The following is a 55,834-nucleotide window of genomic DNA, read 5'->3' on the forward strand; positions in this document are numbered from 1 at the left end:
CAATCGTTCCCGGCGCGCGGTGCGGCGCCTGACGGACGCGAAGCGGACGGAGCCAACGGACGGGGCTGCAAAGCTCGTCATTTTAACAGATGGGCTGACATTTCCCTTGTCGGCGCGTCGTGTTCCGGCACGGTTTTCCGCCAAACCGCCCGCCTCCTATAATTCAGGCGTCGGAACTGCCTGCCCCAGCGGCCTGCCCGTGAGCACCACCCTTCTCTTTCACCCGACGCCCGACGCCACCTACGGCTTCCCGAATGCGCGGCGGCTCGCGCACGTCGCGTCCCCGCACCAGCAGATCGAAGTCTGGGAAACGCCGCAGCTCGGCCGGCTGTTCACGCTGGACGGCCGGCCGATGACGTCGGTCGGCGACGAATTCGTCTATCACGAGTGCATGACGCACCCGGCCGCGCTCGCGCATCCGGCGCCGAAGAAGGCGCTCGTGCTCGGCGGCGGCGACGGTGGCGCGGCGCGCCAGCTGCTCAAGCACGCGTGCATCGAACGGATCGTGATCGCCGAACTCGACGACGAGGTGGTCGGGATGGCGCGCCGCTATCTCGACGACGTGCACCAGGGCGCGCTCGACGACCCGCGCGTCGAGGTCGTGATCGGCGACGCCGCGCATTTCGTCGATTCGACGGTCGAACATTTCGATCTCGTCGTGTTCGACCTCACGCCGCCGGATTCGCCGGCGGCCGGCCTCTATACGCGTGCGTTCTATGCACGGCTCAAGCGGATCCTCACGCGCTGCGGCGCGATCTCGATGCATCTCGGCTCGCCGGTGTTCCATGCCGCGCGCATCGCCGCGCTGCTCGACGACCTGCGCGCGAGCTTCGCGGTCGTCGATCCGCTGTCCGCGCACGTGCCGCTGTACGGCTCGCAGTGGCTGATGGCGATCGCGAGCGACACGCTCGATGCGGCCGCGCTGTTCGCGCACGACGTCGACGAACGGCTCGCGGCCCGCCGCGTCGACGGCCTGCGCTACTACGATGCGCGGCTGCATGCGTCCCTCTTTGCCCTGCCGCGCGCGCTGCGCGATACACTGGGCGTTCGCCGCTGAACAACCGGACGGCCGCAACGTTCCGCTGTTCCAGCATGAGACCGGCGCAGGCGCGAGAAGCGCCGACACTGTGCAACAGGAGATTTTCATGACCGATCCACGTCCGGCCAACGTGCCTTGGTTGACGCCCTACCTGGCCGTACGCAACGCGCGCGCGGCCATCGACTTCTTCCAGGCCGCATTCGGCTTCACGCTCCGCGACGTGCATGACGAGGACGGCGCGATCATGCACGTCGAGATGGCCTATCGCGGCCAGTTGATCGTGATGTTCGCGCCCGAAGGCGCGTTCGGCTCGCCCGCGCTCACGCCGAAGCGCGCGAACGCCACCGCGCCGCAATCGTTCTATCTGTATGTCGACGACGTCGACGCCACCTGGCAGCGCGCGCTCGACGCGGGCGCGAAATCGCTGAGCGCGCCGCAGGATCAGTTCTGGGGCGACCGGTTCGCGCAGATCGAGGATCTCGACGGCTACCGCTGGGCGCTCGGGTGCCGTCTCGACGCATGACCGAAACCGCCACACGCATGAACGAAGCCACCACCACCGCGGCCGTGCCGCGCTTTTTCGTCGACGCCGCGCTGCGCGCCGACGCCACGCTCGCGTTGCCGGCCGACGTCGCGCGTCACGTGCAGGTGCTGCGCCTGCAGCCCGGCGACGTGCTCGCGCTGTTCGACGGCACGGGCGGCCAGTACCGTGCACGGCTCGTCGAAGTCGACAAGCGCAGCGCGCTCGTGCAGGTCGATACGTTCGAGGCCGCCGAGGCCGAGCCGCCCTATCGCGTGACGCTCGCGCAGGGGATCGCCGGCGGCGACAAGATGGACTGGGTGATCGAGAAGGCCGTCGAGCTCGGCGTCGCGGCGGTCGTGCCGCTGTCGACCGCGCGCGGCGTCGTGAAGCTGTCCGGCGAACGGGCGGACAAGCGCGTCGCACACTGGCGCGGCGTCGTGCGCGCGTCGTGCGAGCAATGCGGACGCAACCGCATGCCCGATCTCGCGCCGGTCGCCGGCTTCAACGCGTGGCTCGACGCGCTGCCGGGCGCGCCGGCCGACGGCGAACTGCGGCTGCTGCTGTCGCCGCGCGCGAGCAGCCCGTTCGCGTCGCTGCCCGACGCGCCGCCGGCGGCGGCCGTCACGCTGCTGATCGGGCCCGAAGGCGGGCTGTCGCCCGACGAGGAAAATGCGGCGCGCGCACGCGGGTTCACCGCGCTGTCGCTCGGGCCGCGCGTGCTGCGTACCGAGACGGCCGGCGCGGCCGTGCTCGCGGCGTTGGCCGCACGCTGGGGCGGGTGGTGAAGCACCGGCGGCTGTGCCGCCGCGAGGCGGCACGGCACTCCGCCGTCGTCACATCCTCCTGACGCCGCGGTTTATCGTCACTTACTTGTTGCTCGACGAGCCCTGCGGCATCGCATCCGACAACGCATCGAGCACCGGCATCAGCACGCCTTGCGGGCTACCCGTCGTCCAGCCGTCGCCCAGGCCGTAGACGTCGATCTTGCCCGTCACGGGGCGCGTCACCGGCGCCGCGTCCAGCACTTGCGCCATGCCCGAGAAGATCGCCTTGAACACGGCGATCCGGGCCGCGTCGTTCTTCAGGCGACCGTTGCCGAGCTTGGCCTGCAGCGCCTTCCCGCCGGGCTCCGCATCCGGCACGCGACACGCGAATTCGACCGTCGCGATCGTCTCGCCCTCGACGTACGCGTTCGGTCGCAGCGACGACCCGGTCGCCTTGCATTCCGAGCGATTGATCGCTCGCTGATAGGCCGCAGACATACTTTCGACCGACGGACGCAACGCGGCACTTGCCTTCGGCGGCATCGGCGCCAGCAAGTCCTCGGCCATGTCCTTGCGCATCGACTCGCCCATCTTGGACAGGACGCCGACATCGAGCGCGTCCTTGCCGCCGTAACTCGCGCGTACCGCGTCGTTGAATTCGCGGGCTTTCGACACGTCGCCGTTGACGAGTGCGCCGATGTACAGGTCGACGGTCTGCTCGGGCGTCAGCGGCGCGGCATGCGCGGCGCAAGCCGCGACCACCAGCGGCAGCACGACGGAGCGTGCGGAACGGGAAATACTCATGGGAAGACGGCCCTCTCTCGATGGTTTGTTGTATGGACCCGATGCGGCTGCCGCCGTCGGATCGACCACGATTGTCTCGAAAAATCGCGCCAGATGAAAGGTTGATGTCAGAAAACAGCGCGCCGGCCCGTATGCATCGCGCAGACGCAAAAAAGCCCGCTCGAGGCGGGCTTTTGAAGAGTAGTTCGGTGAATCGGCCGTAGGCCGACGCGCTTACGCGAACGAGTAGAACACCCGGAACGCGACCTTGCGCTCGGCCCAGAATTCGGCCGCCTCGCGGAACACGTCGAGCAGTGTTTCGCGCCCTTCCTTGTCGAATTTCTGCGCGATCGGCAGCCCTTCGAGGACGATCACGAAACCGGGCTGCGCGCCGGCCTTCGCGACGAGGTCGGTCAGGCAGTCGTACAGCGCGTCGTAGTTCTTCCCGAAATGCTTCGGAAACAGGAACGAGGTCGCGATCGTTTCCATCACTTCCTGCTTCGACTGCGCGGCGCCGCAATACGCATACAGGAAATGCTGGCCGAGCCGACCGGCTTCGTCGGCGAGATCCTGCACGCGGAACGCGCGGATCGACTGCACGAGATTGGGTCGCACGGTCGTGAAAAGGCTCATAGGCTCCTCGTTCGATGAAAGCCCGGGCTCGGCTTCCTGTTGCTCCGGCGTGCCGCCGGCCTGCGCCGCCGCGTGCAGCTGAATCACACGCTGAAACAGATTGCCGTCGCCGGCCGCGAACAGTTCCGCCGCCGCCGTATCGTGCGCGTAGATGGAGTCGCTCATGCCATTCGTCCCGAAGTCATTCAACAATACGTTTAAAACTGTTGTAGTGGTCGCCCGTGTAATAACAGTTGTCGATCCGGCGCAACGGCCCGCCACAAACGATCCGACGCGCGCCGCGATTGCGCGCACGCGGCGTCGGCACCGTGTACTCATGGTAGTAGCCGCGCTTCGCCTTCGGCAGGATCCGCTCGCGATTGCCGAATACGACGCCGTCCTTCTCGTACGGATAGGGGCCGCCGGCGCCGATCAGGCCCAGCGTGGTCACGGCCTCGCGCGGAAGACTGGCAGTCGGGATCGTATCGAGCCCGCTGGCAGCCACGTCGGCCGGAACGGCCTCCCGTGCGTAAGCGGCGGAAACCAGACTGCCCGTCGGCGTGCCGACGATACCCATCGCGAACATCGCGAAGACGGACGCGAGCGCGCCGTTGCGGAGCCACTTGCGTGCCATGAACCAGGGTTCCCGCTGTTAAATCAAGTAGTTGACGACCAACAAAGGCGTTAGCGTAGCGTTATTGGCCGCGCGAATCAATGTCCGTTTGGGATTCGAAAGGCTCGGGACACCCGTCATTCCGTATTTCTTACCGAAATTACACTACATTTATCTTTCATGAGATAAAATGCGTGCGGCATCTTTCATATGGCAAGACTCTGCCTCCTTGCCACACTCCTTACCCGAAGTGGAAAGATGCTGCTGTTGCTTGAGGGGAAGCGCGGTTGCGCCCTGCCCGCGGCGTGCCCATTGCGGGCACGCCTCTTTTTGCTTTTGTTTACAATTTTCCCGGGCGCGCCGAGCCGTTCGCCCGGCTGGCGCGTTCGTTTTGGCTCAGCGCGCGGCGTTCACGTCAGCCACCAGCAGCGCCGCCATGTTGACGATGCGACGAACGGTCGCTGATTCGGTCAGCACGTGCACCGGCTCCGCGGCGCCCAACAGGATCGGCCCGATCGCGATGTTGTTGCCGGCGGCCGTCTTCAGCAGGTTGTACGCGATGTTGGCGGCGTCGATGTTCGGCAGGATCAGCAGGTTCGCGTCGCCTTCCAGCGTCGATTCGGGCAGGATTTCCTTGCGCAGCGCCGCGTCGAGCGCGACGTCGCCGTGCATTTCGCCGTCGACCTTCAGTTCCGGCGCGGTTTGCTGCAGGATCGCGAGCGTATCGCGCATCTTCTTTGCCGAAGGGGCATTGCTCGTGCCGAAATTCGAGTGCGACAGCAGCGCGACCTTCGGCTCGATGCCGAACCGGCGCACTTCTTCCGCGGCCATGATCGTGATCTCGGCCAGCTCCTCCGGGGTCGGATCGACGTTCACATGCGTATCCACGAGGAAAATCTGGCGGCCCGGCAGCACGAGGCCGTTCATCGCCGCGTACACGCTGCAGCCCGGACGCTTGCCGATCACCTGGTCGATGAAGTGCAGGTGGCGGTGCGTGGTGCTGATCGTGCCGCAGATCATCCCGTCCGCTTCGCCCTTCTTCACCAGCATCGAGCCGATCAGCGTCGTGCGGCGGCGCATTTCGACACGCGCGAGCTGCTCGCTGATGCCCTTGCGCGCCATCATCTTGTGATACGTCTGCCAGAAGTCGCGGTAACGCTCGTCGTGCTCGGTGTTGACGACCGTGAAATCGGTGCCCGGCGTGAGGCGCAGGCCGTAGCGCTGGATACGGTGCTCGATCACCGACGGGCGGCCGATCAGGATTGGCTTCGCGAGTTTTTCGTCGACGATGATCTGAACGGCACGCAACACGCGCTCTTCTTCGCCTTCCGCGAACACGACGCGCTTCTTCTCTTCCGGCGCGGCGCGCGCGATCTGGAAGATCGGCTTCATCGTCGTGCCGCTGTGATACACGAATTGCTGCAGGTGGACGCGGTACGCCTCCATGTCCTCGATCGGGCGCGTCGCGACGCCGCCGTCCATCGCGGCCTGCGCGACGGCCGGCGCGATCTTCACGATCAGGCGCGGATCGAACGGTTTCGGAATCAGGTATTCGGGCCCGAACGACAGATCCTGGATGCCGTACGCGGTCGCGACGATGTCGCTCTGCTCGTGCTGCGCGAGTTCGGCGATCGCATTGACGGCCGCGATCTCCATTTCACGCGTGATCGTCGTCGCGCCGACGTCGAGCGCGCCGCGGAAGATGAACGGGAAGCACAGGACGTTGTTGACCTGGTTCGGGTAATCGGTGCGGCCGGTGGCCAGCACGGCGTCCGGGCGCACTTCGAGCGCGAGCTCCGGCAGGATTTCCGGCGTCGGGTTCGCGAGCGCGAGGATCAGCGGGCGCTCGGCCATGCCCTTCACCATCTCCTGCTTCAGCACGCCGGCGGCCGACAGGCCGAGGAAGATGTCCGCACCGTCGATCACTTCGGCGAGCGTGCGGGCGTCGGTTTCGCGCGCGAAACGCTCCTTGTCCGGATCCATCAGCTCGGTGCGGCCCTTGTAGACCACGCCGGCCAGATCGGTCACCGTGATGTTCTCGAGCGGCAGGCCGATGTCGACCAGCAGGTCGAGACACGCGAGCGCGGCCGCGCCGGCGCCGGATGCGACCAGCTTGACCTTCTTGATGTCCTTGTTGACAACCTTCAGCCCGTTCGTGACGGCCGCGGCCACGACGATCGCGGTGCCGTGCTGGTCGTCGTGGAACACCGGGATCTTCATCCGCTTGCGGGCTTCGCGCTCGACGATGAAGCAGTCCGGCGCCTTGATGTCTTCGAGGTTGATCCCGCCGAAGGTCGGCTCCAGCGCGGCGATCACGTCGACGAGCTTGTGCGGGTCCGATTCGTTCAACTCGATGTCGAACACGTCGATGCCCGCGAACTTCTTGAACAGCACGGCCTTGCCTTCCATCACCGGCTTCGACGCGAGCGGGCCGATGTTGCCGAGACCGAGCACCGCCGTGCCGTTCGTCACGACGCCGACCAGGTTGCTGCGCGCGGTGAAGCGCGCGGCGTTCAGCGGGTTCTCGACGATCTCCTCGCACGCGTACGCCACACCCGGCGAATACGCGAGCGCGAGATCGCGCTGGTTGATCATCTGCTTGGTCGGGGCGATCGCGATTTTGCCGGGGGTCGGAAATTCGTGATAGTCGAGCGCGGCTTCGCGGAGCTTGGCTTTGGAGGAGGCTTGGGTGGACATGTGTCTCGAGACGGGCGGATTAGAATAACTGTTCGACGGCATTGTAGCGCCAATCATCGGCCGCCAGACCGGCGATTCGGGTGCAACAGTCGCGACAAAAATGAACTGGACGGTACAGGAGCGCCGTCGCCCGCCTCGTACAATGCCGTTCCTTCAACCGTTTCGGATCGCCCGCCGTGCCAGCCGCCCTCTCCGAGTTTTCGCTGATCGAACGCTTCTTCACGCGCCGTGCCGCGCAGGGCGCCCGTGCGTCGACGCTCGGCATCGGCGACGATTGCGCACTAATTGCGCCCCGATCCGGGAAATTGCTGGCCATTTCGACGGACATGCTGGTGGAAGGCCGCCACTTCTTCCCCGATGTCGCGCCCGACGCGCTCGGCCACAAGACGCTCGCGGTCAATCTGTCGGATTTGGCGGCGATGGGCGCCGAGCCGCGCGCGTTCACGCTCGCGTGCGCGCTGCCGCGCGCCGACGCCGCATGGCTCGAGGCGTTCAGCAACGGGCTGTTCGCACTGGCCGAGCGATACGGCTGCGAATTGATCGGTGGCGACACGACGAGCGGGCCGCTGAACCTGTGCGTGACCGTGTTCGGCGAAGTCGCGCCCGACGCGGCGCTGCGACGCGATGCCGCGCGCGACGGCGACGACGTGTGGGTATCGGGCACGCTCGGCGATGCGCGCGCGGGCCTCGGCGTTGCCCGCGGCGAATGGACGGCCGGTGCGGATGAAGCCGCCGCGTTCCGGCGCGCGCTCGAGCGGCCCGAACCGCGCGTCGCGCTCGGCCTGGCGCTCGCGGGCGTCGCGCACGCGGCGCTCGACCTGTCGGACGGCCTCGCCGGCGACCTCCAGCACATCCTGACGCGCTCGAACGTACGCGCCGAGATCGACGCCGACGCGGTGCCGCGCTCGGCGGCGCTCGCGACCCTGCCGGCCGACGTGCAGCGCCGCTGCACGCTGGCGGGCGGCGACGACTACGAACTGTGCTTCACCGCGCCGGCCGCAGCGCGCGCGGCGGTCGAAGCGGCCGGCGCCACGGCCGGCGTGCCGGTCACGCGAATCGGTACAATACGCGCGTTGTCCGCGCCGTCGGCGCAACCCGCCATCGCGTGGCGCGACGCCGCCGGCGCGCCTCTCGCTCTCACGTTGCACGGCTTCGACCACTTCCATGCAGACTGATCCGACGCCCGCGCACGCCGCGGCCGAGCCCGGCGCCGCGCAGCCCGCGCCGCCCCGCGTGACGGCCCGCTTCATGCTGTCGCACCCCGCGCATCTCGTGTCGCTCGGCTTCGGCAGCGGGCTCGCGCCGATCATGCCCGGCACGTTCGGCTCGCTGTTCGGCTGGCTCACGTTCGTCGTGCTGAACCGCTACCTGACGGTGCCCGAATGGTGGGCGCTGATCGTCGTCGGCTTCGCGGCGGGTACGTGGGTCACCGGTTTCACCGCGAAGAAGGCCGGCGTGGCCGATCCGGGCGCCGTCGTCTGGGACGAGATCGTCGCGATCTGGCTCGTGATGCTGTTCGTCACGCCCGCGACCTTCGTCGGCCAGCTGTGGGCGTTCGTCGCGTTCCGCTTCTTCGACATGCTCAAGCCGCCGCCGATCCGCTACTTCGACCGCCGCCTGAAAGGCGGACTCGGCATCATGGTCGATGATCTGGTCGCCGCGTTCATGACGCTGCTCGTGATCGCGCTGTGGCGCTCCGTCGTCGGCTGACCGATTTCCCGACTCCCATTTCCCGACGCGCATGCCAACCGATTCCGTCGTCCACCAGCTTGCGATCCGCGCAGGCAACAAGCTGCGTGACGAGCATCTCACGCTCGCCACCGCCGAATCCTGCACCGGCGGGATGATCGCCACCGCGATCACCGACATTTCCGGCAGCAGCCAGTGGTTCGAGCGCGGCTTCGTCACGTACTCGAACCAGGCCAAGATCGAGATGATCGGCGTGCCGGCCGACCTGATCGACAAGCATGGCGCCGTCAGCGAGCCCGTCGCGCGCGCGATGGCCGAGGGCGCGCTGCGCAACAGCCGCGCGCAGGTCGCGCTGTCCGTCACCGGCATCGCTGGCCCGGGCGGCGGCAGCGAGAAGAAGCCGGTCGGCACCGTGTCGTTCGCCTGGAGCAACCGGCTGCATACGGATGTCGAGACGCGGGTGTTCAAGGGCGACCGCGAACAGATCCGCACGCAGGCGGCCGCGCATGCGCTGCGCGGGCTGCTGAAGCTGCTCGACGAGCGCGAACGCTGATCGGGCCGGGCGCACGTACCGCGCCCGCCCTCGCTTCCTTACTGGATCGCGTCGGGCTTCACGACGATCCAGTTCTTGTCCGCCGTCACCGGCAGGCCGAGCGCCTTCTGCTTCGCGGCCGATTCGTCCGACCACGCGCGGATCTGCGCCATCTGCTTGTCCTTCTTGTTGACCCACACGCGCACGCCGCCGCGCGCGACGTCGGTCGCGTTCAGCAGCATGTAGCCGTCGGACGTCGGCGTGTCGCCCGCGACGAGCACCGGCTTCTTCCACTGGTCGATCCAGCCGACGATCGAACCGAGCTTGCCTTCGTACCACGTCATCGGGTTCATCAGGAACGGCGTGATCACGAAGCTGCGGTTCGCGGCCTCATCGTACTTGCCGGCCTTGATCTGCAGCCGCGACGTGGTCAGCGCGCCGGTCGCCGGGTCGCGCAGCAGCGTCGTCACGCCGATCACGTTCTGCGGCTTCACGTTGTAGCCGTACTTCGGGTCGGCCAGCACGAGCCGCGCGAGTTCCTCGTGCGCGGCCGTCATCACGTAGACCTCGATGCCGTTCTCGCGCAGCGCGTTGTACAGCTCCTGCATCCCGCGAAAGAAGCGCGGCGGGTTCACCGTGCCGTCGACGACCTTGTCGCCCTGCCAGTAGCGGATCGGGATCGGCTTGCCGTCGGCGAGCATCGCGTCGATGTGGTGCTTCAGGTCGGCGAGCGACTGGCCGGCGAACGCCTGCGCGATCCACGGATAGCAGACCAGATCGTCGATCTCGCACAGCCGGTAGTAATAGCTCGTCAGCGATTCCTTGTAGTCGGCGGAATCCTTGAACGGGATCAGCTTCAGCGACGGATCGAGCGAGTCGCGCGTCAGCACGCCTTGGTTCTCGAGGTACGGCAGCAGCGATTCCTCGAGGTCGTAGCGGTAGGTCGTGTTGTCGGCGTCGAACACCGCGTAGTCGCCGCGGTTCGCGTGCGCGGCGATCATCGCGTTCAGCGCCTTCGCGCTGTCGGCGGGCCAGTGCGACAGATCCGCCGCATGGGCGAACGTCATGCACAGCGACGCGGCGAACGCGCTCAGAAGACGGCGGGAAAGCTTGGGCATGGCGTCGCTCCTTTTCTTGACATTTTTGTGACGGATCGGTGACAAGCGGCAGCATCGCGCGAATAAATTGCGCCCATGCGATACGGAAGCGACGGAAAGTTGTTCGCGTGCGCCAGGGAGAATCGAGGAAAGCGAAGGGGGGAATGAGAGGATGCGGCGCCGGCCCACGGGCGCGGGGCCGGCGCCAACCGCCCAGCGGGCCCGCCGGGCGGTGTCGTGCGATTCGATCAGCGATGCGCGTTGATCGTGTCGCGCGTCTTCTGCGCGGCGAGCGCCGCGGCTTCGGCGAAATCCTCGCCCTTGCTCGCGTACAGGATCGCGCGCGACGAGTTGATCATCATCCCGGTGCCGTCGGCCGTGCGGCCTGCGTTGACGGTCGCCTGCACGTCGCCGCCCTGCGCGCCGATGCCGGGGATCAAGAGCGGCATGTCGCCGACGATCCCGCGCACGATCTCGATTTCCTTCGGGAACGTCGCGCCGACCACGAGGCCGAGCTGGCCGTTCCGCGCGTTCCACTTGTTCGCCGCGAGGTCCGCGACCACCTGGTACAGCGGCCGGCCGTTGGTATCGAGGAACTGCAGGTCCGAGCCGCCCGGGTTCGACGTGCGGCACAGCACGATCACGCCCTTGCCTTCATGCTCGAAGTACGGCTCGACCGAGTCGTAGCCCATGTACGGGTTCACCGTGACGGCGTCCGCGCGATAACGCTCGAACGCTTCGCGCGCATACTGCTCGGCCGTGCTGCCGATGTCGCCGCGCTTCGCGTCGAGGATCACCGGCAGGCCCGGATGCTGCAGATGGATGTGCGCGATCAGCCGCTCGAGCTGGTCTTCGGCGCGATGCGCGGCGAAGTATGCGATCTGCGGCTTGAACGCGCTCGCGTACGGCGCGGTCGCGTCGACGATCTGCCGGCAGAATTCGAAGATCGCGTCGGGCTGACCGTCGAACTGCACGGGAAAGCGCGACGGCTCGGGATCGAGGCCGACGCACAGCAGCGAATTCGTGCGCTGCCACGCGGCGCGCAGCGATTCAATGAAAGTAAGCGGGGAAGACATGGCGGGTACTCGCGGCAAACCGTTGGTAGACCGCGTATTTTACCCGCGTCGCCGGGCTCCCTCGCGGGTCGTGGCATTGCTGCGCGCATCGGCGCGCTCGACGGTGAACGCGAAACGCCGCGTGAGCCGCTCGCCGGGCGCGAGCAGCGTCATTCCGTGCGCGGCCGCGCCGCCCGGCAGGTTCACCGCGTTGATCGGATGATCGACCGGCTCGAAGCAGAAGAAATCCTCGCCCGGCGGCGTATAGAGCACGTACGCGTCGGCGTCGGCCGCGACGGTCAGTAACAGCCGGCGGCGCGGCCAGCTCACCGTCGCGTGGCCGCCCCAGCCGGTGAACGCGTGATTGACGAGCGTGGCCGGCAACGGATACGCGACGCCGAACTGCCAGGCCGGCGGCACGCTCACGTGCCGCACCGGCAGGAAATCGGCGCCCGACAGCCACAGGCCGCCCGCCGCCGCGGCCAGCTCGGTCACCGCATCGCGCACGAGGAACGGATGCACGCCGAGGCCGAACGGCAGCCGCGTGCGCCCCGCGTTCTCGATCGTCAGCGCGATCGACAGCGTCGCATCGTCGAGTTCGAACGCCTGGATCGCGCGGAACGCATACGGCGCGCCGCCGGCACGGTCGAGCGACAGTTGCAGCGACGTGTCGGTCGCTTCGTCCACCTGCCACGGCGCGAGCCAGCCGTCGCCATGGATCGGCAGCGGCTCGTCGCGGCGGTTGCGCGGCACCGCGACCTTGCGCCCGTCGCATTCGAAGCGCCCGTCGCCGATCCGGTTCGAGTACGGCAGCAGCGGATAGCACGCGAGCTCGTTCGGGTCCGTTGCCGTCTCCGGGTGCTCGCAACGGCGGAACACCGGCACCAGCGCGCCGTTTTCGCCGCGCCAGTCGAAGCGCGCGATGCCGCCGCCGAGGTGCGGCAGCACGTCGAGCCGTAGCGACGCGTTCGACAGCGTGACGGCCGCCGCATGCGCGGCGCCGACGCCCTGCGCGAACACGGCCGTCTGCGGGCCGGGGCTGACCGGCTGGGCGGCGGCGGCCAGGCGCGCGCGGCGCGACTGGCTGGTGGACGACGATGCGCGCGAGGACGTGGCGGTCATGGTGAGCTCCTTTCCTTCGTCGAAGAAACGATGCAGGTCGTGCGAGCGGTCAGGCCCAGCCGCCGTCGACGATCACGTCCTGCGCGGTGATCATCCGGCTGTCGTCGGCCGCGAGAAACAGCGCCATCCGGGCGAGGTCGGCCGGCAGGAGTTCGGCGTCGAGGCACTGGCCGGCCTTGATCGCCGCGCGGCCCGCGTCGTCGAGCCACAGCCGGCGCTGCTTGTCGGTCATCACCCAGCCGGGCACCAGCGAATTCACGCGGATGCCGAACGGGCCGAGATCGCGCGCGAGGCCGCGCGTCAGGCCCTGCACGGCCGCCTTCGCCATCACGTAGACGGGATAGCCGCCGTTCTTCAGCATCCAGCTGATCGAGCCGAGATTGATGATCGCGCCGCCGCCCTGCCGCTTCATGTCGTCGATCACCGCCTGCGCGGCGAAGAACTGGTGACGCAGGTTCACCGCGATGCCCGCGTCGAACGACGCGGGCGTCACGTCGCCGATCGCGTGGCGCGCGTCGTTCGCCGCGTTGTTCACGAGCACCGCGATCGCGCCGATGCGCGCACGGATCGCATCGATCGCGCGGCGCAGCGCATCGATGTCGGTCAGGTCGCACGAGAGGAACAGCGGCGCATGGCGCGCATGCGCGAGGCGTTCGGCGAGCGCGGCGCCGGCCGCCGCATCGAGGTCGACGAACGCGACGCGCGCGCCCTGTTCGGCGAAGTGCTCGACGAACGACGCGCCGATGCCGGTCGCGCCACCCGTGATCAGCACCGCGCGATCCTCGAGGCTCGGGTAGCGCGCGAAGCGCGCGTGGCTCGCCGCCGCGTGCGTGCCCTGCACTGATGTATCGATGGTCATGCGGATCGTCTCCGTGGATTCGGTCAGTCGCGTACGCCGCGGTTCTTCAGCTGGTCGAGCAGCACGGCCGCAAGCAGGATCGCGCCGCGCACGAGGTACTGGTAGAACGCGTCGATGTTCAGCAGGTTCATCACGTTCTCGACGGTGCCCATGATCAGCACGCCTATCACGACCCCCGAGATCGTCGCGCGGCCGCCCATCAGCGACACGCCGCCGAGCACGCACGCGGAGATCACGTTCAGCTCGAAGCCCTGCGCGGCGTTCGGCTGGCCCGACGTGATGCGCGACGCGAGGATCACGCCCGCGAGCGCGGTCACCGCGCCCTGGATCAGGAAGATGTACACGCGCGTGCGTTCGACGTTGATCCCCGCGAGCCGCGACGCTTCCGGATTGCCGCCGATCGCGAGCGTGTTGCGGCCGTACACGGTCTGGTTCAGCAGCACGCCGAAGCCGATGAAGCACAGCAGCGTGACCCAGATCGGCAGCGACACGCCGAACATCGACAGCCCGCCGAGCGCGATGAAGGTATCCGACGACACGCCGACCGCCTGCCCCTTCGACACGATGAAGCCGAGCCCGCGCACGATCTCCATCGTCGCGAGCGTCGTGATCAGCGCGTTGATGCGCAGGTACGCGATCACCGCGCCGTTCACGAAGCCGATCGCGGCGCCGGCCGCGACCGCCGCCACGATCGCGACGAACGTGTTGTCGGTCGCGTTCAGCACCATCGCGCACAGCACGCCCGAGAACGCGACGGTCGAGCCGATCGACAGGTCGAAGTCGCGCGACGCCAGGCAGAACATCATCGTGCACGCGACCATGCCGATCTGCGAGATCGACAGCGCGAGGCCGAGCATGTTGTCGATCGAGAAGAAGTGATCGACGGTCAGCGACATCGTGATGAACATCACCGCGAAGATCGCGATCAGGCTGTATTCGGTCAGATGCTGCCACCACTTCTGGCGGTCGCTCTGCTGCGGAACCAGCGCGTCGGCCGACGGCTTCCCGGCGGCGCTGGCAAGGTTTTCGTTGACTTGCATGGTGTGTCTCCTGCTCCTGCATCGCGCGGCCCGCGCCGCGCGTGTTCGATTCGAATGTTCCGGGTGTATCCGGCCGCGTCAGGCCGCCTCGACCGCGCTCGTCTGCGGCAGCGCGAGGTTCAGCACCGCATGCTCGTTCGCCTCGGCGCGCGGCAGCTCGCCGGCGATCCGGCCTTCGCGCATCACGACGATGCGGTCGGACACGCCGAGCACTTCGGGCAGTTCCGACGACACCATCACGATCGCGCAGCCGCGCTCCGCGAGCCGGTAGATCACGTCGTAGATCTCGTGCTTCGCGCCGACGTCGATGCCGCGCGTCGGCTCGTCGAGGATCACGACCTTCAGGTCGGGCTCCGCGAGCCAGCGCGACAGGATCGCCTTCTGCTGGTTGCCGCCCGACAGGAACCGGATCTTCTGCCGCCGGTTCGGCGTCTTGATCTTCAGCCGCTGGATGAAGCGGTCGGCCGTCGCGCTTTCGGCCTTGCCGTTGATGAAGAGGCCCGCGCGCAGCGAATGGCGGCGGCAGCTGATGTTGATGTTTTCGGCGACCGACGCGATCGCGATGATCCCTTCTTCCTTGCGGTCCTCGGGGCACAGCACGATGCCGTGGCGGATCGCGTCGCCGGTGCGCTTCACGTCGATGCGCTTGCCGTCGAGCGTCAGCGCGCCCGCGCGCCGGCGGTCCGCGCCGTACACGAGCCGCATCAGCTCGCTGCGCCCCGCGCCGACGAGCCCGAAGAAGCCGACGATCTCGCCCGCGCGCACCGAGAAGCTCGCCGGTTCGCGCAGCGCCGGGCCGTCGACGCCTTCGGCGGAAAACCGCACGTCGCCGAGCGTGCGCGGCGCGTAATGGTAGATGTCCGCGATCTCGCGCCCGACCATCTCGGCGACGAGCCGCTCGCGCGGCACGTCGGCCAGCGCTTCGTGCGACGCGATCTTGCGCCCGTCGCGGAAAATCGTGCACGCGTCGCAGAGCCGGTAGATCTCGTCCATCCGGTGCGAGATGTAGATCAGCGCGCGGCCCTGCGCGCGCAGATCGTCGACCAGCTTGAACAGCACTTCCGTCTCGCGATGCGACAGCGAGCTCGTCGGTTCGTCGAGCGCGATCACGCGGGCGTTGCGCATCAGCGCCTTGCAGATCTCGACCATCTGCCGCTGCGCGATCGACAGCCGCCCGAGCCGCGCGTCGGGATCGAGATCGACGCCCATCTCGGCGAGCCGCTCGCGCACGTAACGCTTCGCCTCGCGCTTTTTCACCCAGCCGAACGCGTTCGGCAGGCGGCCGAGCAGCAGGTTCTCCGCGACCGTCAGGTCGGGCACGTACTGCAATTCCTGGTGAATCACCGCGATGCCGGCCGCGATCGACGCGGCCGCATTCGCGAACTGCACGGGCTGGCCGTCGACCAGCACGCTGCCCGCATCGGGCTGGTATTCGCCGCCGAGAATCTTCAACAGCGTCGACTTGCCCGCGCCGTTCTCGCCCATCAGGCCATGCACCTCGCCCGCATGCACGTCGAACGAAATGCCGTCGAGTGCGCGCACGCCGGGAAATACCTTGCCGATATTGTCAAAACGCAGTGCCGCTGACACGTCGTCTCCCCACTTCCAGATCGATCGACCGCCGGCCGCCGCATCGCCGCGGCAGCCGGCGGGCCGCTTACTTCGACGCGAGCCCCATCTCCTCGCGCACCTTCGCCACGTTGTCGCGCGTCGCGAGCATGCCGGTCGTCAGCGTCAACGGCGGCGGCGCCTTGCCCTGCGTGATCCACGTGTACATCAGGTCCGAGGTTTCCTCGCCGTGGCGCTTCGGGCTGATGATCACGGTGCCGTAGAAGCCCGTCGGCTGCGGCTTCTTGAACTCGTTCAACGCCGAATCGGAGCCGCCGATGCCGATGCCGATCATGTTGTCGGCCTTGAAGCCGCGCCCTTCGGCCGCACGCACCGCGCCGAGCACGGCCTCGTCGTTCAGGCCGTACGCGACCCAGTGCTTGAACTGCGGGTTCTTCGTGAGCGCGATGTTCGCCGCGTTGAATGCGTTCTCGGTGTCGGTCTTCGCCTGCGGCGCCGCGACCACGTTGGCCTTCGGGAAGCCCGCGGCGACCAGCGCGTCGGTCGCGCCGCTCGTGCGGTCGTGCGCGGTCGGCAGCTGCTCGTAGGTGATGTCGATCGCGCCGACGTCCTTCATGTCCCAGCCGCGCTTCTTGATCTCGGCCGCGATGCCGTCGCCTACCTGCTTGCCGATGTTGTACGCGGAAATCCCCATGTGCGGCACCAACTCGATCGGCTTGCCCGCGCCGTCGACGAGGCGGTCGTCGACCGTCATCATCTTCAGGTTGTGCGACTTCGCCTTCGCGACGATGCCCGGCCCGAGCTTCACGTCAGGCGTGCAGATGATGAAGCCCTGCGCCTTCTGCGCGGACAGGTTGTCGATCGCGCTCATCACCTTCTCGCCGGACGGCGCGCCGATCTTCACGAGCGTGAAGCCCTTCTGCTTCGCGGCGATCTCGGCGAATTTCCATTCATCCTGGAACCACGGCTCTTCAGGCTGCTTCACCAGGAAGCCGATCTTGACCGGGTCGGCCGCGTGCGCGACCGGGCTGCCCATCACCACTGCCGCCGCGGCGGCCAGCGTTACGAACGTTCTGCGTTTCATCTCCAGTGTCTCCTTGTTTTCATCGAACAGGATGCAGCCGCTTGTTGGTTTCGACGCAGCGTGCGCGCGGCTCTCGCACGTGCGGTCTTTCGAACCGTTACGTCAATCGTGTCAGTCGTGATACAGCGCCGCGCGCCCGCCATCGACGGTGATGCACGCGGCATTGATGAACGGCGCCTCGTCGGACGCGAGGAACACGGCCGTCATCGCGACCTCCTCCGGGCGGCCGATCCGCTTCATCGGCTGCAGCGCGAGCGTCTCCGCGCGTGCGGCGGCCGGATCGGGCTGCGCGTCCCACCAGTCGCGCGTCAGTTGCGTCTCGATGTAGCCCGGCGCGATCGCGTTCACGCGCACGTTGCGCGCCGCGTATTCGATGCCGAGCGCACGCGTCAAGCCGAGCACGCCGTGCTTCGCGACCGGGTACGGAAAGCAGCCCGGGATGATCCTGAACGCATGCGTCGACGCGATGTTCACGATGCTGCCGCGGCCGCGCTCGACCATGCCCTCCAGCGCCGCGCGGCAGCCGTGCCACACCCCGTCGAGATCGACCGCGAAGCAGCGCCGCCAGTCGTCGTCGGTCATCGTCAACGGATCGGCGAACACGTTGATGCCCGCGTTGTTCACGAGCACGTCGAGCGGGCCGAACGCCGCTTCCGCCTGCGCGAGCGCCTCGCGCACCGCCTGCTGCCGCGCGACGTCCGCGTGCAGCGGCAGCACGCGCGCGCCGTCGCATTCGTGTGCAATCGCGGCGGCCGTGTGCTGCGCCTGCGGGAAGTCGAGATCGACGAGCGCGACGGCCGCGCCTTCGCGCACGAACGCACGCGCGATCGCGGCGCCGATGCCGCGGCCCGCGCCCGTCACCATCGCGACCTTGCCCGCGAGGCGGCCCATCAGGCGGCTCCGTCGCGCGCCGCGCGCAAGCCGGCCTGGAACGCGCGCGCGTTCGCCGCGGTCGTGTCGGCCGACTGGCCGGGCCGGTAAAGCGCCGAGCCGAGCCCGAAGCCGTTGGCGCCGGCCGCGAGGAACGGCCGCATGTTGTCCGGCGCGATCCCGCCGACCGGAATCAGCGGCACCGCGCGGTCGATCACCGCGCGCCAGGCCTTCACGACCGTCACGCCGAGCTGCTCGGCCGGGAACATCTTCAGCACGTCGGCGCCGTTCGTCAGCGCCGCGAACGCTTCGGTCGGCGTCGCGACGCCCGGCGCGCTCGCCAGCCCGCGCTCACGGGCGCGGCGGATCACGGCCGCGTCGCTGTGCGGCATCACGATCAGCGCACCGCCCGCGTCCTGCACGCGGTCGACGTACTCGGCGCGCAGCACGGTGCCCGCGCCGACGATCATCTCGTCGGGCAATGCCCGGCGCAGCGCCGCGATGCTGTCGAACGGATCGGGCGAGTTGAGCGGCACCTCGACGATCCGGAAGCCGGCTTCGTACAGCGCACGGCCATGGTCGGCCGCTTCGGCGGGCGTGATGCCGCGCATGATCGCGATCAGCGGACACGCGTCGAACGCGCGCATCAGGGCGGCGTGGGGCGTGTACGGCGCGGGCAATGTCAGGTCGGACGGCATCGAGAATTCCTCTGCAAGCAGTTCATTGATCGGCGCAGACGGGCTCGCCGTCCGCGCGCACGAGCCCGGCGCGCGACGCGATCCGCCACAGACCGAGCTCGGTCGCATGCGCGGCGACCCGCGCATGCGCATGGCCGAATACCCGCAGCGCATCGACGTAGCGCGAACACAAGCCGTCGTCGCCGATCAGCAGCAGCGGCTGGTCCGCGAGCGCGATGCCACGCTCCGCGAGCATCGCGTCGAGCGCGTTGAGCTCGTGGCCGATCAGCAGGCCGGACAAGTAGTCGCCCTGCGCATCGGGCGCGAGCCGGTCGGTCAGCCCCAGCGTGCGCGTGCTGAAAATCGTCGCGAGCAGCCCCGTGTGCCGTGCGCCGCGTGCGACCGATACGCCGCGCACGAACGCGTCACGATCGGGCGACGCACCCGTGCGCATCGTGCGGCCGAGGATCGTGTGATCGCGCAGCACCGCGAACAGCTCGCCCGTCATGAAGGTCTGGAAGCGCTCGATCAGCCCGTCCTTCACCCACGCCCATTTCGCGTGCGTGCCCGGCAAGCCGATCAGTACGCCTGAACGATCGGCGCCAAGCGTGGGATCGCTCGCGAGCGCGCCGACGATCTGCGTTTCTTCGCCGCGCATCACGTCGGGCAATTCGCCCGTCGCGATCACGCCCGGCACGATCGAGACCGTCGTGCCGCGCGCCGTCGTCACGGTGATGAGGCCCGCGACGAGCGCGTCGGCGCCTGCCGGCACCGCGACGTACGGCGCTTCGCGCCAGCCCTGCGCGCTGCCGACCATCCCGGCGGCGAGCACCGGCAGGCCGGGCGTACGGTCGAGCCAGTCGCCGCACACTTCCTCGAACACCGCGTCGAACGCGCGCGCGCCGCCGCCCGGCACGTGCATCACGCCGGCCGCCCGGCTGCGCGTGTCGATCGGCACGCCGTGCGCGTCGTACAGATACGCGCGCAGCGACGTGGTGCCCCAGTCGAGCGCGATCAGCGACGGGGAGGCGGAACTGGCATCCGGAGCGGGCCGGGTCGAAGTCGTCATCGTTTGATCCTGCGGGTACCCTGCGGCGGGCTCCAGCCCAGTTCCGCGGAAATGGCTCGCGCTTCGCGCTGCACGAGCGGAATCAGTTCGTCCATGCGGTCGTGCGGCATGTACGGAATCGTGCTCGCGACCGACACCGCCGCGACGATCGCACCCGACGCATCGCGGATCGGCGCGGCCACGCAGCGGATCGATGCCTCGTTCTCCTCGAGATCGAACGTATAGCCGCCGGCCGCGTAATGGGCCATGCGCTGCAGGAACGCGCTCGTCTCGGGCCGGTTGTCGGGCTTGAAGTTGACGCCGGCCAGCGCGCGCCGCGCGGCTTCGAACAGCGAGCGCCACAGGTCGGGATCGAGGTCGAGCATCATCGCCTTGCCGATGCCGGTCGACGCGAGCGGCATCCGGTGGCCGACGCGCGAGCGCATCTCCAGGCCGCGCGTACCGGGAATCTTGTCGATGTACAGCACGTCGTCGCCGTCGCGCACGCCGAGATGGATCGTGTCGAGCGTCGCTTCCGCGAGCGCCTCGAGGTGCGGACGCGCCACCGCGGTGAGCGGCATCTGCTCGAGCGCGATCGTGCCGAGCTCGATCAGCTTCGGGCCGAGCAGGTAGCCGCCCTGCACCTGGCGCAGATAGCGTGCCTGCACGAGGCTGCTGACGAGCCGGTGCGTCGTGCTGCGCGTCGTGCCGAGCGCGGCGCCGATCGCGCGCATGTCGCGCGCGCCATTGGCGATCGCCTCGAGGATCGCGAGGCCGCGCAGCAATGTCTGCGTGCCGGCCTGCTGCGCGGCGAGGTCGAGCGGCGTGCTGGTCGCGCCGATGCTGTCGGTCAGCGACGTATCGGCCGGCATCGCGCGCCGGGCGTCGAGGGCAAGGGAGTCTGGCATCTTGGTCATGGGACGGGGCTTCTTCAACGGAATCGGTGAAGCCGCTCGCGCGGCGCCGGAACTGCGTCCGATGCGGCGGCGTGGCGGCGGTCGATGCACCGAGGAAAGCGCCCGGCGAACTTCATGGAAGGTGTCTCCGTGTGCGACGGGCGCCGCGCGATGCGTGGGTCCGAAGCTGTCGATGTGCTTCGGATTGTAGGAGCGCACGCACTCGTCTCCAATATTTGAATGCGTTGTCCAGATAATGAGAATGCCGACGCAATTGGCCGCGGATTCGACACGCCGGCCGCGCCATGCGCACGGGGGCGAAACCCGCCCTGTCGCAGGTTCCGCCCCCGTTTGCTCACCGCGTGCGGCGCTTACTGCTGGCTCGTGCTGCGCGCCTGCATGTAGTGCTGTACGTCGGCGAACGACACGCGGCCGGTGCCGCTCGCGTCGATCTGCCGGAAGTGGTTCGCGACATAGCCAAGGCCGGCCGCGCGCGCCTGCGACTCGGTGATCGACCCCGTGTTCTGCGTGTCGGCCGCGCTGAACTGCCGCGCGAGCTTGCGCACCACCTGCGCATGCAGCGCGGCGCCGGTCGTCTGCGTGCCGGCAGTCGCGTGGCGCGCGGCCGGCGGCACGTACGGATCGCCGAGTTGCGCCTGGCGCGCACGTGCCGGCGCGGCGGCGGCGTCGCTCGCCTGCGCGAACGCGGAGAGGGATGCTGCGGCGCCGACGCATGCGAGCGCCGCGGCAACGACGATGAAACGATTCTTCATGTCAGGCTCCAGTCTGGAATGAGGTCGTCGACGGCCGGCGAGCGGCGCCGCGAAGGGCGCCCGTCGCCGGCCGAGCGCATCAGTGCGCGGCCGCGCTGTAGAAGGTCACGAGGTCGGCTTTCTCCTGCGGACGCGACGTATCGTCCAGATAGACCATGTGCCCGCCCTGATAGTCCTTGATCGTCAGGTTCGGTTGCGTGCCGAGCCGCGCGAGGTCGAGTTCGGTCTGATAGAACGGCGTCGCGATGTCGTGATACCCGTTCAGCGACAGCACCTTCAGCTGCGGATTCAGCGTCAGCGCCGCGGCCAGGTCGGGGATCGTGTCGGGCATCGCGAGGCCGTCGTGCGTCCAGTCCCACGTGTTGATCGCATTGCTGCTCACCGAGTAGGCCGACTGCGCGGTGTACTTCAGCTCGTTCGGCAAGTAGCTGCCGATCGTGTCGGTGAACGGCTTCGTGATGAACGAGCTGGACGGATCGCCGTCGGCCGCGAGCGGGCTCGACACCGGCACGTTCACACGTGCGTCGTAGCGGCCGATCAGCGTGCCCGGCACCAGCGACAGCTGGAAGCTGTTGTCGAAGAAGGTCGGAACCACGTTGAAGTCGGCATTCCACAGCGACTGCTTCACGCCGGTCGAATTCGCCATCGTCGTGACGAGGTTCGGCGGCGGCGGCGTGTGGCTCGCGAGGTACGCGTTCACGGCCGGCGCGTAGCTGCCGGCCGTCAGCAGGCGCATCTGGTCCGCATACTGCGGCAGGTCCGACGGGTTCGGGTTGTCGAGCTGGTAATACGCGCCGACCGTGCCGTACGACGGCACGAAGCCCGCGCAGCTCACCGGGCTCGCGCCATTGTTCGAGTTGCCGACATAGTCGCTCGCCATGTCGCAGTTGGTGTTGTAGTTCAGGATCGACGACTGCAGCACGATGCCGTCGAGCTTCACACCGGCCGTCTCGAGCAGGTTCGCGAGCACGTCGGTGCGCGGCGTGCCGTACGACTCGCCGAACAGGTATTTCGGCGAAGCGTTGCGCTGGTTCACGCTCAGGTAGCGCGTCACGAAATCGCGGAACGCGCCGGCGTCCTGGTCGACGCCCCAGAACGTCTGGTTCGTGTTCGGCGCGACCGCTTCGGAGAAGCCGGTGCCGATCGCATCGACGAACACGAGGTCGGTCGTGTCAAGCAGGGTCTCCTGGTTGTCGACGAACGGGAACGTCGACGTGTTCGCGTTCGGGTCGCCGGTCTGGATCCGGCGCGGGCCGAACGAGCCGAGGTGCAGCCACACCGACGCCGAGCCGGGGCCGCCGTTGTACAGGAACGTGACGGGCCGCTTCGCCGCGGGCTGGTTGTCGGCCGTGTAGGCGACGTAGAAGAACGAGGCTTCGGGCGCGCCCGTCTGCGGATTGCGGGCGACGAGGTGGCCGGCGGTGGCCGTGTACCGGATCGTCTTGCCGTTCAGCGTGATCTGATGGTGCGTGACGGCGGCCTTTTCGACCGCGGCGGATGCGTCGAGCGACGCGTTCGCACTCGACGAATAACTGTTCGGATCGTTGTACGCGCGGTCGACCTGACCGGCAGGATCGGCTGAATTCGCGGCGCTCGCTGCAGACGACGACGTCACGTCGTCATTGCAGGCCGTCAGAATCAGCGAAGAACACACCACTCCCAACAACAGCTTCGCTTTGCTCGCTGGCATCGTTGCGTTCCTTCTTCTCGGATGTTTTTTGTGTCGAGCAGCCGGATAAGCCACCCCCCGCCTCGATTGCGGCCGATGGGCCGAGGCGCTGGCCAATATACGCGAGCCCGTCAGCTTTGAAAAATTTGGAAATATTTGGCACGCAAGCGGTGCAGCGCACACCTTTCAGTAATGCTTCGATTCGTGAAACGTTTGCATTTCACGTCGCTTTCAGCGGCTTTCGCGTTTACCCGTGACGGCTAAAAATGCACGGATTCCGTGCGATGCCGCTCAATAAAATCGCGCGGTTGCTGGCATTGCTCAGCAAAACGAAATAGACGGATTCGTCTAATGGATGTGACCCGAAATGGTCACGACCCGAATGTGCTGCGGAGCAGCAATCGCGCATCGACGGCGATATGGACAATGCAGCAGCGCGGCCGCTCATTCCGATTGCGGCAACTCGGCCGCGCCCATCCGGCGCGCGATGACCGCCGCGCGCTGGGCCTGGTAGGCCGAGCCGCGATGCGCATCGAACCAGCGCGGCTTCGGCAGCATCACCGCGAGCCGCGCCGACTGCCACGCGCCGAGCCGGCTCGCGGGAATCTTGTAGTAATAGCGCGCGGCCGCTTCGGCGCCGTACACGCCGCGCCCCCATTCGACCGAGTTCAGGTAGATCTCGAAGATGCGCTCCTTGTCGAGCACCGTTTCGAGCATCCACGTGATGATCAGCTCCTGCCCCTTGCGGATGTAGCTCTTCTCGCGCGACAGGAACAGGTTGCGGGCGAGCTGCTGCGTGATCGTCGAGCCGCCCGCGACGATCCTGCCGCGCGCCTTGTTCTTCTCCCACGCCTGCAGGATCGCGTCGACGTCGTAGCCGTTGTTGGTCGCGAAGGTCGAATCCTCGGACGCGATCAGCGCGCGCTTCAGGTTGCGCGAGATCTGGTCGTACGGCACCCACTGGTGCCGGATCTGCGCGGGCGGCGTGTCGCGCGACAACCACCACGCGTCGGTGCGCATGAACGCGGTCGAGCCCGGGTTCACGAACGACCACAGCGCGATCTGCGCGAGATAGAACAGCTGCGTCGCGAACCACGCGAGCGCGAACACCGATCCCGCATAGACGGCCCAGCGAGCGAGGCTCACCGTCCGCGTGCGCTGCGTGCCGCTCACCGCCACCACGTGCCGCGCTCCGCTCAGCTCGCCGCGAGCGCCTGGCGCAGCGCGGCCAGCACCGGTGCGCCGTCCGGCCGCACGCCGCGCCAGATGAAGAACGACTCGGCCGCCTGCTCGACCAGCATCCCGAGGCCGTCGGCCGTGCGCGCGCCGAGCGACGCCGCGTGCTGCATGAACACGGTCGGCTGCGCGCCGTACATCATGTCGTACGCGAGCGTGCCGGCGCCGAACGCGGCCGCATCGCATTCCGGCAGCGCGGCATCGAGGCTGCCGGCCGTCGCATTGATCACCACGTCGTAGGGCTCCGCCCGCACGACCCCGGGGCCGCCGCCCGCGAGCGTGCAGCCCGCATCGTGCGCGGCCTGCATGAACTGGCCGACGAGTGCTTCGGCCTTGCTGGCAGTGCGGTTGACGATTGCGATCGACAGCGGTGCGCGGTCGAGCAGCGGCAGCACGACGCCGCGCGCGGCGCCGCCCGCGCCGAGCAGCAGGATGCGCGCGCCGGCGAGCGACACGCCGAGATTCGCTTCGATGTCGCGCACGAGGCCGACACCGTCGGTGTTGTCGCCGTGGATGCGACCGTCGGCGTCGATGCGCAGCGTGTTCACCGCGCCTGCGGCCGCCGCGCGCGGCGACAGCGTGTCGGCGAGCGCATGCGCGTCGAGCTTGAACGGCACCGTCACGTTCGCGCCGCGGCCGCCTTCGGCGACGAACGCGCGCACCGCGGCCTCGAACCCATCGACCGGCGCGAGCCGGTGCGCGTACTCGATCGCCTCGCCGGTCTGCGCGGCGAATTGCGCGTGGATGAACGGCGACTTGCTGTGCGCCACCGGGTTGCCGAACACGACATAGCGGTCGGCGCCGCTCGTCGACGCAACTGCGTTCATGATGCGCGCCCCGTTTCGCCGTCGTTGCCGCTCGCGGCTTCGCCGCCCTCCGCCGCCGCGTCGCCCGATTCGGCCAGCGCTTCGGCCTCGGCTTGCGCCGACGCATCTTCCGCGTCGACCAGCGTGTCGTCGCCGCCTTCGGCGTCATCCTCTTCGTCGGCCTCGGCCGTATCGCCGCTCGTCACGGTCGGCGCGTCGAGCACGTTCAACAGACGCACCGACGCCTCGATCGTCAGCTCGTCGAGCGACATCACGTCGAGCAGCACGCGCGTGCCGCGCGCATGCACGCCGAGCCCCGGCACGTGCAGCAGCAGCGGGATTTCCTCCAGGCGCACGAGATCGCCCTTCACGACGCTCGCGACCACCTGCTTCTTCTGCTCCTGCGCGAGCCAGCGCAGGCACCAGAAGTACTCCATCCGGCGCTGGTAGTCGGCGTAGGCCGTGTACGTATCGTCGAAGCCCTGCACGACCGCGTAGAGATCGGCGTCCTTCGGCTTGAACGGCGCGGCGAGCTTCGCGGTGACGCCGTGCTGCACGCACGCGAGCAGTTGCCACTGGTTCACGAGGTCCACGTAGCGGCGCAGCGGCGACGTGCTCCACGCGTACTGCGCGACGCCGAGGCCTTCGTGCGGCGCGGCCGTCGTCTGCATCCGCGTGCGCTTCGGGCCCGGCGCGCCGAAGCCGCGCTGCGAGCGGTAGATGCCCGGCACCGTGTGGTCGTGCAGGAACGCGCCCCAGGTCGAGTTCGCGAGAATCGCGAGCTCCGACACGATCAGGTCGAGCGGCGAGCCGCGGCGGCGCGGCGTGATCGTCACGTGCTCGCCTTCGACGTAGAAGTTGTAGTCGGTGTTGCGCTGCACCTCGCGCTTCAGGCCGTAGCCCGCGCGCGCGACCTGGCGCTTCTCGAACAACGCCTGCGCGAGCGGCCACAGCACGGCGATGTCGTCCTTGTGCGGATAGTCGCCAGTGCCGGCCGCGAGCGTCTCTTCGGTGACGAGCTCGTCGAGCGTGTTGTGGCGCAGGTTGTTCTTCACGAACACGAGCTCGGCGCGCGTTTCGTTCGCGACGATGTCCCGGGTCTCGCGGTTGACGATGATGTACAGCGACAGCGCCGGGCGGTAATCGCCCTCTTTCAGCGTGAACACGTCGACGACGTCGTCCGGCAGCATCGTGATCTTGTCGCCCGGCATGTAGACCGTCGACAGGCGCGCGCGCGCGATCGCGTCGACCGGATCGCCGCGCACGATGCCAAGCGCCGGCGCCGCGATGTGCACGCCGATCCGCACCCGGCCGTCGGACAGGTGCTCGACCGAGAACGCATCGTCGATTTCGGTGGTCGTGATGTCATCGATCGAGAACGCCTCGACGTTCGCGCGCGGCAGGTCGTCCGGCAGCGGGCCGACCGTGACGGGCGGAAAGCCGGTGCCGTGCGGGAAGAATTCCGCGAGGAAGCGCGCTTCGTGCAGCGCACGCGGCGACTCGATGCCGCCGCAGTCGAGCATCAGCCGCGCCGGCGACACGCCGCGCGCGCCAGCCGCCGCTTCCATCGCCTTGTATTCGATCGAATTCTTGTCCGGCCGCGTCAGCAGCCCGAGCACCTTGCCCGCGAACGCTTCCGGCAGCTTGCCGGCCTTCAGCTCATCTTCATACTGCGCCTGCACGAGCGCCTGCTGGCGCTTGCGCTCGAGCGACGCGAGCGCCATCTTGAGCTGCTCTTCCGGCGCGCGCTGGTACTGGCCGCGCCCCTTGCGGCGGAAGTAGACGGGCGAGCCGTGCAGCCGCAGCACCAGCGCCGCGCGCTCGACCGGGCCGTACGTCGCGCCGAAGTACTCGGCGGCCAGCGCCGTATAGGCAAATTCGTCGGCCGGCGCGCATTCCCACAGGAAGTCCAGATCGATCTGCTGCGCGGCCGTGTCGGCCTCCTGCATCAATTCGCCCGCGGCCGGCTTGTCGAATTCGATCAGCACGTCTTTCGCGCGCACCTTCGCACGCCGCCCGCCGGGCAACTCGACCTGAAATGCGTCGCCCTGGCGCGACAGCACGCTGCCCGCCTTGAAACTGCCCGATTCCTCGAAGAAAACGTTCACTCAGTACTCTCGTTCAGACTGCCGGGCGCCGCGTCAGCGGCGCCGCATGATGATGGGAATTCGATCGGCACTCGGCCGGTTTTTAAGACGTCTTTCCGTCGCAAAACGCGAGAACGTCGTCGACATAGTCGGCAAATTCGCTGATCCCGTGATCGCTGCCGTCGATCACGCGGGTTTTCGCGCCCGGGTAATGGGCAAGCATTTCGCGATAATCGAGCACTTCGTCGCCGGTCGCCGCGAACAGATAGTAGCGGTCGGCGCGCGTGATCGCCGGCACACGCAGCGCGTCGAGTTCGTGCAGGTGACGGCGCTCGACGACGATCGTGCCGCCACCGTGCCACAGCGACTGTTCGCCCAGATACTGTTCGAGATCGCGCTGCGGCACGATCGCCGGATTTAGCAGCACGGCCTTCCAGCCATGCTTTTCGGCGAGCCACGTCGCGTAATAACCGCCGAGCGAGCTGCCGATCACGGTGACGTCGCGTGCGCCCGCGACCTCGGCTTCCGCCACCGCGATCGCCTCGAGCGGCGACACCGACAGCGACGGGCACCGCCACTCGCCGGTGCGGCCGAGTTCGGCCATGCGCGCGGCGAGCAGCCGCGACTTCTGCGATTCCGGCGACGACCGGAAGCCGTGCAGATACAGGATCACGTGCGGCTCCCGAGCGCATCGAGCAGCTTCTGGTGCACGCCGCCGAAGCCGCCGTTGCTCATCACGAGCACGTGGTCGCCCGGACGCGCGGCCTCGACCACCGCCTTCACCAGCAGATGCAGATCGTCGAAGGCGCGCGCGCGCTCGCCGAGCGGCGCAAGCGCTTCGGCGAGATTCCAGCCGAGCGCATCGCGCCCGGCCGGCGCGCCGTAGCCGAACACCAGATCGGCGTCGGCGAGGCTCGCCGGCAACTGCGACTTCATCACGCCGAGCTTCATCGTGTTCGAGCGCGGCTCGAGCACGGCAAGGATGCGGGCGTTCTGGCGGCCGATGCGCGCGCGAAGGCCGGCGATCGTGGTGTCGATCGCGGTCGGATGGTGCGCGAAGTCGTCATAGACGGTCACGCCGTCCACGCTGCCGCGCACTTCCATCCGGCGTTTCACGTTGCGGAACGAGGCGAGCGATTCGGCCGCCTGCGCCGGCGGCACGCCGACGTGGCGCGCGGCGGCGATCGCCGCGAGCGCGTTCATCCGGTTATGGTCGCCCTGCACCTGCCATGCGACTTCGCCGACGCGCCCGGCGTGCGAATACACCGCGAAGCGTTCGTCGACCGGCACGCCGTCCTCGGCCGGCAGCGCCTGCCAGCCGCCGTCGACGCCGAAGCGTTCGACCTCGCTCCAGCAGCCGCGCGCCAGCACGCGCTCGAGCGCGTCCGAACGGCCGTTCGTGACGATCCGCCCGACGCCGGGCACGGTGCGCACCAGATGATGGAATTGCGTTTCGATCGCGGCAAGATCGGGGAAGATGTCGGCGTGATCGAATTCGAGGTTGTTCAGCACCGCGGTGCGCGGCCGGTAATGCACGAACTTCGAGCGCTTGTCGAAGAATGCCGTGTCGTACTCGTCGGCTTCGATCACGAAGAAGCTCGAATCGGTGAGCCGCGCGGACACGCCGAAGTTCAGCGGCACGCCGCCGATCAGGAAGCCCGGGTTCAGGCCCGCATCCTCCAGCAGCCACGCGAGCATCGACGACGTGGTCGTCTTGCCGTGCGTACCCGCGACCGCGAGCACCCACTTGCCGGCAAGCACGTGCTCGCCGAGCCACTGCGGGCCCGACACGTAAGGCAGGCCGCGATCGAGGATCGCCTCCATCAGCGGATTGCCGCGCGTGACGACGTTGCCGATCACGAACAGGTCCGGTTTCAGGTCGATCTGTTCGGCGCCGTAGCCTTCGATCAGCGTGATGCCCTGCGCCTCGAGCTGCGTGCTCATCGGCGGATAGACGCCCGCGTCGCAACCCGTCACCGTGTGGCCCGCCTCGCGTGCGAGTACGGCGAGACCGCCCATGAAGGTGCCGCAGATGCCAAGAATGTGGATGTGCATAGAGGAATGCTTTCGCGCCGCCGGGCGCCGTCGATTCGGAAAGGATGCGTGTGTGTCGCGCCGGACGGGCCATGCGGCCGGCGCCCGGCCCACGACTTTGCCGCGACACAAAGAACACTATTGTAACTGACGGCCTGCGATGCCCGGCGGCCCGAACGATGCGCGCGAACGGGGCCGGCACGCTCGGGCGGCGGCCCGCCGCACCCGTGCTCGGGCACCGCGACGATCGAGTATGATTGCCGGATCATGTCTCGCAAACCTCTTGTCGACCCGCGGCGCGTCCGCGAGGAAATTGCCCAGTCCGCCGCCCGCCTGATCGCGGAGGACGGCCTGGACTACGCCGGCGCGAAACGCAAGGCCGCGCGCCAGTTGCTGGGCGATTCGCGCGTTGCCGGCGAATGGCTGCCGGATAACGACCAGATCGAGGAAGAACTGCGCGAGTATCTGTCGCTGTTCCAGAGCGACACGCAGCCGGACGAACTGCGCCGCCTGCGCGAGATCGCGCTCGACTGGATGCGCCGGCTCGCCGAGTTCCATCCTTATGTGACAGGCGCCGTGCTGAACGGCACCGCGAACGCGCATTCGGATATCCATTTGCAGGCATTCACCGACAACCCGAAGGACGTCGCGATCTACCTGCTGAACCAGAACGTCCAGTACGACGTATCCGAGACGCGTCATTTCGCGGGCCGCGGCGATGTAGAAACGCTCAGTTTCCTGTGGCGCCCGCGACGCGACGTGGACGCGATCGGCATCCATCTCGCGCTGTATGCGAGCGACGACCTGCGCGGCGCGGTGAAGGCCGACGCGCGCGGCCGCGTCGCCCGCGCGGACGCCGCCGCGCTGCGCGCGCTCGTCGAGGCAAGTCAGGCCCCTTCCGAACCGGAATGATTCAACGATGATGATGAAACGCATGTTGGCGCTCGCGGTGGTCGCGGCCGCCGCCGTCGCCGGCGGGATTGCCGCCGGTCACTGGTTCCGCGGCACGGCCGACGACGGCGTCGCCGTCGCGGCGCCGGCCGCCCACGGCAACCCGGTCGACCAGCTGTGGGCGTCGTCGCTCACCGGCGTCGACGGCAAGCCGGCCACGCTGGCCGCCTTCAAAGGCCAGAAAGTCGTCGTCAATTTCTGGGCGTCGTGGTGCGGCCCGTGCGTCGAGGAGATGCCCGAGCTCGTCGCGCTGTCGCATCAGTACAAGCAGAAAGGCATCCGTTTCGTCGGGATCGGGGTCGATTCGGAGCAGAACGTGAAGAACTTCCTGCAGAAGGTGAAGGTCGACTATCCGGTCTTCGTCAGCGGCTATGCGGGCGCCGATCTGGCCCGTAATTTCGGAAATACCGCCGGCGCGCTGCCGTTTACCGTCGTCATCGACGAAACCGGCAAGATCCGCGAGACAAAATTAGGACAAATCCAACCGGCCGAGCTGAAAAAGACGCTCGACGCGCTGTAATCGGGCTGAACGGCTACCTGCGCGTTGGCGGCGATTTGCAAGTCGATCGCCGCAATTTCGCGTGAATTCGCCGACACTTTGCGTCCGCACCGGTAATTCTTGCAGGTCCGGCGCACTTGACCGTTCGGCAAAACTAGACAAATTTCTCTAAATAGCGCTAAAGTTCGCGCAATTCCGCAGAAATAGAAGCGACCATGACACGATTGCTGGTGCTGCACGGCCCCAACCTGAACCTTCTCGGCACCCGGGAACCGGAGGTGTACGGCCGCGTCACGCTCGAGCAGATCGATCAGGCGCTTGCCGCGCGCGCCCGGGAAGCCGGCGCCGATCTGTCGTCGTTCCAGAGCAACCATGAAGGCGCGCTGGTCGACCGCATCCAGGCCGCGCGGGAGGAACAGACCGATTTCATCCTGATCAATCCGGCCGCGTATACGCATACGAGCGTTGCGATCCGGGACGCGATCGCAGGCGTTGGCATCCCGTTCGTCGAGGTTCACCTGTCGAACGTGCATCGCCGCGAAGCGTTCAGGCACCACTCCTACTTTTCCGACCAGGCCGAAGGCGTGATCTGCGGGCTCGGCTGGAAAGGTTATCTGTACGCGCTCGAGTACGCGCTGGACAAGCTGCAAGGCGCGTCGCGCGGCTGATTTCGCGATCTAGATTCAGCGCCGGCCCTTAACCGGCGCTTTCACGTATTGAAAGGGGAATTCCCGATGGATCTTCGTAAGCTGAAAACTCTGATCGACCTCGTTTCCGAATCCGGCATCTCCGAGCTGGAAGTGACGGAAGGCGAAGGCAAGGTGCGCATCGTCAAGAACGCGCCGCCGGTCTACGTGCAGCCGACGGCTGGGTATGCCCCGCAAGTCAGCGCGCCGGCGCCGTCGGCCGCGCTGCCGACCGACGGCACCGCGGCACCGGCCGCCGGCGCCGCAGCCGCGCCGGCCGCTCCGCAGGGCCACGTCGTGACGTCGCCGATGGTCGGCACGTTCTACCGCGCGCCGTCGCCGGGCGCCGACCCGTTCGTGCAGGCCGGCGATACGGTCAAGGAAGGCCAGACGATCTGCATCATCGAAGCGATGAAGCTGCTCAACGAGATCGAGTCGGACAAGGCCGGCGTGATCAAGGAAATCCTCGTCGAGAACGGCCAGGCCGTCGAATACGGCCAGCCGCTTTTCGTGATCGGCTAAGCCCGCCGCGCGGCCCTCTCGGCCGCGCGCCGCCGATGCTCGCCAGGCGCCGTTCGCGCGCCCCTCGAAGAGACGAATACTCGCTATGTTTGAAAAAATCCTCATTGCCAACCGCGGTGAAATCGCGCTGCGCATCCAGCGCGCGTGCCGCGAACTCGGCGTCAAGACGGTCGTCGTCTACTCGGAAGCCGACAAGGAAGCCAAGTACGTGCGCCTCGCGGACGAAGCCGTCTGTATCGGCCCGGCCCCGTCGAACCTGAGCTACCTGAACATGCCGGCGCTGATCAGCGCCGCGGAAGTCACCGATGCCGAGGCGATCCACCCCGGTTACGGCTTCCTGTCGGAGAACGCCGATTTCGCGGAGCGCGTCGAGCAATCGGGCTTCACGTTCATCGGCCCGCGTCCGGAAACGATCCGCATGATGGGTGACAAGGTCACCGCGAAGCAGACGATGATCAAGACCGGCGTGCCGTGCGTGCCGGGCTCGGAAGGCGCGTTGCCGGACGATCCGAAGGAGATCGTCAAGATTGCGCGCACGATCGGCTATCCGGTCATCATCAAGGCGGCAGGCGGCGGCGGCGGGCGCGGGATGCGCGTCGTGCACACCGAGGCCGCGCTCGTCAACGCGGTCAACATGACCCGCGAGGAAGCCGGCCGTGCGTTCGGCAACCCTCAGGTGTACATGGAGAAGTTCCTCGAGAACCCGCGCCACATCGAAATCCAGGTGCTGTCGGACGCGTACAAGAACGCGATCTGGCTCGGCGAGCGCGACTGCTCGATGCAGCGCCGTCACCAGAAGGTGATCGAGGAAGCGCCGGCGCCCGGCATTCCGCGCCGCCTGATCGACCGCATCGGCGACCGCTGCGCGGACGCATGCAAGAAGATGGGCTACCTCGGCGCGGGTACGTTCGAATTCCTGTACGAAAACGGCGAGTTCTACTTCATCGAGATGAACACGCGCGTGCAGGTCGAGCACCCGGTATCGGAGCTGATCACCGGTGTCGACATCGTGCAGGAACAGATCCGCATCGCGGCCGGCGAAAAGCTCACGCTGCGCCAGCGCGACATCCAGTTCCGCGGACATGCGATCGAATGCCGGATCAACGCCGAAGATCCGTTCAAGTTCACGCCGTCGCCGGGCCGGATCACGTCGTGGCATACGCCGGGCGGCCCCGGCGTGCGCGTCGATTCGCACGCCTACAATGGCTATTTCGTGCCGCCGAACTATGATTCGATGATCGGCAAGCTGATCACCTACGGCGCGACGCGCGAGCAGGCGATCAGCCGGATGCGCATCGCGCTGTCGGAAATGGTCGTCGAAGGCATCCAGACCAACATCCCGCTGCACCGCGAGCTGATGATCGACGCGAAGTTCGTCGAAGGCGGCACCAGCATCCATTACCTCGAAAACCGGCTCGCGCAGAAGCAGCAGGTCGCACCGGAAGAAGCGTAAGCATGAGTTATCGCGAACTCGTCGTCGAACTGGCCCGCGAGCATGCGGAGGCCCTGTCCGACGCACTGCTCGATCTCGGCGCGCTGTCGGTGTCCGTCGAAGATGCCGACGCCGACACGCCCGACGAACAGCCGCTCTTCGGCGAGCCGGGCCTCGTGCCCGATCGCACCGCGTGGCAGCACTCGCGCGTGGTCGCGCTGCTGTCGGCCGACCACGAGCCGGCCGTGCTGCTCGCGGCGGCCGCGAACGAGATCGGCCTCGCCGAGACGCCGAAGTTCGTCGTGCGTGAAGTCGAGGAGCAGGACTGGGTGCGGCTCACGCAATCGCAGTTCGAGCCGATCCCGATCGGCGAGCGGATCTGGGTCGTGCCGTCGTGGCACGATGCGCCCGATCCCGACGCGCTCGTCCTCGAGCTCGACCCTGGCCTCGCGTTCGGCACCGGCAGCCACCCCACCACCCGTCTGTGCATGGAGTGGCTCGAGCAGTCGGTGAAGCCCGGCCAGTCGGTGCTCGACTACGGCTGCGGCTCGGGCATTCTCGCGATCCTCGCGAAAAAATGCGGGGCGACCCCCGTGATCGGCATCGACATCGATCCGCAGGCTGTCGAATCGGCGCGCCAGAACAGCGAACGCAACCGGGCGGAAGTCACGTACGGGCTGCCCGATGCATGCCCGGACGGCGAATTCGACATCGTCGTCGCGAACATCCTGTCGAACCCGCTGAAGCTGATGGCATCGATGCTCGCGTCGAAGGTCAAGCCGGGCGGGCGCATCGCGCTGTCGGGCGTGCTCGCTCGCCAGGCAGACGAAGTCGCTGCCGTTTATGCACGCTACGTCGACATCTCGGTCTGGCGCGAACACGAAGGTTGGGTATGCCTTGCCGGAACCCGCCGCGAAAGCCATTAGAATAGCGCTGTCCTTCACTCTGGCCAGCAGGCCGCCCGGCTCGACATGCTTCTTGCGACGCGCTGCCCTCATTGCGAAACCGTCTTCCGGCTGCAGCAGGAACAGCTCTCGCTGCATCAGGGGCTCGTGCGCTGCGGGCATTGCCACGAAGTCTTCAACGCCGCCGAATCGCTCGTTCCCGAGTACGCGCAGCAGCCCGAACCGGCGCTGACCGAACCGGCTGCCGCGCCGGACAGCGGCGACACGCACCAGCAGGCCGCGCCGGCCCGGTTGTTCACCACCGACACGCCGCCCGAATTGCCGACCGGCACCGATTACAAGCCGGAAGGCTGGGACATGTGGGCGCCGTGGCTCGACGCCGGCGTCGATCCGTCGCTGCAGCACAGCGTCGAGACCGTGCGCACCGAGCCGCTGATACCGCTCGCGCTCCCGTCCACGGAAGCCGGCGTCGTTCATCTGTCGGGTACGCCCGCGCCGTTCGCGTCCTCCCCGGCCGAACTCGATTCGTCGACTGCCGTCGAGCAACCGGCGGAACCGCATTCGCCGCAGGCGCAACACGCACCGCACGAAGCCGAAGAAGCCGCGCCCTCGCCCGCGCCGATCGAGCGCGACCCGCGCGAGCCTCGCTTCGTCGCCCACCTTCCGTCGGAAACCGACACCGCCGCCGAGCCGGCCGAACCCGTCGTCACGCACTTCGCCGCGCCGGACGACGAACGCGTGCCGCGCGAACCGCGTTTTGCGTTCACGCCCGCGCCGGCCGTCACCGAAACCGCATCGGAACCCGGCACCTTCGGCCGACACGACACGGCCCCGCCCGCAGGGGCAGCCGATGAACCGGTCGCGCAACCGGCCGCCCAGCCGGTCGTCCAACCGGTCGCCCCATTCCCCGCCGCACTGTCCGACGATGATCGCCCGCACTTCGCCGTCACGCGCGAGGCGCGCGCGCCGCAGCGACGCGGGATGCTCGGCGGCTTTTTCGGCGGGCTCGTCGCGGCCGCGCTGGTCGGACTGCTCGCCGCGCAACTGGCGTGGTGGCAGCGCGAAACGCTGATGATCTACTGGCCCGTCACGCAAGGGTGGTTCCGGCAGGCCTGCGCGCCGCTCGGCTGCACGGTCACGCCGCCGCGCGCGATCGACGGGCTGCGGCTCGACGCGACCGACCTGCGCCAACTCGACGGCCCGCGCGAGCTCGAACTGAAGGTGCCGTTGACGAACCGCTACCGCGTCGCGCTCGCGTATCCGTCGCTCGAACTCACGCTGCTCGACGACACCAATCACGTCACCGTGCGCCGCGTGCTCGCGCCGCGCGATTACGTACGCCCGGGCACGCCGATCGACGCCGGGCTGCCGCCCGGCACGACGCAGACGATGGTCGTCCGCCTCGAAACGAACGGCACGCCCGCCTCGAATTTCCGCGTCCAGATCTTCTATCCGTGACGCGCCGCGGCGCGCTTGCGCGCCCGTCTCAACCCGCGCGCCCGAGCGGCGCGCTATTTCGGAGCACGAACATGAGCAAAGTTACGCTGGGTGGCAACCCGATCGATCTCGCCGGCACGTTCCCGGCCGTCGGCGCACAAGCCGCCGATTTCAAGCTGGTCGGCAAGGACCTCGCCGACCTGTCGCTCGCCAGCTTCGCCGGCAAGCGCAAGGTGCTGAACATCGTGCCGAGCCTCGACACGCCGACCTGCGCGACGTCGACCCGCAAGTTCAACGAAGCCGCGTCGTCGCTCGACAACACGGTGGTGATCGTCGTGTCCGCCGACCTGCCGTTCGCCGCCACACGCTTCTGCACGACCGAAGGCCTCGCGAACGTCGTGACGGCATCGACGTTCCGCACCGGCCGCGCGTTCGCGAACGCGTACGGCGTCGACGTGACGAGCGGCCCGCTGAACGGCCTGACCGCACGCGCGGTGGTCGTGCTCGACGCGCAGGACAAGGTGATCCACGCGGAACTCGTCGGCGAAATCAAGGACGAGCCGAACTACGATGCAGCGCTCGCCGCGCTGAAGTAAGCTTTCATCCGCTTTCCCCTGCCGCGCCGCGCCCTTCGCGCGGCGTTGTCGCGCAGGGCCCCTCATTTCTACAGGAACGCACACCTTGGCTACGTTGATTTGCGGCTCGATCGCCTACGACTCCATCATGACCTTCGAAGGGCGGTTCCGCGAGCACATCCTGCCCGACCAGGTGCACCTCATCAACCTGAGCTTCCTCGTGCCGACGATGCGCCGCGAATTCGGCGGCTGCGCGGGCAACATCGGATACGCGCTGCACCTGCTCGGCGGCGATGCGCGCATCATGGGCACGATGGGCGCGCTGGATGCGCAGCCGTATCTCGACCGGCTCGACCAGCTCGGCCTGCGCCGCGACCACGTACGCGTGCTGCCCGATACGTACACCGCGCAGGCGATGATCACGACCGATCTCGACAACAACCAGATCGCGGCGTTCCACCCGGGCGCGATGATGCAGTCGCACCTGAACCACGCGGGCGACGCACCGGACATCAAGCTCGCGATCGTCGGCCCGGACGGCTTCGACGGGATGGTGCAGCACGTGGAAGAGCTCGCCAAGGCCGGTGTGCCGTTCGTGTTCGATCCGGGCCAGGGTCTGCCGCTGTTCGACGGTGCGACGCTGCGCCGCAGCATTGAACTTGCGACCTACGTAGCGGTCAACGACTACGAGGCCAAGCTGGTGAGCGACAAGACGGGATGGTCCGAAGATGAAATCGCCAGCCGGGTCGACGCCCTCGTCATCACGCGTGGCGAGCACGGCGCGATCATCCGCCACAAGCAGGGCGCGGAGCAGATTCCGGTCGTGCCGGCCGAGCGTATCGCCGATCCGACCGGTTGCGGCGACGCCTTCCGGGGCGGCCTGCTGTACGGCATCGAGCATGGGCTCGACTGGGCAACCACCGGCCGCCTCGCGAGCCTGATGGGCTCGCTCAAGATCGCCCATCAAGGGCCCCAGACTTACGTACTGACGCGCGCCGAAATCGACGCACGCTTCGAGACTGCATTCGGTTACAGTCTCAAATGAATATTGTGGGAGAGCAAAGATGTTGACGAAAAAAACCCTCACGCTCGCGGCCATGCTGACGGCCACGCTGACCCTCGCCGGCTGCTTCACGGCACCCGGTTCGGCGGATGTCTATAGCGTCGGCCAGGCGCAGCGCGAACAGACGGTCCGCATGGGCACGGTCGAAAGCGTCCGTGCGGTGCGCATCCAGTCCGACGGCGGCGGCAGCGCGATCGGCACGCTCGGCGGCGGCGCACTCGGCGCGGTCGCGGGCAGCGCGATCGGCGGCGGCAAAGGCTCGATCCTGACGGCGATTGCCGGCGGCCTCGTCGGTGCGGTCGCAGGTAACGCGGTCGGCGAAAACCTCAGCACGGCGAACGGTGTCGAAATCACCGTGCGCCTCGACAACGGCGATCTGCGCTCGATCACACAGGCAGCCAGCGGCGAAGCGTTCCGCGCCGGCGAGCGGGTCCGCCTGCTGTCGAGCGGCGGCGTCACGCGCGTCACGCACTAACCGATATCCTCAGCACGCGGCGCAAGCCGCGGTCGAACGCATGTGCGAAGCCGCACATGCGTTTTTTTTCGTCCGCCCGTTTTCGTCCGCGCTCGCGTCGGCAAGCTGACCGGCGCCTCATCGATGACGCGTGCGGACGAAAAAAATCCCGCCACCTGAGCCAGATGGCGGGATTGATTGAGTAGCGCTACTCAACCCGCGGACACCACGTGAGTGTCCGGGTGATGCTGCTCAGCCGCGATTATGGACGGCTGCCGGTCGGGAACGGCCATGCTGCTGCCGGGTTGAGCGCGGTCTTCACGCCCGATGCCGGCGCAACCGATGCGGTCGACGCGGTCGTTGCCGGCGCAGCCTTCTTCACGACGGCCTTCTTCGGCGCAGCAGCCTTCTTCGCCGGAGCGGCAGCCGTCTTCGCAGGGGCAGCCTTCTTGGCGGGCGCAGCCTTCTTCGCGGCAGCCTTCTTCGCAGGCGCGGCCTTCTTGGCAGCAGCCTTCTTCGCCGGCGCAGCCTTCTTCGCAGCAGCCTTCTTCGCCGGTGCGGCCTTCTTCGCAGCAACCTTCTTCACTGCGACTTTCTTGGCTGCAACCTTCTTCGCGGCGGCCTTCTTCGCCGGTGCTGCCTTCTTTGCAGCAACCTTCTTCACCGCGACTTTCTTCGCTGCGACCTTCTTGGCTGCAACCTTCTTCGTTGCGACCTTCTTCGTTGCGACCTTCTTTGCAGCGGCCTTCTTAGCCGGTGCTGCCTTCTTCGCGGCAACCTTCTTCACCGCGACCTTCTTCGCAGCAACCTTCTTCACTGCGGCCTTCTTCGCCGGCGCAGCAGCCTTCTTCGCAACGGTCTTCTTGGCAGCAACCTTCTTAGCAGCCGGTTTCTTCTTGGCAGTAGCCATGTTGTTCTCCTTCAGGTTCAGATGAGAGTCAGTTCAAACTACACCCTTCGTCAAAACCCGCTTCCCGCGGACGCTGTTCAGGACGTGCGCTTCGAAGCGGGCTATTCATCGGCGTACGCAGATACCGCGCGCTTACGCTAATGAATACGGTATGGCGCGCGTGACCACCCGGCCTCGCGCGCCAAATCAAGTCGGTAGCCGGCGCACCTCGCACCGCTACCCCTAATCGCTTGATCAAGCGGACCGCCACACGGCCGTCCGCTTTTTCCGGAGGGAAGTTTGCCCATCCCACTGAAGGGTTCGCAAAGTGCCTGTCGTATCGTTGGGCCGTTAAGGCACCGGGCATGCTTTGCATCAGGCGTTCTTGCTCCTAAACCTTGGGCCGGGGCCGAGAGGCCACCGGCTGCTCCATCATGTAACGGGTTCGCTGCTGCGGGTTATTCCCAAGACAGCGCGCCCCCCGTCTGATACTCGATCACACGCGTCTCGAAGAAGTTGCGTTCCTTCTTCAGGTCGATCATCTCGCTCATCCACGGGAACGGGTTTTCCTCGTTCGGATACAGCGGGTCGAGGCCAATCTGCTGGCAACGGCGGTTGCTGATGAAGCGCAGATAGCTCTTGAACATCGACGCGTTCAAACCCAGCACGCCGCGCGGCATCGTGTCCTCGGCGTAGCGGTATTCGAGTTCGACAGCCTGCTTGAACAGCTCGCGGATCTCGGCGCGGAATTCGGCGGTCCAGAGATGCGGGTTCTCGAGCTTGATCTGGTTGATCAGGTCGATGCCGAAGTTGCAGTGCATCGACTCGTCGCGCAGGATGTACTGATATTGCTCCGCAGCACCCGTCATCTTGTTCTGGCGGCCGAGTGCGAGGATCTGCGTAAACCCGACATAGAAGAACAGGCCTTCCATGATGCAGGCGAACACGATCAGCGACTTAAGCAGCTTCTGATCCGCTTCGAGCGTGCCGGTCTTGAAGGCCGGGTCCGTCAGCGTATGAATGAACGGGATCAGGAATTCGTCCTTCGCGCGGATCGACGTGACCTCGTGATACGCGTTGAAGATCTCGCCTTCGTCGAGACCGAGCGATTCGACGATGTATTGGTACGCGTGCGTGTGGATCGCTTCTTCGAACGCCTGGCGCAGCAGGAACTGCCGGCACTCGGGCGCCGTGATGTGGCGGTACGTGCCGAGCACGATGTTGTTCGCCGCGAGCGAATCGGCCGTCACGAAGAAACCGAGGTTGCGCTTCACGATGCGGCGCTCGTCCTCGGTCAGACCGTTCGGGTCCTTCCACAGTGCGATGTCGCGGGACATGTTGATTTCCTGCGGCATCCAGTGGTTCGCGCAACCGGCCAGATACTTTTCCCACGCCCACTTGTACTTGAACGGTACCAGCTGATTGACGTCAGTCTGGCCGTTGATGATGCGCTTGTCGGCGACATTGACCCGCGCTTCCGTACCGCCGGCGGGAACAGCGGATGCTTGCGGCGGCACCGCAAGATCGCCTTCGAAAATGTCACGGACCTGATGGGCGGCAGGCGTTGCAGCCTGCATTCCGACAGCCATCCCGGCGGAGGTGCGCATCGCGTTTTGCTGCGCTCCGCTCGCGGGGGTTACGGCAGTCTTCTCGTCATCCCAGTTGAGCATAAATTCTCACCATCAATTTAGAACGGTTTGTACCATCTTTTCCTGAGCGATAAAAGGGTTCGCTCACGAAAAATCCTTTTTTCGATTCGCGTTGCGACCTCGATACAACACTTTGAGCAACGCATCGTCGTTCATGCAGCGCGCGACGTGAGTCGCGCTTGTATCGCGAGGTGCGCTCGACGCATCGAACGCTGATCGAAACGCGACGTCGTCGGGGAGGTTTCGATCGCTTGTCATTGCCTGCAACGCAGGTGTCGCGTTACAGATTCCTTATCATTTTTTTAGTTGAGAGCAGCGCACACTTCAACCTCGATCGGTCGTCGTGTGCGCCGCCCGAGCCTGCTTCTCAGGTCAGGCGCACTGCGTTACTGGCACGCTTCGCACTCGTCGAAGCCGGGGTCGCCCGGACGCATCGTGCACACCGGGCCGTCTGCTTCGACCGGCGCGAGCGCCGCTGCAGCGTTGACCGCGCCCGACGATGCAGCGCCGCCTGCCGCACCGAAGCCGCCCGCCGCGCCTTGCGCGCCGCCGCTGCTCGAGCCGCCGCTGCCTGCACCGCCCGTCGGCACTGCGTTCAGCGCGCCGTGTGCGACCGTCGACTTCTCGACGTGCGTCGCCGCCATCGTGCGGAGGTAGTAGGTCGTCTTCAGGCCGCGCAGCCATGCGAGCTTGTAGACCTCGTCGAGCTTCTTGCCCGATGCGCCGCCCATGTAGATGTTCAGCGACTGCGCCTGGTCGATCCACTTCTGGCGACGCGATGCCGCTTCGACCAGCCACGTCGGGTCGACCTCGAACGCGGTCGCGTAGATCGCGCGCAGGTCGGCCGGGATGCGGTCGATGCGCGACAGCATGCCGTCGAAGTACTTCAGGTCGGCGACCATCACTTCGTCCCACAGGCCGCGTTCCTTCAGGTCGCGGACGAGATACTCGTTCACCACCGTGAATTCGCCCGACAGGTTCGACTTCACGTACAGGTTCTGGAAGGTCGGCTCGATACAGGCCGACACGCCGATGATGTTCGAGATCGTCGCCGTCGGCGCGATCGCGACGCAATTCGAGTTGCGCATGCCGTGCGTGGCGATCCGCGCACGCAGCGCCGTCCAGTCGAGCGATTCCGACGTATCGACCTCGACGTAGCCGCCGCGCGCTTCGGCCAGCAGCTTCAGCGTGTCCTGCGGGAGGATGCCGCGATCCCACAGCGAGCCGCGGTAGCTCGAGTAGCGGCCGCGTTCTTCGGCCAGCTCGGTCGACGCGTGGTACGCGTAGTAGCAGACGGCTTCCATCGAACGATCGGCGAACTCGACCGCCTCTTGCGACGCGTACGGCGTACGCAGCAGGTGCAGGCAGTCCTGGAAGCCCATGATGCCCATCCCGACCGGGCGGTGCTTCAGGTTCGAGTTACGCGCCTTCGGCACCGCGTAGTAGTTGATGTCGATCACGTTGTCGAGCATGCGCATCGCGACGCTGATCGTGCGCTTCAGTTTGTCGTGGTCGAGCGCGTAGCTGCCGTCGGCCTGCTTCACCAGGTGGGCGACGAGGTTCACCGAGCCGAGGTTGCACACCGCGATTTCGGTGTCGCTCGTGTTCAGCGTGATTTCCGTGCACAGGTTCGACGAGTGGACGACGCCGACGTGCTGCTGCGGCGAGCGCACGTTGCACGGATCCTTGAACGTGATCCACGGGTGGCCCGTCTCGAACAGCATGCCGAGCATCTTGCGCCACAGCTGCGCCGCCGGGATCTTCTTGAACAGCTTGATCTCGCCGCGCGCGACCTTGTCTTCGTAAGCCGTGTAAGCCTTCTCGAAATCGGCGCCGAACTTGTCGTGCAGGTCCGGGCAGGTCGACGGCGAGAACAGCGTCCAGTCGCCGCCTTCCATCACGCGCTTCATGAACAGGTCGGGAATCCAGTTCGCCGTGTTCATGTCGTGCGTACGGCGACGGTCGTCACCGGTGTTCTTGCGCAGCTCCAGGAACTCCTCGATGTCGAGGTGCCACGATTCGAGGTACGCGCAGACCGCGCCCTTGCGCTTGCCGCCCTGGTTCACCGCGACGGCCGTATCGTTCACGACCTTCAGGAACGGCACCACGCCTTGCGACTTGCCGTTCGTGCCCTTGATATGCGAGCCGAGTGCGCGCACGCGCGTCCAGTCGTTGCCGAGGCCGCCGGCGAACTTCGACAGCAGCGCGTTTTCCTTCAGCGCTTCATAGATGCCGTCGAGATCGTCCGCGACCGTCGTCAGGTAGCACGACGACAGCTGCGAGCGGTGCGTGCCCGAGTTGAACAGCGTCGGCGTCGAGCTCATGAAGTCGAAGCTCGACAGCACGTTGTAGAACTCGATCGCGCGCGTTTCGCGGTCGATCTCGTTCAGCGACAGACCCATTGCGACGCGCATGAAGAATGCCTGCGGCATTTCGATGCGGGTGCCTTCGACGTGCAGGAAGTAGCGGTCGTACAGCGTCTGCAGGCCGAGGTAGCCGAACTGCAGGTCGCGGTTCGCGTCGAGCGCTTCGCCGAGGCGCTTCAGGTCGAACTGCAGCAGCTTGTCGTCGAGCAGGCCGGCGTCGACGCCGCGCTTCAGGAACTGCGGGAAATATTCGGCGTAGCGGGTCGACATCTCGGCCTGCACGACTTCCTCGCCGAGGATCTCGCGGCGGATCGTGTGCAGCAGGATGCGGGCCGTGACCTGGCTGTACGCCGGATCCTTTTCGATCATCGTGCGCGCAGCGAGGATCGCCGAGTCGTAGACCTGGCTCATCGGCACGCCGTCGTACAGGTTCTTCACCGTCTCCGCGACGATCGGATCAGGGTTAACCGCAGCGCCGAGGCCATCGCATGCCGACACGATCAGCGCACGCAGCGCGTTCTGGTCGAGCGGGCGCGTGACGCCGTTGTCGACGACGTTGATGCCGGTGGCCGACTCGCCGCCCGCTGCCGCCGCTTCCTCGCCCGCATGCTGGCGCTCGAGGTGACGCTTCTCGCGATACAGCACGTACGCACGCGCGACGTTGTGCTCGCCGCCGCGCATCAGCGCGAGTTCGACCTGATCCTGGATGTCTTCGATATGGAACGTACCGCCGTTCGGGCGGCTGCGCACGAGCGCGCGCACGACGTTGTGCGTCAGTTGTTCGACCTGCTCGCGTACGCGCGCCGATGCCGCGCCCTGCCCGCCGTTGACGGCCAGGAAAGCCTTGGTCACCGCGATCGCGATCTTCGAAGGTTCGAACGACACCACGCTGCCGTTGCGGCGGATCACCTTGTAGTCGGCGAACGTGGCCTGCGGCGCGAGCGCCTTCGCGCCCTGTTCGGTCCCGCCGAGCGGACGGCTCGAGGCGCTCTCGTACTGGGACGTCGCGTTGTCGGTGGTTTGCATGTGCAAAGCTCCTGGTGTTGGATGGTGCGGAGAGAACCGCGGATTAAAACGAACGCTGCGCAATGCGGTGCGCGAGCGGTAAGAGGCGAGCGATGCGCCGGGGAAGCCGGTTCGGTCGATGCGCGACAACCCAGCCGGTCGTGTGCTTCGTCATGTATACCCTGCCCCGTCGATGTTCGCTGCGCTGATCGCGACGCCCGGACCGCCCGGCCTGACGCGCCGCCCTGAGAACCCTGTCCGCCGGCGTTGCCCGCCGGCCGGTGCCGCTCGGGTTTCCCCCTGCGACACACACTATATCTAGTACAGAACCGCTCAACTGGCACCAAGTATAGTGGACATTCGGAGGACGTCCAAACGGATAATTTGCGATAGAGGTCTTGACATCGCTCACGCGCAGACACGGCAAGGCATTGGTCGGAGAAAAAACTTTCTCCGCTCAAAAAACCCCGCGATCAGTGCTGACGGAAAGGAAAGTATTCGGCGGAAAAACCGGCATCGCTCGCGAAGCGTTGCCAATCGAAATGCGGGCCCGGGTCGGTCTTGCGGCCCGGCGCGACGTCCGAGTGCCCCGCGAACGCGTCGACCGGGTAGCGCGCGGCGAGCGCGCGGGAGAGCGCGGCGAGCACCGCGTATTGCGCATCGTCGAACGGCACGTCGTCCGCGCCCTCGAGCTCGATGCCGATCGAGAAGTCGTTGCAGCGCGCGCGGCCGAAGAACTCGGACGAGCCTGCATGCCATGCGCGCTCGTCGCACGACACGAACTGCACGAGTTCGCCGCCGCGGCGAATCAGGAAATGGGCGGACACGCGCACGCCGCGCAGGTGGCTCTGGTAATAGGGGTGCGCATCGCAGTCGAGACGATTCAGGAACAGCGCCTCGATCGCGTCGCCACCGAATTCGCCGGGCGGCAGGCTGATGTTGTGAACGATCACGAGCGTCGGCACCGCTCCCGCGGGCCGCTCCTCGAAGTTCGGCGACGGCGCATGGCGCGCTTCGCGCACCCAGCCGTTCGCGTCGACCGACAACACCGGCGCGTCGCTCATCGTGCGTCGCGACCGTTCACGCGCGCGGCGTGGCGCTGCGCATGCTCGGCGCTGCAGAAGTATTCGCCGCTCGCGGCAATAGCATCGCCCTTCGGCGCATGCACGCCGCATTCGGCGCAGCGCACCATCGGCTCGGGCAGCGACCGCGCGTCGCCGTTCGGGCGCGCGGCACCCGCACCGGCGCCAGCGCCGGGCGCCCCGTCGTAACCGGCGCCGCGGCCGGCGCGCGCCTGCGCCTGTTCCTGCGCGTGACGCAGCTTGCGCGCGAGCCACGAACCCGCGAAGAAGAGAAGGATCAGGAGAAGAATCTGTCGCATCGGAAACCTGCGGTCAAACCACGGAACGGTGCAGCAGCACCTCGAACACGAACCGGCTGCCGACATACGCGAGCAGCAGCGCGGCGAACGACACGAGCACCCAGCGCGCGGCGCCGCGGCCGCGCCAGCCCGACGTCTTGCGGGCCACCAGCAGGCCGCCGAACATCAGCCACGACAGGATCGCGAACACCGTCTTGTGGTCGAGCCGCAGCGCGCGCGCGTCGACCTGCTCGCTGAACAGGATGCCCGACGCGAGCGTCAGCGTCAGCAGCACGAAGCCGGCGCCGATCAGGCGGAACAGCAGCTTCTCGAGCGTGAGCAGCGGCGGCAGCGTTTCGAGCCAGCTCGCGATCCAGCCGGTCGAGCCGTCGCGCCCGCCGCTCCTAAGCGACTGCAGGCGCCGCTCCACCATCAACATCAGGACCGCGTGCAGCGCGGCGATCGCGAAGAGACCGTACGCGATGTTCGCGATCAGGAAATGCAGCTTGAACAGCGGTGCCGCGGCATAAGGCAGCACCCGCACGCCGCCGAACACGAGCGGCAGCAGCGACGCGCCGCACGCGAGCGGCAGCACCAGCAGGCGCAGGCTGTCGAGCGGGAAGAAAAAGCTCTCGATCCAGTAGATGCCGGCGCCGAGCCAGAACATCGCGGACAGCGCGAACGCGAAGCCGAACACCATCGCGTCGTTCGGAAAGATCGTCATGTGGAGCAGCACGCCGTGCGCGAGCAGCGCGGCGAACAGCAGCGCGCGGCCGGCCCCGCTCATCCCGGACGCGGCCGACGCGGGGACCGGCACGGCCGGCACGCTCGCGACGAGCGGCGTCGCGCCCTGACGGTGCGTGCGCCAGCCTGCGACGGCGAGGCCGCCGTACAGGAATGCGGTGAGGGCATACAGTACAATATCCATGTTCGAAGTTTACACTAGGCCCCCTTCCCGCGACGGCTCCCTTTTGTTCGGTTCCGCCGCGCCTTCGGGCCCCACTGTCCATCGCTCCCCATGCTCGACAATCTCACTCAACGGATGGCGCGCGTCGTCAAGACGCTGCGCGGCGAGGCCCGGCTCACCGAGGCGAACACGCAGGAGATGCTCCGCGAGGTGCGTCTCGCGCTGCTGGAAGCCGACGTGTCGCTGCCGGTCGTCCGCGAATTCATCGCCAAGGTCAAGGAAAAGGCGCTCGGCGAAGAAGTGATCAGCAGCCTGTCGCCGGGTCAGGCGCTCGTCGGCGTGGTCCAGAAGGAACTGACCGCCGTGATCGGCGGCGACTACGAAGGCAAGGCCGCCGAGCTGAACCTCGCGGTCACGCCGCCCGCCGTGATCCTGATGGCCGGCCTGCAGGGCGCCGGCAAGACCACGACCGTCGGCAAGCTCGCGAAGCTGCTGCGCGAGAAGTACAAGAAGAAGGTGCTGACCGTGTCGTGCGACGTGTATCGCCCGGCCGCGATCATGCAGCTGAAAACGGTGACCGAGCAGGTCGGCGCCGACTTCTTCCCGTCCACGCCGGACCAGAAGCCCGTCGACATCGCGCTCGCCGCCGTCGACTGGGCGAAGCGCCACTACCATGACGTGCTGCTCGTCGACACGGCCGGCCGCCTCGGCATCGACGAGGCGATGATGCAGGAAATCGCCGCGCTGCACGGCACGCTGAAGCCGGCCGAAACACTGTTCGTCGTCGACGCGATGCTCGGCCAGGACGCGGTCAACACCGCGAAGGCGTTCAACGACACGCTGCCGCTCACCGGCGTCGTGCTGACCAAGCTCGACGGCGACTCGCGCGGCGGCGCCGCGCTGTCGGTGCGCCACATCACGGGCAAGCCGATCAAGTTCGTCGGCGTCGCCGAGAAGCTCGACGGCCTCGAGGTGTTCCACCCGGACCGGATGGCGAACCGGATCCTCGGCATGGGCGACATCCTCGCGCTCGTCGAGGAAGCGCAGCGCGGCGTCGACGTGCAGGCCGCGCAGAAGCTCGCCGACAAGGTCAAGAAGGGCGGCGATTTCGACCTGAACGATTTCCGCGCGCAGATCTCGCAGATGAAGAACATGGGCGGCCTGTCGTCGCTGATGGACAAACTCCCCGCGCAGTTCCAGCAGGCGGCGGCCGGCGCCGACATGGGCCAGGCCGAAAAGTCGATCCGCCGGATGGAAGGCATCATCAGCTCGATGACGCCCGCCGAGCGCGCGAAACCCGAAATCATCAAGGCGACGCGCAAGCGCCGCATTGCAGCCGGCGCGGGCGTGCCGGTGCAGGAAGTCAACCGGATGCTGAACCAGTACGACCAGATGCGTACGATGATGAAGAAGCTGAAGGGCGGCAACATGCAGAAGATGATGCGCGGCCTGAAGGGCATGATGCCCGGCATGCGCTGATTTCGTCCGTCGGCCGGCGCGCGGGTTTTTGCCGTAGCGCGCGCCGGCCGTTCTGCTTCATTCTTATTTGTATACCGACTGCCCGCCAGAACACATGAACCGCGAAGAAGCCCTCCACATTTTCGACCACTCCGAAGAGATCGTCTCGGCCGACGCCGTCAACGCGTCGATCTCGAAGATGGCCGACGCGATCCGCGCCGAGATCGGCGACGCGTTCCCGCTCGTTCTCTCGGTGATGGGCGGCGCCGCGGTGTTTACCGGGATGCTGCTGCCGCATCTCGATTTCCCGCTCGAATTCGACTACATCCACCTGACCCGCTACCGCAACACGACGCAGGGCAGCCCGGAGATGCACTGGCGCGTCGCGCCGCGCGAATCGGTGAAGGACCGCATCGTGCTCGTACTCGACGACATCCTCGACGAAGGCGAGACGATGGCCGCGATCCGCGACCGCATCCTCGACATGGGCGCGCAGCGCTTCATGTCGGCCGTGCTCTGCGAGAAGACGCTCGCGAAGGCGAAACCGCTGCACCCCGACTTCTGCGGCTTCTCGGTGCCGGACCGCTACGTGTTCGGCTGCGGGATGGATGCGAAGGGCTACTGGCGCAACCTGCCGACGATCCGCGCGCTGACCGCGAACGTCTGATCGCCGCCCGGCCTGCTATATAAATGGAAAGCGGCGTTCCGGTTGCCCGGAGCGCCGCTTTTTTTCGTGCGCGTGCCGCCTGCTTTATAACTGGTGCACGAACGCGCGGATGCCGGCCAGCAGCATCTCGACCGAGATCGCGACCAGCACGAGCCCCATCAGCCGCTCGAACGCCGCGACCGTCCGCTCGCCGAGCCACTGCTGAATCCGCTCGGCCAGCACCAGCGTGATCGCGCAGACGATCATCGTGACCGTCAGCGCCCCGACCCACTCGAGCATCTTGCCGGGCGCCTGCGACGTCATCAGCATCACCGTCGCGAGCGCGGACGGCCCGGCCAGCGCCGGGATCGCGAGCGGCACGATGAACGGCTCGCCGCCCGCACGGGGATCGCTGCCGAGCGCGCCGTCCGGATGCGGGAAGATCATCCGCAGCGCGATCAGGAACAGCACGATCCCGCCGCCGAGCCGCAGCGACAGGTCGGTGAGGCTCATCATCCGCAGGAAGCGGTCGCCGACCAGCATGAAGAACAGCAGGATCACGAACGCGATCCCCACTTCGCGCAGGATCAGCTTCACGCGCCGCTCGCGCGGCACATCCCGCATCGCCGAAATGAACAGCGGGATGTTGCCGAGCGGATCCGTGATCAGCACGAGGAGCACGGTGGCCGACAGGAACGTGTATTCCATCGTGTCGCCCGGTCGCCGCGCTTAGTGCGCGAGCGCGGCGCGGATCTTCTCGGCGACCGTCGCCGCGGCCGTGTCGGCCGGCAGCAGCGTCGCTTCGGCGTCGCGTCGGCCCTGGTACTCGATCTTGCCTTCCTTCAGGCCACGCTCGCCGATCACCAGACGATGCGGCACGCCGATCAGCTCCCAGTCGGCGAACATCACGCCCGGGCGCTCGCCGCGATCGTCGAGGATCACGTCGATACCGGCCGCGACGAGTTCCGCGTACAGCTTGTCGGCCGTCTCGCGCACCATGTCGCTGCGGTCGTAGCCCATCGGGCACAGCACGACCTCGAACGGTGCGATCGACTCGGGCCAGATGATCCCCTTGTCGTCGAAGTTCTGTTCGATCGCCGCGCCGAGAATGCGCGTGATGCCGACGCCGTAGCAACCCATCAGCATCGGCTGCGGCTTGCCCGACTCGTCGAGGAACGTCGCGCCCATCGCTTCCGAGTACTTGGTGCCCAGCTGGAACACGTGGCCGACTTCGATGCCGCGGCAGATGTCGATCGCGCCCTTGCCGTCCGGCGACGGGTCGCCCTTCTTCACGTTGCGCACGTCGGCGACGTCCGGCTCCGGCAGGTCGCGGCCCCAGTTCACGCCCGCGATGTGATAGTCGACCTCGTTCGCGCCGACGACGAAGTCGCTCATGTTCGCGACCGTGCGGTCCGCGATCACCTTCACGGGCTTCTTCGTGCCAACCGGGCCGAGGTAGCCCGGCGGCGTGCCGAACCATTCGACGATTTCCTGCTCGGTCGCGAAGCGGTGGTTCTTCAGGCCCGGCAGCTTCGACACCTTGATCTCGTTCAGGTCGTGATCGCCGCGCAGCATCACGAGCCAGATGGTCGGCTCGGCGCCTTCGTTGTCGGTCGCGAGCACGATCGACTTGATCGTGCGCTCGAGCGGGATCGACAGCAGTTCGGCGACGGCCTCGCACTTCGCCTTGCCGGGCGTCGCGACCTTTTGCATCGCTTCGGCGGGCGCCGCGCGCTCGGCAATCAGCGGCAGCGCTTCGGCGGCCTCGACGTTCGCCGCGAATTCGGACGTCGGGCAATAGGCGATCGCGTCCTCGCCGGTATCGGCGATCACGTGGAATTCGTGCGAGAAGTTGCCGCCGATCGAGCCGCTGTCGGCCGCCACCGCGCGAAACTCGAGGCCGAGGCGCGTGAAGATGCGCACGTACGCGTCGTACATCTTGCGATACGACTCGTTCAGGCCAGCCGCATCCTTGTCGAACGAATACGCGTCCTTCATGATGAATTCGCGGCCGCGCATCACGCCGAAGCGCGGGCGGATCTCGTCGCGGAACTTCGTCTGGATCTGGTAGAAATTCACCGGCATCTGCCGGTAGCTCTTGATCTGGTTGCGCGCGATGTCGGTGACGACTTCCTCGTGCGTCGGCCCGATCACGAAATCGTTGTCCTTGCGGTCCTTGAAGCGCAGCAGCTCGGGGCCGTACTGCTCCCAGCGGCCCGACTCCTGCCACAGCTCGGCCGGCTGCACGGCCGGCATCAGCAGCTCGATGGCGCCCGCCCGGTTCATTTCCTCGCGCACGATCGCCTCGACCTTGCGAATCGAACGCAGGCCGACCGGCAGGTAGTTGTAGATGCCGCCGGCGACGCGACGGATCATGCCGGCGCGGACCATCAGCTTGTGGCTGACGATCTCTGCGTCGGCGGGTGCCTCTTTCAGGGTGCCGATAAAGAAACGGGAAGCTTTCATGCGGACGGTTCCAAAAACGGCGCCCCCAGGCGGGGCGCCCGAAAAAGTTTCAAGGTGAAAAAGCTGCGCGCGGCGAACAACGAGGGACGACGATGGCGCAGACGACGTAGCAGACTAATCAGGGACAATTCAGCCGGTGTACCCCGCGCGGATTCGCTCCGTCACGGTGCGCAGCGCCCGTTATCTGTTTATAATCAAAGCAATTTTAAAGGATTCGAAGGTGGTTGTATGCTGGATCGTGAAGGCTTTCGCCCGAACGTCGGCATCATCCTCTTGAACGCGCGCAACGAGGTGTTTTGGGGCAAGCGGCTCCGCGAGCATTCCTGGCAGTTTCCTCAAGGTGGGATCAAGTACGGCGAGACCCCCATGCAGGCGATGTACCGGGAACTGCACGAGGAAACGGGCCTGCATCCGGAACACGTCAAGATAATCGGCCGCACTCGCGACTGGTTGCGTTACGAGGTGCCTGACAAGTTCATCAAACGCGAAGTACGCGGTCATTACCGCGGCCAGAAGCAGATCTGGTTCCTGCTGCGGATGGTCGGACGCGATTGCGACATTTGCTTGCGCGCGACCGACCACCCGGAGTTCGATGCGTGGCGCTGGAACGAGTACTGGGTGCCGCTCGATGCGGTGATCGAGTTCAAGCGGGATGTCTATCAGTTGGCGCTGACGGAACTGTCGCGCTTCCTGCGCCGCCCGGCGCAGCGAGCCGAGAAGCCGCGCGGGCCGCGTGTGTCGCGCTATCCGCGCGTCATTGGCGCACAGGCCCAGACGCTGACGATTGTCGACACATCGGTAGTCTGTTCGGAGATCGAAGTGGAAGCGAGCACGCTCGACGAGATGCCGCCCCACGTGATCGTCGGCAAATGACGAGTCGGACTGCATGACCGGGCGCGACCTTGGTGTCGCGCCCTTTTTTTACGAGGAATGCATATTGAAAGCGATTGCTCTCGCGCTCGCATCGATCGCCGCGATGGCCGCCCTGGCCGGCTGCGCGAACTCGAAAGCGCCGTCCAACAAGGACGACAGCGAGTTCGTGTACCTGCTCGACCGTCAGGGAACCTGGAAGGAAAACGCCGTCGACACGCTGCCGCCGCTGCCGCAAACGGGCGATCTGCTGCCGTTCAACGTGTCGCAGAACACGCCGCTCAAGTTCTTCGTCGATGCGAAGTCGCTCGAGGTCGGCACCGACGGCGTCGTGCGCTACGCAGTCGTCATCACGAGCCCGGCCGGTGCACGCAACGTGAACTACGAAGGCATCCGCTGCGACACCTACGAATGGCGCCAGTACGCCGGCCTGAACGCCGACCACAACGGCTGGGATCGCACGGTGGAAAACGACTGGCGGCGCATCGAGAACGGCGAGCTCAACGCCTACCACTCCGCGCTCTACCAGGACTACTTCTGCTCGAACAAGATGCCGCAGGGCTCGACCCGGCAGATTCTCGAAAACATCCGGTTCCACCGCACCGCGATGACGCAGTTGCGCTGACGGCACGCGATGCGGGCCGCCCGCATCGTCCGCCGCACAAAAAAGCCCGCATCGCGCGGGCTTTTTCATTTGAACGACGAAACCCGGCCGGCGATTACACCAGCACGAGGTTGTCGCGATGAATCAGTTCGGGCTCCAGCATGTAGCCAAGCACGGCCTCGATCTCGCCGCTCGGCTTGCGGTGAATCAGCTTCGTTTCCGCGCTGCTGTAGTTCGTGAGCCCGCGCGCCACCTCGCGCCCGTCCGGGCCGACGCACGCGATCACTTCGCCGCGCGCGAACGCGCCCTGCACGTCGATCACGCCGATCGGCAGCAGGCTCTTGCCGCCGGCCGTCAGCTTCTCGACCGCGCCCGCATCGATCACGACGTGGCCGCGCACCTGCAGATGGTCGGCCATCCATTGCTTGCGTGCCGCCATCCGCGCGGTACGTGCGATCAGTTGCGTGCCGATCGCCTCGCCGGCCGCCAGCCGGACGAGCACGTCGGCCTCCCGGCCGCTCGCGATCACGGTGTTCGCGCCGCTGTGTGCCGCGCGCTTCGCCGCGAGGATCTTCGTCAGCATCCCGCCGCGGCCGAGACTCGAACCAGCCCCGCCCGCCATCGCCTCGAGCTCCGGCGCGCCCGCATTGGCCTCGCCGACGAGCGTCGCATTCGGGTCCTTGCGCGGATCGGCCGTGAACAGCCCCGACTGGTCGGTGAGGATGATCAGCGCATCGCCTTCGATCAGGTTCGCGACGAGCGCCCCGAGCGTGTCGTTGTCGCCGAACTTGATTTCGTCGGTGACGACCGTGTCGTTCTCGTTGATGATCGGTACGACGCCGAGCCGCAGCAGCGTGAGCAGCGTCGAACGCGCGTTCAGGTAGCGCTCGCGATCCGCCAGATCGGCGTGCGTGAGCAGGATCTGCGCGGTGCGGATGCCGTGCTCGGTGAAGCGGCTCTCGTAGACTTGCGCGAGCCCCATCTGCCCGACCGCGGCGGCGGCTTGCAGCTCGTCGATTTCCCGCGGCCGCTTGCTCCAGCCGAGCCGCTGCATGCCTTCGGCAATCGCCCCCGAACTGACGAGCACGACTTCCTTGCCCTGCGCACGCAGCGCAGCGATCTGGGCTGCCCAGCGGCCGATTGCAGCATGATCGAGCCCCTTGCCGTCGTTGGTCACGAGGCTCGAGCCCACTTTCACCACCAATCGCTTCGAATCCGCGATGATCGAACGCATCCTGCACTGTCTCCTGTATCTGATGCCTGCCCGGCCGGGCGCGATTGAACGCCAACGCCGGGCGGCACGCCCGGCGCGTTAGCAAACGTTCAGGCGTCGTCGCCCGGCGTCGCACCGCCCTTCGCCGGCGGCGCATCGCGGAAACGCACGTCGGCCGCGAGATCCTCCGCCTCCGCCGCGCGATGCGCGTCCGAATGTTCGGAGAGGTAGTCGTAGATCGCATAGCACAGCGCTTCGCAGCCCTGGCCCGTCAGTGCCGAGATCTCGAACACGGGGCCGTCCCAGCCGAAGCGGTCGAGGAAATCCGCGACGCGCGCCTCGCGCTCGTCTTCCGGCACCATGTCCAGCTTGTTGAGCACCAGCCAGCGCGGCTTCTCGTAGAGCGCCTCGTCGTACTTGCGCAGCTCGCCGACGATCGCCGTCGCTTCCGCGACCGGATCGACGCTTTCGTCGAACGGCGCGAGATCGACCAGATGCAGCAGCACGCCGGTGCGCTGCAGGTGACGCAGGAATTGATGCCCGAGGCCCGCGCCTTCGGCCGCCCCTTCGATCAGCCCCGGGATATCGGCGATCACGAAGCTCTTGCTCGGGCCGACCCGCACGACGCCGAGATTCGGCGCGAGCGTCGTGAACGGGTAGTCGGCGATCTTCGGCTTCGCGTTCGACACCGACGAGATGAAGGTCGACTTGCCCGCGTTCGGCATGCCGAGCAGGCCGACGTCGGCGAGCACCTTCAGCTCGAGCTTCAGCATGCGCCGCTCGCCCGGCTTCCCGTCCGTCTTCTGGCGCGGCGCGCGGTTCGTGCTCGACTTGAAATGCAGGTTGCCGAGACCGCCGGCGCCGCCCTGCGCGAGCATGACCTGCTGGTCGTGCTCGGTCAGGTCGGCGATCAGCTCGCCCGTATCCATGTCGCTGATGATCGTGCCGACCGGCATGCGCAGCGTGACATCGTCGCCGCCCTTGCCGTAGCAATCCGAGCCACGGCCGTTTTCGCCGTTGCGCGCGAGGTGCTTCTTCGCGTAACGGTAGTCGATCAGCGTGTTGATGTTGCGGTCGGCAATCGCGTAAACGCTACCGCCCCGGCCGCCGTCGCCACCGTCCGGCCCGCCGAACGGGACGAATTTCTCGCGGCGCATCGACGCGCTGCCATCGCCTCCGTCGCCGGCGATGACTTCGATTCGTGCTTCGTCAATGAACTTCATTCGTCACTCCGCCCAGTATTTCCGCTATTGTGCCGCGCGCCGGCACGCTTGAACAATCTGCCGTTCGGCCGATCGTACGCCGGTTGCGCGAGGGTCGCCGGCCCGCACTTGCGGGCGGCGACCAATAAAAAAGGCCCCGCGAAGACTGCGGGGCCTTTCGGCTACGAAGCCCGTGGGTGCCTGACTTAGGCAGCCGCCGGGACGACGATGACCAGATGCTTCTTGTCCGCGCCCTTCGTCGCGAACTTGACGTGACCGTCGACCAGCGCGAACAGGGTGTGATCCTTGCCCATGCCGACGTTCTCGCCTGCGTGCATACGCGTACCGCGCTGACGCACGATGATGCCGCCGGCATTGATTGCCTGGCCGCCGTACACCTTCACGCCGAGACGCTTCGACTCGGAGTCGCGGCCGTTCCGGGAAGAGCCGCCTGCCTTTTTGTGTGCCATCTGATTGCTCCTTTACCGAGGCGCTTACGCGTTGATCGCGTCGATGCGCAGCTCAGTGTAGTTCTGGCGGTGGCCGCCGTGCTTTTGGTAGTGCTTCCGGCGACGCATCTTGAAGATGGTGACCTTGGCATGACGACCGTGCGACACAACGGTGGCCTTGACGGAAGCCCCACTGACCAGCGGCGTACCGAACTTAATCGATTCGCCTTCGCCCACTGCGAGAACCTGGTCGAGCGTGATTTCAGCGTCAATGTCAGCCGGTATCTGTTCTACTTTGAGTTTTTCGCCAACGGCAACCTTGTACTGCTTGCCGCCGGTTTTTATGACCGCGTACATTGAGAACCTCACTCTGGATCCAATTTTTCCGCACACCACGCGCGGAAAACACGTGATTATACATGGGGTTAGCACCGAAGTCAAAACCGATCGACGATAACCGCGCGCGGGCCTCTGCCGGACGGCCAAAATCGCGCTGCCGGCACGGCTGACAGACCGGCATATCGCGGATTCGACTTATAATCCGCCGCATCACCCAATTCCATCATCATGTCGTCGTCCACCGCCTCCCCCACCCTCAGCGCCGCCCACCTGCTCGCCCCGATCACCAGCGACATGGAGCAGGTGAATCGCGTTATCCGGCAAAGCCTCGCGTCCGACGTGCTGCTGATCAACCAGATCGCCGAGTACATCATCGGCGCGGGCGGCAAGCGGCTGCGTCCGGCGTTGCTGCTGCTCGTCGCCGGCGCGCTCGGCGAAACGTCGCACCAGCGGCACGTGCTGGCCGCCGTCGTCGAGTTCATCCACACGGCCACGCTGCTGCATGACGACGTCGTCGACGAATCCGAACTGCGCCGCGGCCGCCAGACCGCCAATGCGCTGTTCGGCAACGCGGCGAGCGTGCTGGTAGGCGATTACCTCTACTCGCGCTCGTTCGAGATGATGGTCGGCGTCGGCAAGATGCGCGTGATGGAGATCCTGTCCGAAGCGACGACGATCATTTCCGAAGGCGAGGTGCTCCAACTCCTCAACAT

General features: G+C 66.9%; 56 protein-coding genes (1 of these 56 cut by a window edge). 21 read left to right on the top strand and 35 right to left on the bottom strand.

Going from position 1 to position 55,834, the window contains the following annotated elements:
* Window positions 1-199 precede the first annotated feature (199 nt).
* From speE to HWX07_RS13365, 3 genes are all read left to right on the top strand, one after another.
* Complete coding sequence (gene speE / locus HWX07_RS13355; protein WP_175876534.1) at window positions 200-1,057, top strand: polyamine aminopropyltransferase; 858 nt, start codon at window positions 200-202, stop codon at window positions 1,055-1,057.
* A gap of 88 nt (window positions 1,058-1,145) precedes the next feature.
* Window positions 1,146-1,562, top strand: a complete 417-nt coding sequence (locus HWX07_RS13360; RefSeq protein WP_124677524.1) for a glyoxalase/bleomycin resistance/extradiol dioxygenase family protein — start codon at window positions 1,146-1,148, stop codon at window positions 1,560-1,562.
* 17 nt (window positions 1,563-1,579) lie between these two features.
* A complete protein-coding gene (locus HWX07_RS13365) occupies window positions 1,580-2,347 on the top strand; it encodes a 16S rRNA (uracil(1498)-N(3))-methyltransferase (protein ID WP_175876535.1) in 768 nt (255 codons plus the stop codon).
* An 81-nt stretch (window positions 2,348-2,428) separates the two neighbouring features.
* Here HWX07_RS13365 and HWX07_RS13370 read toward each other — a convergent pair whose 3' ends face one another.
* From HWX07_RS13370 to HWX07_RS13385, 4 genes are all read right to left on the bottom strand, one after another.
* The gene (locus tag HWX07_RS13370; RefSeq protein WP_175876536.1) at window positions 2,429-3,130 is read right to left on the bottom strand and encodes a hypothetical protein; all 702 of its coding nucleotides are present in this window, start codon (window positions 3,128-3,130) and stop codon (window positions 2,429-2,431) included.
* 213 nt (window positions 3,131-3,343) lie between these two features.
* Window positions 3,344-3,907: a barstar family protein gene (locus HWX07_RS13375; protein ID WP_006476945.1), complete on the bottom strand. Its 564-nt coding sequence runs from the start codon at window positions 3,905-3,907 to the stop codon at window positions 3,344-3,346.
* Between the two features lie 16 nt (window positions 3,908-3,923).
* Window positions 3,924-4,355 (bottom strand): ribonuclease, encoded by a 432-nt coding sequence (locus tag HWX07_RS13380; RefSeq protein WP_006476946.1) that lies wholly within the window; start codon window positions 4,353-4,355, stop codon window positions 3,924-3,926.
* Between the two features lie 375 nt (window positions 4,356-4,730).
* Entirely contained in the window at window positions 4,731-7,031 is a 2,301-nt protein-coding gene (locus HWX07_RS13385; protein WP_175876537.1) for an NADP-dependent malic enzyme, read from the bottom strand.
* A gap of 176 nt (window positions 7,032-7,207) precedes the next feature.
* Here HWX07_RS13385 and thiL point away from each other — a divergent pair, with 176 nt between their 5' ends.
* Genes thiL through HWX07_RS13400 form a run of 3 tightly spaced genes read left to right on the top strand, consistent with a single transcriptional unit; the run spans window position 7,208 to window position 9,273 of the window.
* A complete protein-coding gene (gene thiL / locus HWX07_RS13390; RefSeq protein ID WP_175876538.1) occupies window positions 7,208-8,206 on the top strand; it encodes a thiamine-phosphate kinase in 999 nt (332 codons plus the stop codon).
* Window positions 8,196-8,741 (top strand): phosphatidylglycerophosphatase A, encoded by a 546-nt coding sequence (locus tag HWX07_RS13395; RefSeq protein WP_175876539.1) that lies wholly within the window; start codon window positions 8,196-8,198, stop codon window positions 8,739-8,741. The genes thiL and HWX07_RS13395 overlap by 11 nt, the downstream gene beginning before the upstream one ends.
* A 31-nt stretch (window positions 8,742-8,772) precedes the next feature.
* On the top strand, window positions 8,773-9,273 hold the full coding sequence (locus HWX07_RS13400) for a CinA family protein (RefSeq protein ID WP_124700530.1): 501 nt from the start codon (window positions 8,773-8,775) through the stop codon (window positions 9,271-9,273).
* A 38-nt stretch (window positions 9,274-9,311) separates the two neighbouring features.
* Here HWX07_RS13400 and HWX07_RS13405 read toward each other — a convergent pair whose 3' ends face one another.
* The 18 genes from HWX07_RS13405 to mpl all read right to left on the bottom strand — a co-directional run bounded on the left by HWX07_RS13405 (window position 9,312) and on the right by mpl (window position 29,195).
* Window positions 9,312-10,370: a haloacid dehalogenase-like hydrolase gene (locus HWX07_RS13405; protein WP_175876540.1), complete on the bottom strand. Its 1,059-nt coding sequence runs from the start codon at window positions 10,368-10,370 to the stop codon at window positions 9,312-9,314.
* Between the two features lie 227 nt (window positions 10,371-10,597).
* The gene (gene pyrF, locus HWX07_RS13410) at window positions 10,598-11,425 is read right to left on the bottom strand and encodes an orotidine-5'-phosphate decarboxylase (RefSeq protein ID WP_011544549.1); all 828 of its coding nucleotides are present in this window, start codon (window positions 11,423-11,425) and stop codon (window positions 10,598-10,600) included.
* A gap of 39 nt (window positions 11,426-11,464) precedes the next feature.
* Entirely contained in the window at window positions 11,465-12,526 is a 1,062-nt protein-coding gene (locus tag HWX07_RS13415; protein WP_175876541.1) for an aldose 1-epimerase, read from the bottom strand.
* Between the two features lie 49 nt (window positions 12,527-12,575).
* The gene (locus HWX07_RS13420) at window positions 12,576-13,385 is read right to left on the bottom strand and encodes an SDR family oxidoreductase (RefSeq protein WP_027810340.1); all 810 of its coding nucleotides are present in this window, start codon (window positions 13,383-13,385) and stop codon (window positions 12,576-12,578) included.
* Between the two features lie 23 nt (window positions 13,386-13,408).
* Window positions 13,409-14,425 carry an L-arabinose ABC transporter permease AraH gene (araH, locus tag HWX07_RS13425; RefSeq protein WP_011544547.1) on the bottom strand — a complete coding sequence of 339 codons (1,017 nt, stop codon included), beginning with the start codon at window positions 14,423-14,425 and terminating at the stop codon, window positions 13,409-13,411.
* 78 nt (window positions 14,426-14,503) lie between these two features.
* Window positions 14,504-16,015: an L-arabinose ABC transporter ATP-binding protein AraG gene (araG, locus tag HWX07_RS13430; RefSeq protein ID WP_175876542.1), complete on the bottom strand. Its 1,512-nt coding sequence runs from the start codon at window positions 16,013-16,015 to the stop codon at window positions 14,504-14,506.
* Between the two features lie 67 nt (window positions 16,016-16,082).
* Window positions 16,083-17,078, bottom strand: a complete 996-nt coding sequence (locus HWX07_RS13435) for an arabinose ABC transporter substrate-binding protein (protein WP_175876543.1) — start codon at window positions 17,076-17,078, stop codon at window positions 16,083-16,085.
* A 111-nt stretch (window positions 17,079-17,189) separates the two neighbouring features.
* Window positions 17,190-17,969, bottom strand: coding sequence for an SDR family oxidoreductase (locus tag HWX07_RS13440; RefSeq protein WP_175876544.1), 780 nt, complete (start codon window positions 17,967-17,969; stop codon window positions 17,190-17,192).
* Window positions 17,969-18,646 carry a 2-dehydro-3-deoxy-6-phosphogalactonate aldolase gene (locus tag HWX07_RS13445; protein ID WP_175876545.1) on the bottom strand — a complete coding sequence of 226 codons (678 nt, stop codon included), beginning with the start codon at window positions 18,644-18,646 and terminating at the stop codon, window positions 17,969-17,971. The genes HWX07_RS13440 and HWX07_RS13445 overlap by 1 nt, the downstream gene beginning before the upstream one ends.
* A gap of 22 nt (window positions 18,647-18,668) precedes the next feature.
* Window positions 18,669-19,694, bottom strand: coding sequence for a 2-dehydro-3-deoxygalactonokinase (locus tag HWX07_RS13450; RefSeq protein ID WP_175876546.1), 1,026 nt, complete (start codon window positions 19,692-19,694; stop codon window positions 18,669-18,671).
* Complete coding sequence (locus tag HWX07_RS13455) at window positions 19,691-20,590, bottom strand: IclR family transcriptional regulator (protein ID WP_011694140.1); 900 nt, start codon at window positions 20,588-20,590, stop codon at window positions 19,691-19,693. The genes HWX07_RS13450 and HWX07_RS13455 overlap by 4 nt, the downstream gene beginning before the upstream one ends.
* 350 nt (window positions 20,591-20,940) lie before the next feature.
* Entirely contained in the window at window positions 20,941-21,342 is a 402-nt protein-coding gene (locus HWX07_RS13460; RefSeq protein ID WP_175876547.1) for an EF-hand domain-containing protein, read from the bottom strand.
* A 79-nt stretch (window positions 21,343-21,421) separates the two neighbouring features.
* Window positions 21,422-23,032, bottom strand: coding sequence for a peptidase S10 (locus tag HWX07_RS13465; protein WP_175876548.1), 1,611 nt, complete (start codon window positions 23,030-23,032; stop codon window positions 21,422-21,424).
* A 423-nt stretch (window positions 23,033-23,455) separates the two neighbouring features.
* The gene (gene mtgA, locus HWX07_RS13470) at window positions 23,456-24,193 is read right to left on the bottom strand and encodes a monofunctional biosynthetic peptidoglycan transglycosylase (RefSeq protein ID WP_175876549.1); all 738 of its coding nucleotides are present in this window, start codon (window positions 24,191-24,193) and stop codon (window positions 23,456-23,458) included.
* Window positions 24,194-24,207: 14 nt separating this feature from the next.
* Window positions 24,208-25,074, bottom strand: coding sequence for a shikimate dehydrogenase (aroE, locus tag HWX07_RS13475; RefSeq protein ID WP_175876550.1), 867 nt, complete (start codon window positions 25,072-25,074; stop codon window positions 24,208-24,210).
* Window positions 25,071-27,161, bottom strand: coding sequence for an RNB domain-containing ribonuclease (locus HWX07_RS13480; RefSeq protein WP_175876551.1), 2,091 nt, complete (start codon window positions 27,159-27,161; stop codon window positions 25,071-25,073). The genes aroE and HWX07_RS13480 overlap by 4 nt, the downstream gene beginning before the upstream one ends.
* 82 nt (window positions 27,162-27,243) lie before the next feature.
* Entirely contained in the window at window positions 27,244-27,813 is a 570-nt protein-coding gene (locus tag HWX07_RS13485; RefSeq protein WP_006476966.1) for a YqiA/YcfP family alpha/beta fold hydrolase, read from the bottom strand.
* Window positions 27,810-29,195, bottom strand: a complete 1,386-nt coding sequence (gene mpl / locus HWX07_RS13490; RefSeq protein ID WP_175876552.1) for a UDP-N-acetylmuramate:L-alanyl-gamma-D-glutamyl-meso-diaminopimelate ligase — start codon at window positions 29,193-29,195, stop codon at window positions 27,810-27,812. The genes HWX07_RS13485 and mpl overlap by 4 nt, the downstream gene beginning before the upstream one ends.
* A gap of 246 nt (window positions 29,196-29,441) precedes the next feature.
* On the opposite strand from mpl, the gene HWX07_RS13495 reads away from it, so the two are divergent.
* From HWX07_RS13495 to HWX07_RS13540, 10 genes are all read left to right on the top strand, one after another.
* A complete protein-coding gene (locus tag HWX07_RS13495) occupies window positions 29,442-30,086 on the top strand; it encodes a hypothetical protein (RefSeq protein ID WP_006476968.1) in 645 nt (214 codons plus the stop codon).
* A gap of 7 nt (window positions 30,087-30,093) precedes the next feature.
* Window positions 30,094-30,645, top strand: coding sequence for a TlpA disulfide reductase family protein (locus HWX07_RS13500; protein WP_175781312.1), 552 nt, complete (start codon window positions 30,094-30,096; stop codon window positions 30,643-30,645).
* Window positions 30,646-30,839: 194 nt separating this feature from the next.
* Window positions 30,840-31,292, top strand: coding sequence for a type II 3-dehydroquinate dehydratase (gene aroQ / locus HWX07_RS13505; protein ID WP_175876553.1), 453 nt, complete (start codon window positions 30,840-30,842; stop codon window positions 31,290-31,292).
* A 66-nt stretch (window positions 31,293-31,358) separates the two neighbouring features.
* On the top strand, window positions 31,359-31,832 hold the full coding sequence (gene accB / locus HWX07_RS13510) for an acetyl-CoA carboxylase biotin carboxyl carrier protein (protein WP_175876554.1): 474 nt from the start codon (window positions 31,359-31,361) through the stop codon (window positions 31,830-31,832).
* A gap of 85 nt (window positions 31,833-31,917) precedes the next feature.
* Window positions 31,918-33,285: an acetyl-CoA carboxylase biotin carboxylase subunit gene (accC, locus tag HWX07_RS13515; protein ID WP_011544530.1), complete on the top strand. Its 1,368-nt coding sequence runs from the start codon at window positions 31,918-31,920 to the stop codon at window positions 33,283-33,285.
* A gap of 2 nt (window positions 33,286-33,287) precedes the next feature.
* Entirely contained in the window at window positions 33,288-34,190 is a 903-nt protein-coding gene (prmA, locus tag HWX07_RS13520) for a 50S ribosomal protein L11 methyltransferase (RefSeq protein WP_175876555.1), read from the top strand.
* Between the two features lie 45 nt (window positions 34,191-34,235).
* Window positions 34,236-35,627, top strand: a complete 1,392-nt coding sequence (locus HWX07_RS13525; RefSeq protein ID WP_175876556.1) for a zinc-ribbon and DUF3426 domain-containing protein — start codon at window positions 34,236-34,238, stop codon at window positions 35,625-35,627.
* A gap of 71 nt (window positions 35,628-35,698) precedes the next feature.
* Window positions 35,699-36,202, top strand: a complete 504-nt coding sequence (gene tpx, locus HWX07_RS13530) for a thiol peroxidase (protein WP_006476975.1) — start codon at window positions 35,699-35,701, stop codon at window positions 36,200-36,202.
* An 85-nt stretch (window positions 36,203-36,287) separates the two neighbouring features.
* Window positions 36,288-37,226, top strand: a complete 939-nt coding sequence (locus HWX07_RS13535; protein WP_006476976.1) for a carbohydrate kinase family protein — start codon at window positions 36,288-36,290, stop codon at window positions 37,224-37,226.
* 19 nt (window positions 37,227-37,245) lie between these two features.
* On the top strand, window positions 37,246-37,719 hold the full coding sequence (locus HWX07_RS13540; protein WP_006476977.1) for a glycine zipper 2TM domain-containing protein: 474 nt from the start codon (window positions 37,246-37,248) through the stop codon (window positions 37,717-37,719).
* A 241-nt stretch (window positions 37,720-37,960) separates the two neighbouring features.
* Here HWX07_RS13540 and HWX07_RS13545 read toward each other — a convergent pair whose 3' ends face one another.
* From HWX07_RS13545 to ccsA, 7 genes are all read right to left on the bottom strand, one after another.
* Window positions 37,961-38,608, bottom strand: coding sequence for a histone H1-like DNA-binding protein (locus HWX07_RS13545; RefSeq protein ID WP_084044092.1), 648 nt, complete (start codon window positions 38,606-38,608; stop codon window positions 37,961-37,963).
* Between the two features lie 28 nt (window positions 38,609-38,636).
* Window positions 38,637-38,963 carry a hypothetical protein gene (locus HWX07_RS13550; protein ID WP_175876557.1) on the bottom strand — a complete coding sequence of 109 codons (327 nt, stop codon included), beginning with the start codon at window positions 38,961-38,963 and terminating at the stop codon, window positions 38,637-38,639.
* 82 nt (window positions 38,964-39,045) lie between these two features.
* A complete protein-coding gene (locus tag HWX07_RS13555) occupies window positions 39,046-40,257 on the bottom strand; it encodes a ribonucleotide-diphosphate reductase subunit beta (protein WP_012327871.1) in 1,212 nt (403 codons plus the stop codon).
* Window positions 40,258-40,622: 365 nt separating this feature from the next.
* Window positions 40,623-43,628, bottom strand: coding sequence for a ribonucleoside-diphosphate reductase subunit alpha (locus HWX07_RS13560; RefSeq protein WP_011544523.1), 3,006 nt, complete (start codon window positions 43,626-43,628; stop codon window positions 40,623-40,625).
* A gap of 452 nt (window positions 43,629-44,080) precedes the next feature.
* Window positions 44,081-44,671, bottom strand: a complete 591-nt coding sequence (gene ampD / locus HWX07_RS13565) for a 1,6-anhydro-N-acetylmuramyl-L-alanine amidase AmpD (RefSeq protein WP_175876558.1) — start codon at window positions 44,669-44,671, stop codon at window positions 44,081-44,083.
* Window positions 44,668-44,988 (bottom strand): PP0621 family protein, encoded by a 321-nt coding sequence (locus HWX07_RS13570; RefSeq protein ID WP_077179096.1) that lies wholly within the window; start codon window positions 44,986-44,988, stop codon window positions 44,668-44,670. The genes ampD and HWX07_RS13570 overlap by 4 nt, the downstream gene beginning before the upstream one ends.
* Before the next feature lie 13 nt (window positions 44,989-45,001).
* Entirely contained in the window at window positions 45,002-45,895 is an 894-nt protein-coding gene (gene ccsA / locus HWX07_RS13575; RefSeq protein ID WP_012327868.1) for a cytochrome c biogenesis protein CcsA, read from the bottom strand.
* Between the two features lie 90 nt (window positions 45,896-45,985).
* On the opposite strand from ccsA, the gene ffh reads away from it, so the two are divergent.
* Together ffh and HWX07_RS13585 are read left to right on the top strand one after the other, a co-directional pair.
* Window positions 45,986-47,353: a signal recognition particle protein gene (ffh, locus tag HWX07_RS13580; protein WP_012327867.1), complete on the top strand. Its 1,368-nt coding sequence runs from the start codon at window positions 45,986-45,988 to the stop codon at window positions 47,351-47,353.
* 94 nt (window positions 47,354-47,447) lie between these two features.
* Window positions 47,448-47,999 (top strand): hypoxanthine-guanine phosphoribosyltransferase, encoded by a 552-nt coding sequence (locus HWX07_RS13585; RefSeq protein ID WP_006489240.1) that lies wholly within the window; start codon window positions 47,448-47,450, stop codon window positions 47,997-47,999.
* 84 nt (window positions 48,000-48,083) lie between these two features.
* On the opposite strand, the gene HWX07_RS13590 is transcribed toward HWX07_RS13585, so the two are convergent.
* Entirely contained in the window at window positions 48,084-48,686 is a 603-nt protein-coding gene (locus HWX07_RS13590) for a MarC family protein (RefSeq protein ID WP_011694138.1), read from the bottom strand.
* Window positions 48,687-48,707: 21 nt separating this feature from the next.
* On the bottom strand, window positions 48,708-50,444 hold the full coding sequence (locus HWX07_RS13595) for a proline--tRNA ligase (protein WP_175876559.1): 1,737 nt from the start codon (window positions 50,442-50,444) through the stop codon (window positions 48,708-48,710).
* A gap of 228 nt (window positions 50,445-50,672) precedes the next feature.
* Between HWX07_RS13595 and HWX07_RS13600 the strand changes: the two genes are divergently transcribed.
* Both HWX07_RS13600 and HWX07_RS13605 read left to right on the top strand, forming a co-directional pair.
* Window positions 50,673-51,317: an RNA pyrophosphohydrolase gene (locus tag HWX07_RS13600; RefSeq protein WP_006476994.1), complete on the top strand. Its 645-nt coding sequence runs from the start codon at window positions 50,673-50,675 to the stop codon at window positions 51,315-51,317.
* 13 nt (window positions 51,318-51,330) lie between these two features.
* Window positions 51,331-51,939 (top strand): CNP1-like family protein, encoded by a 609-nt coding sequence (locus HWX07_RS13605; RefSeq protein WP_054927340.1) that lies wholly within the window; start codon window positions 51,331-51,333, stop codon window positions 51,937-51,939.
* Window positions 51,940-52,033: 94 nt separating this feature from the next.
* Here HWX07_RS13605 and proB read toward each other — a convergent pair whose 3' ends face one another.
* The 4 genes from proB to rplU all read right to left on the bottom strand — a co-directional run bounded on the left by proB (window position 52,034) and on the right by rplU (window position 55,139).
* Window positions 52,034-53,152 carry a glutamate 5-kinase gene (proB, locus tag HWX07_RS13610; protein ID WP_054927339.1) on the bottom strand — a complete coding sequence of 373 codons (1,119 nt, stop codon included), beginning with the start codon at window positions 53,150-53,152 and terminating at the stop codon, window positions 52,034-52,036.
* An 89-nt stretch (window positions 53,153-53,241) separates the two neighbouring features.
* Window positions 53,242-54,354 (bottom strand): Obg family GTPase CgtA, encoded by a 1,113-nt coding sequence (obgE, locus tag HWX07_RS13615; RefSeq protein WP_006476998.1) that lies wholly within the window; start codon window positions 54,352-54,354, stop codon window positions 53,242-53,244.
* A 185-nt stretch (window positions 54,355-54,539) separates the two neighbouring features.
* Window positions 54,540-54,803 (bottom strand): 50S ribosomal protein L27, encoded by a 264-nt coding sequence (gene rpmA / locus HWX07_RS13620; protein ID WP_006476999.1) that lies wholly within the window; start codon window positions 54,801-54,803, stop codon window positions 54,540-54,542.
* A gap of 24 nt (window positions 54,804-54,827) precedes the next feature.
* Entirely contained in the window at window positions 54,828-55,139 is a 312-nt protein-coding gene (gene rplU, locus HWX07_RS13625; RefSeq protein WP_006025184.1) for a 50S ribosomal protein L21, read from the bottom strand.
* A gap of 210 nt (window positions 55,140-55,349) precedes the next feature.
* Here rplU and HWX07_RS13630 point away from each other — a divergent pair, with 210 nt between their 5' ends.
* Window positions 55,350-55,834: the beginning of a polyprenyl synthetase family protein gene (locus tag HWX07_RS13630; protein ID WP_011544516.1), read on the top strand. The gene runs 511 nt beyond the window's last position; the window shows 485 of its 996 coding nt (coding positions 1-485); the start codon lies at window positions 55,350-55,352; its stop codon lies beyond the right edge, outside the window.

The sequence above is a fragment of the Burkholderia sp. BCC0097 genome (genome assembly GCF_902832985.1).
Classification (GTDB): Bacteria; Pseudomonadota; Gammaproteobacteria; order Burkholderiales; family Burkholderiaceae; genus Burkholderia; species Burkholderia orbicola.

Bases quoted from the DNA above. Each gene is read 5' to 3' on its own strand.
- rplU (WP_006025184.1), bottom strand. From the start codon at position 55,139: ATGTACGCGGTCATAAAAACCGGCGGCAAGCAGTACAAGGTTGCCGTT.
- HWX07_RS13500 (WP_175781312.1), top strand. From the start codon at position 30,094: ATGATGATGAAACGCATGTTGGCGCTCGCGGTGGTCGCGGCCGCCGCC.
- HWX07_RS13365 (WP_175876535.1), top strand. From the start codon at position 1,580: ATGAACGAAGCCACCACCACCGCGGCCGTGCCGCGCTTTTTCGTCGAC.
- accC (WP_011544530.1), top strand. From the start codon at position 31,918: ATGTTTGAAAAAATCCTCATTGCCAACCGCGGTGAAATCGCGCTGCGC.
- HWX07_RS13525 (WP_175876556.1), top strand. From the start codon at position 34,236: ATGCTTCTTGCGACGCGCTGCCCTCATTGCGAAACCGTCTTCCGGCTG.
- HWX07_RS13450 (WP_175876546.1), bottom strand. From the start codon at position 19,694: ATGACGACTTCGACCCGGCCCGCTCCGGATGCCAGTTCCGCCTCCCCG.
- HWX07_RS13540 (WP_006476977.1), top strand. From the start codon at position 37,246: ATGTTGACGAAAAAAACCCTCACGCTCGCGGCCATGCTGACGGCCACG.
- HWX07_RS13360 (WP_124677524.1), top strand. From the start codon at position 1,146: ATGACCGATCCACGTCCGGCCAACGTGCCTTGGTTGACGCCCTACCTG.
- accB (WP_175876554.1), top strand. From the start codon at position 31,359: ATGGATCTTCGTAAGCTGAAAACTCTGATCGACCTCGTTTCCGAATCC.
- aroQ (WP_175876553.1), top strand. From the start codon at position 30,840: ATGACACGATTGCTGGTGCTGCACGGCCCCAACCTGAACCTTCTCGGC.
- HWX07_RS13400 (WP_124700530.1), top strand. From the start codon at position 8,773: ATGCCAACCGATTCCGTCGTCCACCAGCTTGCGATCCGCGCAGGCAAC.
- ampD (WP_175876558.1), bottom strand. From the start codon at position 44,671: ATGAGCGACGCGCCGGTGTTGTCGGTCGACGCGAACGGCTGGGTGCGC.
- HWX07_RS13495 (WP_006476968.1), top strand. From the start codon at position 29,442: ATGTCTCGCAAACCTCTTGTCGACCCGCGGCGCGTCCGCGAGGAAATT.
- obgE (WP_006476998.1), bottom strand. From the start codon at position 54,354: ATGAAGTTCATTGACGAAGCACGAATCGAAGTCATCGCCGGCGACGGA.
- HWX07_RS13375 (WP_006476945.1), bottom strand. From the start codon at position 3,907: ATGAGCGACTCCATCTACGCGCACGATACGGCGGCGGCGGAACTGTTC.
- HWX07_RS13395 (WP_175876539.1), top strand. From the start codon at position 8,196: ATGCAGACTGATCCGACGCCCGCGCACGCCGCGGCCGAGCCCGGCGCC.
- HWX07_RS13545 (WP_084044092.1), bottom strand. From the start codon at position 38,608: ATGGCTACTGCCAAGAAGAAACCGGCTGCTAAGAAGGTTGCTGCCAAG.
- HWX07_RS13455 (WP_011694140.1), bottom strand. From the start codon at position 20,590: ATGACCAAGATGCCAGACTCCCTTGCCCTCGACGCCCGGCGCGCGATG.
- proB (WP_054927339.1), bottom strand. From the start codon at position 53,152: ATGCGTTCGATCATCGCGGATTCGAAGCGATTGGTGGTGAAAGTGGGC.
- HWX07_RS13435 (WP_175876543.1), bottom strand. From the start codon at position 17,078: ATGAAACGCAGAACGTTCGTAACGCTGGCCGCCGCGGCGGCAGTGGTG.
- araH (WP_011544547.1), bottom strand. From the start codon at position 14,425: ATGCAAGTCAACGAAAACCTTGCCAGCGCCGCCGGGAAGCCGTCGGCC.
- HWX07_RS13465 (WP_175876548.1), bottom strand. From the start codon at position 23,032: ATGCCAGCGAGCAAAGCGAAGCTGTTGTTGGGAGTGGTGTGTTCTTCG.
- HWX07_RS13415 (WP_175876541.1), bottom strand. From the start codon at position 12,526: ATGACCGCCACGTCCTCGCGCGCATCGTCGTCCACCAGCCAGTCGCGC.
- rpmA (WP_006476999.1), bottom strand. From the start codon at position 54,803: ATGGCACACAAAAAGGCAGGCGGCTCTTCCCGGAACGGCCGCGACTCC.
- pyrF (WP_011544549.1), bottom strand. From the start codon at position 11,425: ATGTCTTCCCCGCTTACTTTCATTGAATCGCTGCGCGCCGCGTGGCAG.
- HWX07_RS13595 (WP_175876559.1), bottom strand. From the start codon at position 50,444: ATGAAAGCTTCCCGTTTCTTTATCGGCACCCTGAAAGAGGCACCCGCC.
- prmA (WP_175876555.1), top strand. From the start codon at position 33,288: ATGAGTTATCGCGAACTCGTCGTCGAACTGGCCCGCGAGCATGCGGAG.
- HWX07_RS13420 (WP_027810340.1), bottom strand. From the start codon at position 13,385: ATGACCATCGATACATCAGTGCAGGGCACGCACGCGGCGGCGAGCCAC.
- HWX07_RS13560 (WP_011544523.1), bottom strand. From the start codon at position 43,628: ATGCAAACCACCGACAACGCGACGTCCCAGTACGAGAGCGCCTCGAGC.
- HWX07_RS13585 (WP_006489240.1), top strand. From the start codon at position 47,448: ATGAACCGCGAAGAAGCCCTCCACATTTTCGACCACTCCGAAGAGATC.
- HWX07_RS13570 (WP_077179096.1), bottom strand. From the start codon at position 44,988: ATGCGACAGATTCTTCTCCTGATCCTTCTCTTCTTCGCGGGTTCGTGG.
- HWX07_RS13605 (WP_054927340.1), top strand. From the start codon at position 51,331: ATGACCGGGCGCGACCTTGGTGTCGCGCCCTTTTTTTACGAGGAATGC.
- HWX07_RS13460 (WP_175876547.1), bottom strand. From the start codon at position 21,342: ATGAAGAATCGTTTCATCGTCGTTGCCGCGGCGCTCGCATGCGTCGGC.
- tpx (WP_006476975.1), top strand. From the start codon at position 35,699: ATGAGCAAAGTTACGCTGGGTGGCAACCCGATCGATCTCGCCGGCACG.
- HWX07_RS13380 (WP_006476946.1), bottom strand. From the start codon at position 4,355: ATGGCACGCAAGTGGCTCCGCAACGGCGCGCTCGCGTCCGTCTTCGCG.
- HWX07_RS13555 (WP_012327871.1), bottom strand. From the start codon at position 40,257: ATGCTCAACTGGGATGACGAGAAGACTGCCGTAACCCCCGCGAGCGGA.
- aroE (WP_175876550.1), bottom strand. From the start codon at position 25,074: ATGAACGCAGTTGCGTCGACGAGCGGCGCCGACCGCTATGTCGTGTTC.
- HWX07_RS13440 (WP_175876544.1), bottom strand. From the start codon at position 17,969: ATGGGCCGCCTCGCGGGCAAGGTCGCGATGGTGACGGGCGCGGGCCGC.
- HWX07_RS13405 (WP_175876540.1), bottom strand. From the start codon at position 10,370: ATGCCCAAGCTTTCCCGCCGTCTTCTGAGCGCGTTCGCCGCGTCGCTG.
- HWX07_RS13445 (WP_175876545.1), bottom strand. From the start codon at position 18,646: ATGCCGTCCGACCTGACATTGCCCGCGCCGTACACGCCCCACGCCGCC.
- HWX07_RS13600 (WP_006476994.1), top strand. From the start codon at position 50,673: ATGCTGGATCGTGAAGGCTTTCGCCCGAACGTCGGCATCATCCTCTTG.
- HWX07_RS13590 (WP_011694138.1), bottom strand. From the start codon at position 48,686: ATGGAATACACGTTCCTGTCGGCCACCGTGCTCCTCGTGCTGATCACG.
- HWX07_RS13370 (WP_175876536.1), bottom strand. From the start codon at position 3,130: ATGAGTATTTCCCGTTCCGCACGCTCCGTCGTGCTGCCGCTGGTGGTC.
- HWX07_RS13385 (WP_175876537.1), bottom strand. From the start codon at position 7,031: ATGTCCACCCAAGCCTCCTCCAAAGCCAAGCTCCGCGAAGCCGCGCTC.
- ccsA (WP_012327868.1), bottom strand. From the start codon at position 45,895: ATGGATATTGTACTGTATGCCCTCACCGCATTCCTGTACGGCGGCCTC.
- HWX07_RS13550 (WP_175876557.1), bottom strand. From the start codon at position 38,963: ATGCAAAGCATGCCCGGTGCCTTAACGGCCCAACGATACGACAGGCAC.
- mpl (WP_175876552.1), bottom strand. From the start codon at position 29,195: ATGCACATCCACATTCTTGGCATCTGCGGCACCTTCATGGGCGGTCTC.
- ffh (WP_012327867.1), top strand. From the start codon at position 45,986: ATGCTCGACAATCTCACTCAACGGATGGCGCGCGTCGTCAAGACGCTG.